Source organism: Amycolatopsis sp. NPDC114503 (genome assembly GCF_055633655.1).
This window is the reverse complement of the sequence record NZ_JBVKDT010000017.1, coordinates 96,622-150,401: the sequence shown is the minus strand read 5'-3', so window position 1 is coordinate 150,401 and position 53,780 is coordinate 96,622. Positions and strand designations below refer to the sequence as shown.

General features: G+C 68.7%; 63 protein-coding genes and 1 pseudogene (1 of these 64 running past the window's edge). 38 read left to right on the top strand and 26 right to left on the bottom strand.

The window, feature by feature from the left end:
- A protein-coding gene (gene kynU / locus ACZ7OI_RS44195) for a kynureninase (protein ID WP_470270074.1) crosses the window boundary here: on the bottom strand, positions 1-354 show its 5' portion. The gene continues 945 nt to the left of window position 1, outside the view; only the first 354 of its 1,299 coding nucleotides appear in the window; its start codon is at positions 352-354; its stop codon lies off the left edge, out of view.
- 182 nt (positions 355-536) lie between these two features.
- Between kynU and ACZ7OI_RS44190 the strand changes: the two genes are divergently transcribed.
- From ACZ7OI_RS44190 to ACZ7OI_RS44175, 4 genes are all read left to right on the top strand, one after another.
- Positions 537-1,913 (top strand): APC family permease, encoded by a 1,377-nt coding sequence (locus ACZ7OI_RS44190; protein WP_470270073.1) that lies wholly within the window; start codon positions 537-539, stop codon positions 1,911-1,913.
- Positions 1,910-2,749: an MBL fold metallo-hydrolase gene (locus ACZ7OI_RS44185; RefSeq protein ID WP_470270072.1), complete on the top strand. Its 840-nt coding sequence runs from the start codon at positions 1,910-1,912 to the stop codon at positions 2,747-2,749. Before ACZ7OI_RS44190 ends, ACZ7OI_RS44185 begins: the two co-directional genes overlap by 4 nt.
- 67 nt (positions 2,750-2,816) lie before the next feature.
- Entirely contained in the window at positions 2,817-3,380 is a 564-nt protein-coding gene (locus ACZ7OI_RS44180) for a hypothetical protein (protein WP_470270071.1), read from the top strand.
- Positions 3,377-4,366, top strand: a complete 990-nt coding sequence (locus ACZ7OI_RS44175) for a hypothetical protein (protein ID WP_470270070.1) — start codon at positions 3,377-3,379, stop codon at positions 4,364-4,366. The genes ACZ7OI_RS44180 and ACZ7OI_RS44175 overlap by 4 nt, the downstream gene beginning before the upstream one ends.
- On the opposite strand, the gene ACZ7OI_RS44170 is transcribed toward ACZ7OI_RS44175, so the two are convergent.
- Entirely contained in the window at positions 4,363-4,884 is a 522-nt protein-coding gene (locus ACZ7OI_RS44170; protein ID WP_470270069.1) for a GNAT family N-acetyltransferase, read from the bottom strand. The genes ACZ7OI_RS44175 and ACZ7OI_RS44170 overlap by 4 nt on opposite strands.
- A 42-nt stretch (positions 4,885-4,926) precedes the next feature.
- On the opposite strand from ACZ7OI_RS44170, the gene ACZ7OI_RS44165 reads away from it, so the two are divergent.
- Both ACZ7OI_RS44165 and ACZ7OI_RS44160 read left to right on the top strand, forming a co-directional pair.
- Complete coding sequence (locus tag ACZ7OI_RS44165; RefSeq protein WP_470270068.1) at positions 4,927-5,487, top strand: helix-turn-helix domain-containing protein; 561 nt, start codon at positions 4,927-4,929, stop codon at positions 5,485-5,487.
- A gap of 91 nt (positions 5,488-5,578) precedes the next feature.
- A complete protein-coding gene (locus ACZ7OI_RS44160) occupies positions 5,579-6,979 on the top strand; it encodes an MFS transporter (protein ID WP_470270067.1) in 1,401 nt (466 codons plus the stop codon).
- On the opposite strand, the gene ACZ7OI_RS44155 is transcribed toward ACZ7OI_RS44160, so the two are convergent.
- Positions 6,870-8,459 carry a DNA polymerase domain-containing protein gene (locus ACZ7OI_RS44155; protein ID WP_470270066.1) on the bottom strand — a complete coding sequence of 530 codons (1,590 nt, stop codon included), beginning with the start codon at positions 8,457-8,459 and terminating at the stop codon, positions 6,870-6,872. The two genes, ACZ7OI_RS44160 and ACZ7OI_RS44155, sit on opposite strands and share 110 nt — an antisense overlap.
- A 19-nt stretch (positions 8,460-8,478) precedes the next feature.
- Positions 8,479-8,955, bottom strand: coding sequence for a MarR family winged helix-turn-helix transcriptional regulator (locus tag ACZ7OI_RS44150; RefSeq protein ID WP_470270065.1), 477 nt, complete (start codon positions 8,953-8,955; stop codon positions 8,479-8,481).
- A gap of 84 nt (positions 8,956-9,039) precedes the next feature.
- Between ACZ7OI_RS44150 and ACZ7OI_RS44145 the strand changes: the two genes are divergently transcribed.
- Positions 9,040-9,675, top strand: coding sequence for an FMN-dependent NADH-azoreductase (locus ACZ7OI_RS44145; RefSeq protein ID WP_470270064.1), 636 nt, complete (start codon positions 9,040-9,042; stop codon positions 9,673-9,675).
- Positions 9,676-10,232: 557 nt separating this feature from the next.
- On the opposite strand, the gene ACZ7OI_RS44140 is transcribed toward ACZ7OI_RS44145, so the two are convergent.
- The gene (locus tag ACZ7OI_RS44140; RefSeq protein WP_470270063.1) at positions 10,233-10,766 is read right to left on the bottom strand and encodes a GNAT family N-acetyltransferase; all 534 of its coding nucleotides are present in this window, start codon (positions 10,764-10,766) and stop codon (positions 10,233-10,235) included.
- 106 nt (positions 10,767-10,872) lie between these two features.
- On the opposite strand from ACZ7OI_RS44140, the gene ACZ7OI_RS44135 reads away from it, so the two are divergent.
- A complete protein-coding gene (locus ACZ7OI_RS44135; RefSeq protein WP_116206788.1) occupies positions 10,873-11,229 on the top strand; it encodes an ArsC/Spx/MgsR family protein in 357 nt (118 codons plus the stop codon).
- On the opposite strand, the gene ACZ7OI_RS44130 is transcribed toward ACZ7OI_RS44135, so the two are convergent.
- On the bottom strand, positions 11,222-11,986 hold the full coding sequence (locus tag ACZ7OI_RS44130; protein WP_470270062.1) for a sulfite exporter TauE/SafE family protein: 765 nt from the start codon (positions 11,984-11,986) through the stop codon (positions 11,222-11,224). The two genes, ACZ7OI_RS44135 and ACZ7OI_RS44130, sit on opposite strands and share 8 nt — an antisense overlap.
- A gap of 85 nt (positions 11,987-12,071) precedes the next feature.
- Between ACZ7OI_RS44130 and ACZ7OI_RS44125 the strand changes: the two genes are divergently transcribed.
- From ACZ7OI_RS44125 to ACZ7OI_RS44095, 7 genes and pseudogenes are all read left to right on the top strand, one after another.
- Positions 12,072-12,836: an AraC family transcriptional regulator gene (locus tag ACZ7OI_RS44125; protein ID WP_470270061.1), complete on the top strand. Its 765-nt coding sequence runs from the start codon at positions 12,072-12,074 to the stop codon at positions 12,834-12,836.
- 85 nt (positions 12,837-12,921) lie between these two features.
- Positions 12,922-13,611 carry an alpha/beta fold hydrolase gene (locus ACZ7OI_RS44120; RefSeq protein WP_470270060.1) on the top strand — a complete coding sequence of 230 codons (690 nt, stop codon included), beginning with the start codon at positions 12,922-12,924 and terminating at the stop codon, positions 13,609-13,611.
- 393 nt (positions 13,612-14,004) lie between these two features.
- Positions 14,005-15,135 (top strand): hypothetical protein, encoded by a 1,131-nt coding sequence (locus ACZ7OI_RS44115; RefSeq protein ID WP_470270059.1) that lies wholly within the window; start codon positions 14,005-14,007, stop codon positions 15,133-15,135.
- Positions 15,136-15,278: 143 nt separating this feature from the next.
- Positions 15,279-15,686: a hypothetical protein gene (locus ACZ7OI_RS44110; protein WP_470270058.1), complete on the top strand. Its 408-nt coding sequence runs from the start codon at positions 15,279-15,281 to the stop codon at positions 15,684-15,686.
- A 10-nt stretch (positions 15,687-15,696) separates the two neighbouring features.
- A complete protein-coding gene (locus ACZ7OI_RS44105; RefSeq protein ID WP_470270057.1) occupies positions 15,697-16,758 on the top strand; it encodes a sensor histidine kinase in 1,062 nt (353 codons plus the stop codon).
- On the top strand, positions 16,755-17,363 hold the full coding sequence (locus ACZ7OI_RS44100; protein ID WP_470270056.1) for a response regulator: 609 nt from the start codon (positions 16,755-16,757) through the stop codon (positions 17,361-17,363). The genes ACZ7OI_RS44105 and ACZ7OI_RS44100 overlap by 4 nt, the downstream gene beginning before the upstream one ends.
- A 229-nt stretch (positions 17,364-17,592) precedes the next feature.
- Positions 17,593-17,833: pseudogene (locus ACZ7OI_RS44095) on the top strand (IS110 family transposase); the annotation flags it as partial.
- Positions 17,834-18,969: 1,136 nt separating this feature from the next.
- On the opposite strand, the gene ACZ7OI_RS44090 reads toward ACZ7OI_RS44095, so the two are convergent.
- Positions 18,970-19,188 (bottom strand): hypothetical protein, encoded by a 219-nt coding sequence (locus tag ACZ7OI_RS44090; RefSeq protein ID WP_470270055.1) that lies wholly within the window; start codon positions 19,186-19,188, stop codon positions 18,970-18,972.
- A gap of 426 nt (positions 19,189-19,614) precedes the next feature.
- Here ACZ7OI_RS44090 and ACZ7OI_RS44085 point away from each other — a divergent pair, with 426 nt between their 5' ends.
- Entirely contained in the window at positions 19,615-19,833 is a 219-nt protein-coding gene (locus tag ACZ7OI_RS44085; protein ID WP_470270054.1) for a hypothetical protein, read from the top strand.
- 188 nt (positions 19,834-20,021) lie between these two features.
- Positions 20,022-20,186, top strand: coding sequence for a hypothetical protein (locus ACZ7OI_RS44080; protein ID WP_470270053.1), 165 nt, complete (start codon positions 20,022-20,024; stop codon positions 20,184-20,186).
- 119 nt (positions 20,187-20,305) lie between these two features.
- Here the strand turns inward: ACZ7OI_RS44080 and ACZ7OI_RS44075 are convergent, their stop codons facing one another.
- Positions 20,306-20,680: a DUF5997 family protein gene (locus ACZ7OI_RS44075; RefSeq protein WP_470270052.1), complete on the bottom strand. Its 375-nt coding sequence runs from the start codon at positions 20,678-20,680 to the stop codon at positions 20,306-20,308.
- Between the two features lie 43 nt (positions 20,681-20,723).
- Here ACZ7OI_RS44075 and ACZ7OI_RS44070 point away from each other — a divergent pair, with 43 nt between their 5' ends.
- Positions 20,724-21,461, top strand: a complete 738-nt coding sequence (locus ACZ7OI_RS44070) for a LysR family substrate-binding domain-containing protein (RefSeq protein WP_470270051.1) — start codon at positions 20,724-20,726, stop codon at positions 21,459-21,461.
- A gap of 17 nt (positions 21,462-21,478) precedes the next feature.
- The gene (locus tag ACZ7OI_RS44065; protein ID WP_470270050.1) at positions 21,479-22,273 is read left to right on the top strand and encodes an SDR family NAD(P)-dependent oxidoreductase; all 795 of its coding nucleotides are present in this window, start codon (positions 21,479-21,481) and stop codon (positions 22,271-22,273) included.
- Here the strand turns inward: ACZ7OI_RS44065 and ACZ7OI_RS44060 are convergent.
- Entirely contained in the window at positions 22,267-23,139 is an 873-nt protein-coding gene (locus ACZ7OI_RS44060) for a CPBP family intramembrane glutamic endopeptidase (RefSeq protein ID WP_470270049.1), read from the bottom strand. The two genes, ACZ7OI_RS44065 and ACZ7OI_RS44060, sit on opposite strands and share 7 nt — an antisense overlap.
- Before the next feature lie 23 nt (positions 23,140-23,162).
- Positions 23,163-23,345, bottom strand: a complete 183-nt coding sequence (locus tag ACZ7OI_RS44055; RefSeq protein WP_470270048.1) for a hypothetical protein — start codon at positions 23,343-23,345, stop codon at positions 23,163-23,165.
- Between the two features lie 147 nt (positions 23,346-23,492).
- Here ACZ7OI_RS44055 and ACZ7OI_RS44050 point away from each other — a divergent pair, with 147 nt between their 5' ends.
- Complete coding sequence (locus ACZ7OI_RS44050; RefSeq protein WP_470270047.1) at positions 23,493-24,740, top strand: sensor histidine kinase; 1,248 nt, start codon at positions 23,493-23,495, stop codon at positions 24,738-24,740.
- On the top strand, positions 24,728-25,381 hold the full coding sequence (locus ACZ7OI_RS44045; RefSeq protein ID WP_470270046.1) for a response regulator: 654 nt from the start codon (positions 24,728-24,730) through the stop codon (positions 25,379-25,381). The genes ACZ7OI_RS44050 and ACZ7OI_RS44045 overlap by 13 nt, the downstream gene beginning before the upstream one ends.
- Before the next feature lie 241 nt (positions 25,382-25,622).
- On the opposite strand, the gene ACZ7OI_RS44040 is transcribed toward ACZ7OI_RS44045, so the two are convergent.
- Positions 25,623-25,763 (bottom strand): hypothetical protein, encoded by a 141-nt coding sequence (locus ACZ7OI_RS44040; RefSeq protein ID WP_470270045.1) that lies wholly within the window; start codon positions 25,761-25,763, stop codon positions 25,623-25,625.
- Positions 25,760-25,996 carry a hypothetical protein gene (locus ACZ7OI_RS44035; protein ID WP_344266772.1) on the bottom strand — a complete coding sequence of 79 codons (237 nt, stop codon included), beginning with the start codon at positions 25,994-25,996 and terminating at the stop codon, positions 25,760-25,762. Before ACZ7OI_RS44035 ends, ACZ7OI_RS44040 begins: the two co-directional genes overlap by 4 nt.
- Positions 25,997-26,232: 236 nt before the next feature.
- On the opposite strand from ACZ7OI_RS44035, the gene ACZ7OI_RS44030 reads away from it, so the two are divergent.
- The gene (locus ACZ7OI_RS44030; RefSeq protein WP_470270044.1) at positions 26,233-26,922 is read left to right on the top strand and encodes a TetR/AcrR family transcriptional regulator; all 690 of its coding nucleotides are present in this window, start codon (positions 26,233-26,235) and stop codon (positions 26,920-26,922) included.
- A gap of 61 nt (positions 26,923-26,983) precedes the next feature.
- On the opposite strand, the gene ACZ7OI_RS44025 is transcribed toward ACZ7OI_RS44030, so the two are convergent.
- Positions 26,984-27,814 carry an SAM-dependent methyltransferase gene (locus ACZ7OI_RS44025; RefSeq protein WP_470270043.1) on the bottom strand — a complete coding sequence of 277 codons (831 nt, stop codon included), beginning with the start codon at positions 27,812-27,814 and terminating at the stop codon, positions 26,984-26,986.
- Between the two features lie 147 nt (positions 27,815-27,961).
- On the opposite strand from ACZ7OI_RS44025, the gene ACZ7OI_RS44020 reads away from it, so the two are divergent.
- Complete coding sequence (locus ACZ7OI_RS44020) at positions 27,962-28,393, top strand: Fur family transcriptional regulator (protein WP_470270042.1); 432 nt, start codon at positions 27,962-27,964, stop codon at positions 28,391-28,393.
- Positions 28,394-28,423: 30 nt separating this feature from the next.
- Positions 28,424-30,652 (top strand): catalase/peroxidase HPI, encoded by a 2,229-nt coding sequence (gene katG / locus ACZ7OI_RS44015; protein WP_470270041.1) that lies wholly within the window; start codon positions 28,424-28,426, stop codon positions 30,650-30,652.
- Between the two features lie 93 nt (positions 30,653-30,745).
- On the opposite strand, the gene ACZ7OI_RS44010 is transcribed toward katG, so the two are convergent.
- From ACZ7OI_RS44010 to ACZ7OI_RS44000, 3 genes are all read right to left on the bottom strand, one after another.
- Complete coding sequence (locus ACZ7OI_RS44010; protein ID WP_470270040.1) at positions 30,746-31,642, bottom strand: C1 family peptidase; 897 nt, start codon at positions 31,640-31,642, stop codon at positions 30,746-30,748.
- Between the two features lie 242 nt (positions 31,643-31,884).
- Positions 31,885-32,562: a TetR/AcrR family transcriptional regulator gene (locus ACZ7OI_RS44005; protein ID WP_470270039.1), complete on the bottom strand. Its 678-nt coding sequence runs from the start codon at positions 32,560-32,562 to the stop codon at positions 31,885-31,887.
- Positions 32,563-32,610: 48 nt separating this feature from the next.
- Entirely contained in the window at positions 32,611-33,183 is a 573-nt protein-coding gene (locus ACZ7OI_RS44000) for a TlpA family protein disulfide reductase (RefSeq protein WP_470270038.1), read from the bottom strand.
- A 60-nt stretch (positions 33,184-33,243) separates the two neighbouring features.
- Here ACZ7OI_RS44000 and ACZ7OI_RS43995 point away from each other — a divergent pair, with 60 nt between their 5' ends.
- Genes ACZ7OI_RS43995 through ACZ7OI_RS43985 form a run of 3 tightly spaced genes read left to right on the top strand, consistent with a single transcriptional unit; the run spans position 33,244 to position 36,265 of the window.
- Positions 33,244-34,410, top strand: a complete 1,167-nt coding sequence (locus ACZ7OI_RS43995) for a sensor histidine kinase (RefSeq protein WP_470270037.1) — start codon at positions 33,244-33,246, stop codon at positions 34,408-34,410.
- Positions 34,407-35,861 (top strand): BTAD domain-containing putative transcriptional regulator, encoded by a 1,455-nt coding sequence (locus ACZ7OI_RS43990; RefSeq protein WP_470270036.1) that lies wholly within the window; start codon positions 34,407-34,409, stop codon positions 35,859-35,861. Before ACZ7OI_RS43995 ends, ACZ7OI_RS43990 begins: the two co-directional genes overlap by 4 nt.
- Positions 35,858-36,265 (top strand): VOC family protein, encoded by a 408-nt coding sequence (locus tag ACZ7OI_RS43985; RefSeq protein ID WP_470270035.1) that lies wholly within the window; start codon positions 35,858-35,860, stop codon positions 36,263-36,265. Before ACZ7OI_RS43990 ends, ACZ7OI_RS43985 begins: the two co-directional genes overlap by 4 nt.
- Here ACZ7OI_RS43985 and ACZ7OI_RS43980 read toward each other — a convergent pair.
- The 7 genes from ACZ7OI_RS43980 to ACZ7OI_RS43950 all read right to left on the bottom strand — a co-directional run bounded on the left by ACZ7OI_RS43980 (position 36,243) and on the right by ACZ7OI_RS43950 (position 40,809).
- Positions 36,243-37,142, bottom strand: a complete 900-nt coding sequence (locus ACZ7OI_RS43980) for a hypothetical protein (RefSeq protein ID WP_470270034.1) — start codon at positions 37,140-37,142, stop codon at positions 36,243-36,245. The genes ACZ7OI_RS43985 and ACZ7OI_RS43980 overlap by 23 nt on opposite strands.
- Complete coding sequence (locus tag ACZ7OI_RS43975) at positions 37,139-37,447, bottom strand: type VII secretion target (protein WP_344266811.1); 309 nt, start codon at positions 37,445-37,447, stop codon at positions 37,139-37,141. The genes ACZ7OI_RS43980 and ACZ7OI_RS43975 overlap by 4 nt, the downstream gene beginning before the upstream one ends.
- The gene (locus tag ACZ7OI_RS43970) at positions 37,444-37,851 is read right to left on the bottom strand and encodes a YbaB/EbfC family nucleoid-associated protein (protein ID WP_470270033.1); all 408 of its coding nucleotides are present in this window, start codon (positions 37,849-37,851) and stop codon (positions 37,444-37,446) included. The genes ACZ7OI_RS43975 and ACZ7OI_RS43970 overlap by 4 nt, the downstream gene beginning before the upstream one ends.
- Before the next feature lie 29 nt (positions 37,852-37,880).
- Positions 37,881-38,690 (bottom strand): ESX secretion-associated protein EspG, encoded by an 810-nt coding sequence (locus ACZ7OI_RS43965; protein WP_470270032.1) that lies wholly within the window; start codon positions 38,688-38,690, stop codon positions 37,881-37,883.
- Positions 38,687-39,013 carry a hypothetical protein gene (locus ACZ7OI_RS43960; protein WP_470270031.1) on the bottom strand — a complete coding sequence of 109 codons (327 nt, stop codon included), beginning with the start codon at positions 39,011-39,013 and terminating at the stop codon, positions 38,687-38,689. Before ACZ7OI_RS43960 ends, ACZ7OI_RS43965 begins: the two co-directional genes overlap by 4 nt.
- A 16-nt stretch (positions 39,014-39,029) precedes the next feature.
- Positions 39,030-40,181, bottom strand: coding sequence for a WXG100 family type VII secretion target (locus ACZ7OI_RS43955; RefSeq protein ID WP_470270030.1), 1,152 nt, complete (start codon positions 40,179-40,181; stop codon positions 39,030-39,032).
- An 88-nt stretch (positions 40,182-40,269) separates the two neighbouring features.
- On the bottom strand, positions 40,270-40,809 hold the full coding sequence (locus ACZ7OI_RS43950) for a PadR family transcriptional regulator (RefSeq protein WP_470270029.1): 540 nt from the start codon (positions 40,807-40,809) through the stop codon (positions 40,270-40,272).
- Between the two features lie 71 nt (positions 40,810-40,880).
- On the opposite strand from ACZ7OI_RS43950, the gene ACZ7OI_RS43945 reads away from it, so the two are divergent.
- The 3 genes from ACZ7OI_RS43945 (at position 40,881) to mptB (ending at position 44,204) form a co-directional block, all read left to right on the top strand.
- Complete coding sequence (locus ACZ7OI_RS43945; protein WP_470270028.1) at positions 40,881-41,819, top strand: hypothetical protein; 939 nt, start codon at positions 40,881-40,883, stop codon at positions 41,817-41,819.
- Positions 41,820-41,952: 133 nt separating this feature from the next.
- Positions 41,953-42,603, top strand: coding sequence for a superoxide dismutase family protein (locus ACZ7OI_RS43940; protein ID WP_470270027.1), 651 nt, complete (start codon positions 41,953-41,955; stop codon positions 42,601-42,603).
- A gap of 152 nt (positions 42,604-42,755) precedes the next feature.
- On the top strand, positions 42,756-44,204 hold the full coding sequence (gene mptB / locus ACZ7OI_RS43935) for a polyprenol phosphomannose-dependent alpha 1,6 mannosyltransferase MptB (RefSeq protein ID WP_470270026.1): 1,449 nt from the start codon (positions 42,756-42,758) through the stop codon (positions 44,202-44,204).
- Here mptB and ACZ7OI_RS43930 read toward each other — a convergent pair.
- Complete coding sequence (locus ACZ7OI_RS43930) at positions 44,201-44,680, bottom strand: VOC family protein (protein ID WP_470270025.1); 480 nt, start codon at positions 44,678-44,680, stop codon at positions 44,201-44,203. The genes mptB and ACZ7OI_RS43930 overlap by 4 nt on opposite strands.
- 51 nt (positions 44,681-44,731) lie before the next feature.
- On the opposite strand from ACZ7OI_RS43930, the gene ACZ7OI_RS43925 reads away from it, so the two are divergent.
- The 5 genes from ACZ7OI_RS43925 (at position 44,732) to ACZ7OI_RS43905 (ending at position 48,930) form a co-directional block, all read left to right on the top strand.
- Positions 44,732-45,379 carry a TetR/AcrR family transcriptional regulator gene (locus ACZ7OI_RS43925; RefSeq protein WP_470270024.1) on the top strand — a complete coding sequence of 216 codons (648 nt, stop codon included), beginning with the start codon at positions 44,732-44,734 and terminating at the stop codon, positions 45,377-45,379.
- A 9-nt stretch (positions 45,380-45,388) separates the two neighbouring features.
- Positions 45,389-46,072: a haloacid dehalogenase type II gene (locus tag ACZ7OI_RS43920; protein ID WP_470270023.1), complete on the top strand. Its 684-nt coding sequence runs from the start codon at positions 45,389-45,391 to the stop codon at positions 46,070-46,072.
- Between the two features lie 26 nt (positions 46,073-46,098).
- Complete coding sequence (locus tag ACZ7OI_RS43915) at positions 46,099-47,649, top strand: hypothetical protein (protein WP_470270022.1); 1,551 nt, start codon at positions 46,099-46,101, stop codon at positions 47,647-47,649.
- A 79-nt stretch (positions 47,650-47,728) separates the two neighbouring features.
- The gene (locus tag ACZ7OI_RS43910) at positions 47,729-48,343 is read left to right on the top strand and encodes a ClpP family protease (protein WP_470270021.1); all 615 of its coding nucleotides are present in this window, start codon (positions 47,729-47,731) and stop codon (positions 48,341-48,343) included.
- Positions 48,340-48,930 carry a ClpP family protease gene (locus tag ACZ7OI_RS43905; protein WP_470270020.1) on the top strand — a complete coding sequence of 197 codons (591 nt, stop codon included), beginning with the start codon at positions 48,340-48,342 and terminating at the stop codon, positions 48,928-48,930. Before ACZ7OI_RS43910 ends, ACZ7OI_RS43905 begins: the two co-directional genes overlap by 4 nt.
- 171 nt (positions 48,931-49,101) lie before the next feature.
- On the opposite strand, the gene ACZ7OI_RS43900 is transcribed toward ACZ7OI_RS43905, so the two are convergent.
- Positions 49,102-49,449, bottom strand: a complete 348-nt coding sequence (locus tag ACZ7OI_RS43900; protein WP_470231431.1) for a helix-turn-helix domain-containing protein — start codon at positions 49,447-49,449, stop codon at positions 49,102-49,104.
- Positions 49,450-49,512: 63 nt separating this feature from the next.
- Entirely contained in the window at positions 49,513-49,917 is a 405-nt protein-coding gene (locus tag ACZ7OI_RS43895; protein WP_470270019.1) for a hypothetical protein, read from the bottom strand.
- A gap of 123 nt (positions 49,918-50,040) precedes the next feature.
- Here ACZ7OI_RS43895 and ACZ7OI_RS43890 point away from each other — a divergent pair, with 123 nt between their 5' ends.
- The 3 genes from ACZ7OI_RS43890 to ACZ7OI_RS43880 all read left to right on the top strand — a co-directional run bounded on the left by ACZ7OI_RS43890 (position 50,041) and on the right by ACZ7OI_RS43880 (position 53,627).
- Entirely contained in the window at positions 50,041-51,375 is a 1,335-nt protein-coding gene (locus ACZ7OI_RS43890; RefSeq protein WP_470270018.1) for a pyridoxal phosphate-dependent decarboxylase family protein, read from the top strand.
- 374 nt (positions 51,376-51,749) lie between these two features.
- Positions 51,750-52,889: an alpha/beta hydrolase gene (locus ACZ7OI_RS43885; protein WP_470270017.1), complete on the top strand. Its 1,140-nt coding sequence runs from the start codon at positions 51,750-51,752 to the stop codon at positions 52,887-52,889.
- 51 nt (positions 52,890-52,940) lie between these two features.
- Positions 52,941-53,627 (top strand): TetR/AcrR family transcriptional regulator, encoded by a 687-nt coding sequence (locus ACZ7OI_RS43880; RefSeq protein ID WP_470270016.1) that lies wholly within the window; start codon positions 52,941-52,943, stop codon positions 53,625-53,627.
- The last annotated feature ends 153 nt before the right edge of the window (positions 53,628-53,780 follow it).

The following is a 53,780-nucleotide window of genomic DNA, read 5'->3' as shown; positions in this document are numbered from 1 at the left end:
GCTGACCATCATCAGGTGCAGGTTGACCGTCAGCGAGTTCATCATCACGACCTCGGCAGGCCGCGCACCGACGAGCCGCGCCGCCGGATCGCGCAACTGCTGGTGGTACGAGACCCACGGACGCTCGGCCTCGCTATGTCCCTCGACGCCCAGCCGGGCCCAGTCGGCAAGCTCCGCGTCCAGTGCGGCTCGGGTCGCGAATGGCTGCAGGCCCAGGGAGTTCCCGGCGAAGTAGGCCGTCTCGCCGTAGCCGCCGCCGGTCGCGGGCGGGACGTGGAACTGCGCCCGCGACGTCGGCAACGGGTCCTGGGCGTCGAGATCGCGGGCAGCGGCCTCGCCGAGGGCCACAGTCATGGGAGCTCCACAAAGTCGGAGGAGAAACGCGGGCTCCTCATCGTTCTTGCCGGACGTCATGCCCGTCCAATGCCTGATTCGCTCGTTCCCATGCCTGTCCGGCTATCTCCGCCGGTATTGCCGAACGGCTATGCCACGGCGGGCATTCGGTATTTCCGCACCGCCGCGGAGTGGGTCACGCTGTGCCGATCGACAACGGCCAGCAGAAGGCAGTGATCACGATGCCGACCGAACCCGCGGACGCGAACCTCAAGCGAAGCATCTCCCTCTTCCAAGCCGTCGGAGTCTCGTTTCACCAGGTAGTCGGCGGCGGGGTCGTCGCGCTGATGGGCACCGCCATCGCGCTGACCGGCGCCGGCGCACCGATCGCCTTCGCCCTCGCGGCGCTCGCGGTGATCGTCTATTCGCTGCCGATCGCCTCTCTCGGCAGCGCGATGCCGGTCACCGGCGGCCGCTACGCCTACGCCGCGCGGCTGGTCTCGCCCGCCGCCGGATTCGCGTCGATGTGGTTGTCCGCCGTGTCGGTGATCCAGCTCAGCCTGATGGCGCTGGCCGGGGCGAACTACGTCAGCGCGCTCGTGCCGGGAGTTCCGGTCCGGCCGCTGGCGATCGCTCTGATCACGGTGTTCTTCCTGACGAACCTGGCGGGCGCGACGTTCTCCAGCCGGGTCGGCATCGTGCTCGCGGTCGTCATGCTCGCAGCCTTCCTGCTGTACGGGATCGCCGGAGCGGGACAGGTGCGGTGGAGCGAGTTCGGGAACCTGACCCCGCACGGGATCGGCGGCTTGCTCAACGCGGCGGCCATGCTGACCTTCGCCACCACGGGCGCCTTTCTCATCGCCGACATCGGCGGGGAGATGAAGCGGCCGGGACGCGACATCCCGCTCTCCGTCGTCGGCGGCACTCTCGTCGCGGCGGTGATCTACGTGATCGTGGCGATCCCGTCGGTGGGGGTGCTCGGGGCGGAGGCGTCCGCGGGCAAGCCGATGTCCGACGTCGCCCGCCACATTCTGTCTCCGGGCGGTTTCGCGTTCTTCATCCTCGGCGGCGCGATGGCGTCGGTGATCGGCCACATCAATTCGCTGCTGCTGGCCGCGACGAAACCCGTGCTCGCCGCGACCGGCGACGGCTGGCTGCCCGCCGGCCTCGGCGCGGTGAACCGCAGGTTCGGCACCCCGCACTGGCTGCTGGCGATCCTCTACCTGATCGGCGTGGTCCCGGTGCTCGCCGGCTTCAGCGTCGCGAACATCGCGGCCATGACGTCGATCGTCACCGGGCCGTTGCTGACCTTGCTGATCATCGCGTCGTGGCGGGTGCGCCGGCTGCGTCCGGAACTGCACGCGGCAGCTCCGTTCCGGATGCGCCGGACGTCGCACGCCGTGCTGTCCGTGCTCGGCGTCGCGATCCTGGGCGGGCAGACTTGGTTGCTGCTCAAGCAGATCACCCTGCCCGCGCTCCTCGCACTGGCCGCCTGGAGCGTGCTGGGCGCCGGGGTGTGGCTGGCCCGTCGGTCGCGAACTGTCCCTGCTCCGCTCAACCTCGAAAGCGAGTGTGTATGACCACGCAGCTCATCCTCCTCGGCACGGCGGGCGGCCCCGCTCCGAAACGCACCCGGAGCGCTCCGGCCCAGGCGATCGTCGTCAACGACGCCACCTATGTGATCGACTGCGGCAACGGCGTCGCCCGGCAGTTGGTGCAGGCGGGACTCAAGCTGGACTCGCTGCGCGCGGTCGGCATCACCCATCACCACTCCGACCACAACGCCGATTACGGAAACCTCTACCTGCTGGCCTGGGCGGCCAACCTGGAACGGCGGGTCCCCGCGTTCGGGCCGCCGCCTCTTGCGGAGATGACCAGGCATTTCCTCGCGATGAGCCGCTTCGACATCGACACCCGGGTCGGCGACGAGGGTTTGCGCCCGCTGGATCGACTGCTCGATCCGCGCGAGGTCTCGGCGGACGGCGTGGTCTTCGAGGACGAGAACGTGCGGATCACCGCGGCCCGCGTGGACCACCCGCCGATCGTCGACGCCTTCGCCTATCGCGTGGACACCGCGGACCGGTCCATCGTGATCTCCGGCGACACCGCGCCGTGCGAGAACCTGGTGCGGCTCGCTGCCGGTGCGGATGTGCTGGTGCACGAGGTCATGTACGTCCCCGCGGTCGACGCCATGGTGAGCCATTACAACGGCACGACGCTGCGGGACCATCTGCTGGCGAGCCACACGAGCGTCGAGCGGGTCGGTGCGCTCGCCAAGGAGGCGGGCGTCGGGACTCTCGTGCTGTCGCATTTCGTCCCGACTGATGCGGACATTCCCGACGAGGTCTGGCGCGAGCACGCCGCTGCCGGGTTCGACGGCGCGGTGGTCGTCGGCCGGGACTTGCTGCGGCTTTGACCGGACGCGCTGGCCCGAAGTCGCGTCGGTCCCCGGGTTCGGTGCGTTTCGTACCTACAGTGGCGAGGTGACTACGCCTGCCGAGGACCAGCGCGACCACGTGATGGCGCGCGCGTCCGCGCTCCGCCGTGAGCTTCGCGCGGGTCTGGCGCAGCTGCCGGACCAGGCGGACGACGAACGCACGCAGACGCTCGACGCCTTGGTCGAGCGGGCGGAGGCGCTGCTGAGCACCGAGAAAGAGGTCGACGCCGCCGTCGAGCAGGTGCGCCTCGCCCGGCTGGAAGCCAAGCGCGGCAAGGTGCAGCGGACGACGCTGTACCTCGCGGTCGCGCCGGTCGCGGTCGGGATGGTGAGCGGCGCGATGATGCTGTTCGGCGCGCTCAACGCGGTCTGGCTGCTGCTCGCGCTGCCCTTGCTGGGCGCTGGCTTGCGGATCGCGTTCGGACCGCTCGGGCCGACGCCGCTGATGGTCAACCGGCGGCAGCGGGCCGCGTACAGCGGAGCCTTGGCGGCGATCTTCACCGCGGTCGCGCTCATCGGGGCCGGGCCGAGCGTCCAGCCGATCATGGTCGTTCTGGCGGCGCTCGCCACGGTGGCGACCGTGGCGTTTCTGGTGCAGGAGGCGCGGTGACCTACTCCGAGTACTACCGCGACACCGAGTACTACCCGGCCGAGGAGGGCCCGGAGGCCGATCCGGAACTCGTTGCTCTCACCGACACCGTCGGCGGCATGCAAGAGACCGTCGACGATCTGGAAAGCCGCACCGTACGCGACCTTTCCGAGCTGCGCGAGACAATCGAGTCGTTCACCGAAACGCATTCCCGGCACGAAACGCGGCTGGACCACACCGCCCGGCAGCTCGAACGGCTCCGGCAGCGGTTGCTGGTGCTCGAACGCGCGGTGCGGGTGTCGGAGAAGGTTCCGGTAGTCGACCTGGACGACGTCGGCCCGCGGCTGCGACAGCTCGCCGCCGAGGCGGAACGGCGGCACAGTCTCGCCGCGCAGCTGCTCACGCCGAGCCAGCGCCGACCGCACGAAGAGGACGTCGCGCGGCTTCCTCAGGCGCTGGAAGCGTTGGCGCAGAGCGAAGTGGCGTTGATCGGCGTGCTGGAGGTGCTGGCGACAGCCGAGCGCGGCACGCCGGAACGGGACGACGCGGAGTCGCGACTGTCCGAAGTGGTCGCTCGCCGGCGTGGTGTGCTGGATCGTCAGTTGCCCGCCGCGCGGCAGGATGCCGAAGCGGCGCAACAGCTTCTGGCCGCGGACGAGGTGACGCGGACCCGGGTGCTGCCGCAGATCGAGAAATGCGAACGGGACTGGGAAGAACTGCATTCCCGGCTGCGCGAGCGGATTACCGAGGCGATCGGGTCGAGCGCGTTGCTGCCGGTGTGGTTCACGCACGCGTTCGGAGTGGCGCCTCCTTCGGGAGCGGCGGGGGACAAGTGGATCCGCGCGGCGACGTCGGCGCTGGCCTACCGGGTGACGCACGGCGTGGTCGATCCGGCGCTGCCGCTGGGGGAGCCGCCGCCGTCGGACACCGACTGGACGGAACCGAAGTGGTCCTGGCGGGCCAGGCTGGAGCACGACATCGAGGAACTGGATCTCGGGGTGGACTAGCGCGGTTCCGCTGGGGCGGCGTCCGAGGTGGGCGCGAGTTCGCGTTGCATCCAGGTGACGTCGCGCCAGGCACCGTGTTTCCAGCCGATCTTGCGCCAGGTTCCGATCAGTTCGAAGCCCATCGCTTTGTGAAGCCCGACACTGGGTTCGTTCGGCTGGGTCATCCCGGCCACCGCCGTCCGCAAGCCGCGTTCGGCCAGGCGGGCGAAAAGGGCTTCGTACAAGGCTTTTCCGCCACCCGCGCGTCGGCGGCCCTGGGCCAGGTAGACGCTCACCTCGCACGACCAACGGTAAGCAGCGCGCTCCTTGTACGGGCTGCCATACGCGTAGCCGACCACTGAGCCGTCGATTTCCAGCACCAGCCACGCGTACGACTTCGTCGCCTTCGCGATGCGGGCGGCCATTTCCGTCGGGGTCGGCGGTTCGGTCTCGAAGGTGATCGCGGTTTCCCGGACGTACGGCGCGTAGATCGCCGCGCAGGCTTCGGCGTCCCGTTCCTCGGCAGGTCGGATCAACATGTTCACGATAGTAGACACGATCCGCTGCTATAGTCGATAGCTGTGACCGATCCCCTCTCCGCTTCGCTCGCCGCGGCGGTGCGCGAAGCCCGCCAGGGCCGCGAGCTTTCGGCAGGCACACTCGCCGAACGTTCCGGTGTTTCCCGTGCCATGATCGGGAAAATCGAACGCGGCGAGGCTCAGCCGACGGCCGTGCTGCTCAGCAGGCTCGCCGCCGCGCTCGGGCTCTCGCTGTCCGAGCTGGTGGCTCGTGCGGAGGGCGACGACGACCGCCGTCTCGCTCGCCGGGAGGATCAAGCGACCTGGCAGGACCCGGTCACCGGCTACGTGCGCCGCGCGGTCTCGCCGCCAGTGCGCGGGGCGACCGAACTCGTGGAAATCGACCTGCCGCCCGGGGCGAAAGCCGGTTTCCCGGCGGTGTCCTACGCCTTCGCCGACCATCAGATCTGGGTGCTGTCCGGCCAATTGCGCTTCCACGAAGGCGAAGTGGTGCACGAACTGTCCGAAGGCGACTGTCTCCAGCTGGGCCGCCCGGTCGACTGCGCGTACGAGAACCCCGGGACCCAGCCGTGCCGCTATCTGGTGGTGCTCACCAAACGCTGAATGTGGCGCAGGTAACGCCTGATTTGTCTGATTACCGGGGTCTCCCGCCCGGAGATGATGCGATCGCAACAGCATCCGGGAGGAGAAGCGAGTGGGTTCGTGGCGCGAATTGGGAGCGCACTTCAGCACGGCGGTCGTGCTGGCCGGCGGTGTGCTCGTCGGCGCGGTCAACATCTATGTGGCGGCAAGCCTTTTACCGACCGCGGTCATCGACATCGGCGGGGAACGGCTCTACGCCTGGAACATGACGGCGTTTCTCGTCGCGCAGGTCGTCGCGACGATGTTCGTCAGCCGGGCGCTCGCGCGACTGGGCAACGCGGCGGCGTACTACCTCGGGTTCGGCGTTTTCGCGGCGGGCTCGGTGGTGTGCGCGGCGAGCCCGGCGATGCCGGTGCTGCTGGCCGGTCGCGGGGTGCAGGGATTGGGCGCGGGATTGCTGACCGGGCTCGGGTTCGCGGTGATTCATTCGGCGCTGCCACGGCAGTTGTGGGCGCGGGGGAGTGCGTTGATCTCGGCGATGTTCGGCGTCGGCAACCTCGTCGGCCCGGCGCTCGGCGGGCTGTTCGCGCAGTTCGGTTCGTGGCGGGTGGCGTTTGTCGTGCTGGCGGTCGCGGCGGTCGTGATCGCGGCGCTGGTACCGCGGGCGCTTCCGCGCAGTGAACGAAGCGGCGAGACGGCCCCGGTGCCGACCTTCGCGCTGGTGGCCGTCGTGGGAGCGGTCGGGGCGGTGAGCGTCGCCGGAATCTTGACGAACGTCGTCGCGATGGCCGCGTTCATCGTGCTGGGATTCGGTTTCATCGCGGCGTTTCTGCTCGTCGAGAAGCGCGCCGCGATCCGGGTGCTGCCCGCCGCGACCTACGAGCCCGGCTCGTCGCTGAGGTGGATCTACCTGACCATCATGTGCCTCGCGGCCGGGGTGTCGGTGGAATCGTTCCTGCCGCTGTTCGGTCAGCATCTCGGCGGATTGCCGCCTGCCGCAGCGGGATTCTTCTCCGCCGCGCTGTCGTTCGGCTGGTCCGCGGGGCAGATCGTCAGTTCGTCGGCACGCCGCGTCCGGCTGCTCTGCCTGGCCGGACCGGCGCTGCTGGCTCTCTCGTTCGTCGTACTTGCCTTACTACAAAAGGAAAACGCCTCAGTCTTGGCGTGGCTGGTCGTGCTTCTCGCTGGTGGCACCGGAATCGGCATCGCCATGCCACACCTGTCGGTCGCCGCGATGGCCAGCGGTCAGCAAGCGGCAGCCGCGATCGCGACCGTGCTCACGATGGCGACCGCGTTCGGCGCGTCGATCGCCGGTCTGCTGGTGAACGTGGGCGGACCGTCGATGGTGACCTCCGCGCGCTACCTGCTGATCGGCTTCGCTTTCGTTGCCGCGGCGGGGATTTTCACGACAGCTGCGGCAGGCGTTGGTGCACGTCCAGCAGTTGCGCGAACGGATCTCCCGCCTTCGCCACGCGATCGAGAACCGTCCGGATCGTCCACCGATCCGGAGTGAGGTCGGGGTCGTCGAGTTCGTCCCACTCCAGCGGGACGGACACCGGCGCCCCCGGCTTCGGCCGCACGCTGTACGGCGCGACGAGCGTTTTGTTCAGCACGTTCTGCGTGTAGTCGAGCCGCGCCAGCCCGCCGCGCCGGTCCTTGTGCCACGCCCAGCTCACCAGGTCCGGCACAGTCTTGCCGATCGACTTCGACACGGTTTCCGCCCACGCGCGGGTCTCGGCATACGTATACCGCGGCTCGACCGGAACCCAGATCTGAATGCCGCGCTGCCCGGTTGTCTTCGGCCGCCCGACGAGCCCGAAGTGGTCGAGCGCGGTGCGGTGCAGCCGGGCGAGCGCGAGCACGTCGTCGAAGGACGTCTCGGATCCGGGGTCGATGTCGAACAGCAGCCAGGTCGGATGCTCGACGTCGGACGTGCGCGACGTCCAGGCATGCAGCTCCAGCGCGGCGAAATTCGCCAGCCAGGCCAGATCCGCGACACCAGAGGGCACGAGGTACTGCTGCACGTCGCCGGGGTCGGCTGCCTCGTAATGCCAGCGGTGCAGCCATTCCGGTGCGTGGTCGGGCACTTCCTTGTGCCAGAAACCAGGTTTGCCGACGCCGCCGGGAAACCGGTTGGTGTTGAGCGCGCGACCGGCGAGGTAGGGGAGCATCGTCGGCGCGATCCGGGTGTAGTACTCGATCAGCTCGCGTTTGGTGATCGGCTCTTCGCCCTCGCGGCCGGGAATCAACGTCTTGTCGAGATTCGTGACCTTCAACTGCCGCCCAGCGACTGTCCACGTGCCCTGCTTGCCCAGGTCTCGCAGCGCCTCCAGTTCGTCCTCCGGCGCTGGCTCGAACACCGGATGCAACGGCACTTCCGCCTCGGCCGCAGGCAAATCGCCCCGCCACAACGCGGGCGGTGCCGCAGCGATCTCGTCGTTGGTGAGCCCGCTTTTCACCGACTTCGGATGGTCCTCGGCGTCCCAGCCCGTCGTCGCGTAGTCGTCCTGCTTATGCAGCAGAAACCACTGCTTCCCATCGCCGTCTTTTTTGGGATGGATCAACACGAAGCGCCCGGCCAGCTTCTCGCCGAACAGATCGAAGTGCAGGTTCCCGTCCGCGAGCGCCTGCTCGGGATCATCGGTGTCGACCGGTTCCCAGCGTCCGCGATCCCACACGATCACGTCGCCGCCGCCGTACTCGCCGTGCGGGATCACGCCCTCGAAATCGGCGTACTCCAGCGGATGGTCCTCCACGTGCACAGCCATCCGCCGGGCCTTCGGATCGAGCGTCGGCCCCTTCGGCACCGCCCAGCTGACCAGCACGCCATCGAGCTCGAGCCGGAAGTCGTAATGCTTCCGCCGCGCCCGATGCCGCTGCACGACGAACTGGTAGCCAGGTTCCTGGGGAGCGTTCGCACCAGACGGCTCGTCGGTCTTCGCGAAGTTGCGCATCGCACGGTACTTCGCCAGCCGCTCGGCGGCGCCGTCCATTTCGCTGCCCCCTCCCCGTTCAGCAGGCCGGAGGTTCCTTCGCGCAAGAGCTGCTGTCGACCGTTCCCGAAGCCGCTTGCAACAGCAAGTTGTAGAGCTGTTCGCGCTGGTCAGGGTCAAGCGCCGCGAAAACCTCGTCCTCGACGGCCGCGAGCGCCGCCTCGGCCCGGGCCAGCTCCTTCGCCCCCCGCTCGGTCAACACGACGACGTGCCGCCTGCGGTCCTCCGGCGACCGCCGCCGCTCGATCAGCTGGTCGTTTTCGAGGTCGTTGAGCAGGCCGACGACGTTGGTGCTGTCCATCTCGAGGATCTGCGCGAGGGACTGCTGGGTGCTGGAACCGCGGGTCTGGAGGACGGTCAGGGCGATCAGATGCCGAGGCCGCAGCCCGAACGGAGCCAGCACGCTTTCCGCGCGCAGCCGGATCCGTCGCGCGAAGTGCTCGAGCAACGCACCAGACCTGCGCGGAGCCTGGGCGACGAGCGGCAGCGGAGCCATCTGTCCATTCTACGAGACACCCCGGGTAGCTGCCGTGCTATAAATGGTTTGTCCAACACAAACTATCTACGGACGGTCATCGACATGGCACACCTGCTGCACCTCGACTCCAGCATCAACGGCGACCGCTCGGTAAGCCGCAAACTCAGCGCCCGTGCTGCTCAGGCCTGGCGAGCAGCCCACCCAGAAGGGACGGTGACCTACCGAGATCTCGCCGCGAACCCGGTCCCGCACCTGGACCCACTGGCCTGGGAAGCCCGCATCACCCCCTCCGCTCAGCACACCGCAGCCCACCGCGAAGCCGCCCGAATCGGCGAAGAACTGGCGGCTGAGGTACTGGCCGCGGACACCGTCCTGCTGGGCCTGCCGCTCTACAACTACGGCGCCCCCAGCTCGGTGAAAGCCTGGGTAGACCGCATGATCGCCTCCGCAGGCGACGACCCGTCAGTCCTGAGCGCCGGCCGAGAACTCCTGGTACTGGCCACCCGAGGCGGCGGCTACGGAGAAGGCTCCCCAAGGCACGGCTGGGACCACGCAGAAGGCTGGCTCCCGCACGGCCTTTCCCTGACAGGTTTGGAACCGCGCTTCATCACGGCAGAATTCACCATGGCGGACGTCAACCCCGCACTGGCGGAATTCCGCTCCCACGCCGAGGAAAGCCTGGCCGCGGCGGAACGAGAAATCGACGCCCTCTGGACCCCCGCCGCCGCCACTCGCTGACTGCACTCGGTCGGCAGAATTCCGTGAGGGGAACCCTCGGGGACTCTGATTCCCTGGGGGTTCCCCTCATGACCACCGACGGTCCGTGAGGGCCCCTTCACGTACTTAGATTCCCTCAGGGGCTCCTTCACGACCACGCACGGTCTGTGAGGGCCACCTTCACAGACGCTGATTCCCCCAGGGTTCCCCTCACGGACCACCGGCGGTCTGTGAGGGCCACCCTCACGACTGTCGGCGGTACGTGAGGGGCTCCTTCACGTACTTGGATTCCCTCAAGGGGCCCTTCACGGACAGCCCACCCGCCGCCCGCCCGGGATTTGGGGCGCTAGCCCCGCCCACCCACTCAACCGCAGCCCGCGCACCCACCGGATCCAGGCAGCCGCACCCGGCCCTGCACCCCGATACGAAGCCAAAATGCGGTCTGAGGGTGGTTGTCAAGGCATCTTCCCGCCTTGACAACCACCCTCAGACCGTCATCACAATCAGGCTTCGGGGTGCCCCACGCAACGCACCCAGGCGCAACGTCGCCGCCAGGCGACGAGCCGAAACCCGGAGACTCAAACAACATCCCCCCGCCGAACCCGATAAACCTGCAACCTCAACTCGTAATACTTAGTAGTCTCCCCCACCCACTGCATCCCAATCCGCTCCGCAGTAGCAATAGCCCGCGAATTGCTAGGCCGCGCCACCGCGAACAATTCATCCGTCCCGTCCTGGGAAAACGCCCACTCCACCAACGCCCGCCCAGCCTCAGTCGCGTACCCGTGCCCCCACTCCTCAGGCCGCAACTGCCAGCTCAGCTCCAAATCCTCCCGATACGGCGGCAACAACCGAATCCCCAGCCCGCCAATGACCCGCCCGTCCGACCGGCGCTCCACCGCCCACCGCCCCCGAGGCGGAATCAAATTCGGCTGAGCCTCCTGCCAGGCCTGCAACACCGCCCGCATCGCGGCGGCATCGCCGACCCGGTCCATCGCGGGAGTCAGCCAATGCGTCACATCGGAAGAGCCGTAGATCTGAAACGCGGCTTCGGCGTCGTCAGCCGTCCAGTCCCGGATCACGAGACGTTCGGTGGTAATCGGCAGGGTCATGGACAAACGGTACGCCCGTTCCGCCCGCTCCGGGCACGTGATGCAGGACGCACCGAAGACTCTTGCCCGCCAAGGACTCCGTCCGATACCGGGTTAGACTGCGCGGGTGGAGATCTGGGTGAACCCGCGTTGTTCCAAGTGCCGCTCGGCGGTATCGCTGCTCGACGAGGCAGGCGCGGAGTACACCGTGCGCCGCTATCTGGAGGACCCGCCGACCGAGGCGGAACTCGTCGCGGTGCTCGACCGGCTCGGCCTCGACCCGTGGCACATCACCCGCACCGGCGAGAAAATCGCCGGTGAACTCGGGCTGAAATCCTGGACCCGGACGCCGGAAGACCGTCCGCGGTGGATCGCCGCGCTCGCCGAGCACCCGGAGTTGATCCAGCGTCCGATCATCACCGCCGACGACGGCACCACGGTGGTCGCCCGCGACGAGGAAACCGTCCGGTCGGTGCTCAGCTGACCGCCACGGCGATCAGCGCCGCCGCCAGCAGCACCACGTACGCGACGGCATGCACCTTGTCCGGCAACCGGTCGGCGACCCGCCGGACGAGCGCGATCGTCGGCAGTGAACCGGCCAGCAGCGCGGCGCCGGCGATCGGGTCGAGGTATCCCGACGGCCCGCCGCCCGCCGTCGCGTAAACCGCGGTCGCCACCACCGCGACGGGCACGCTGAGCGGGTTCGCCATCGCGGCCGCGTCAGCCATCGGAAGCCCCCTGCGGCGCAACAACGGCACCGTCATGACGCTGCCGCCCACCCCGAGGAAGCTCGCCACCGCGCCGATTCCGACCCCGCCCGCGGTGGTCGTGAACGTGCTCAACGGCTTCGGTTCCCCTTGTGGTTTAAGGAATCCGCCGCGCGCCAGACTGTCCACAATGGTCACTGCTAGGTAGGCGACGAACAGGACGCGCAGCAGTCCGTCCCCGGCATAGGTCGCGGCCACCGAACCCACCACGGCGCCGATCGCGACGAACGCGGCGAGCGGCCAGATGTAGTCGCGCCGGAGACGTCCGGCCCGGGCTTGCACGACGGTCGCGCTGATCGCGTTCACGACCATCACCGCGGTGGACGTAGCGACGGCGACGTGCATCGCGTCGCCGCGGCTCGTGACCGCCGCGACCACCGGCACGGTGACGAATCCGCCGCCGAAGCCGAACAACACGGTCGTCACGCCGCTCAGGCAGCCGAAGAGCAGAAGAATCAGGATCGAGGTCAACACTGGCTTCAAGGTAGGTCGTGCGGGTGCGGCGCGCATCCGAAGATTCGCCAGGTTCTTTCGAGCTTCGGACATCTACCCTGGAGGCATGCGCAACGTTCCGTTGTCCGAGGTCGACGCCCTGCCCCGGGCTGTGCTCGCGATCAGCACGGACTACCCGCCGGACCACTTCCTGCAACCGCACCGTCACCGCCGCGCGCAGTTCCTCTACGGCGCCACCGGTTCCATGCGTGTCGGAACGGCCGACGGAACGTGGACCGTCCCGACCCGGCGCGCGGTGCTGATCCCGCCGGAGACCGACCACAGCGTCGTGATGATGAACGTGACCACGCGCAGTCTCTATCTGGAGCCGTCTGCCGTGCCGTGGTTCCCGCGCCGCTGCCAGACCGTCGACGTGTCGCCCCTGCTGCGGGAATTGCTCCGGGAAGCCGTCGACGTCACCCCGGAATACCCTCGCCGTGGCCGCGACGCCGCGCTGATTTCCCTTCTGCTGCACGAGATCTCGCGCTGTGTTCCGTTGCCGCTTGAACTCCCGTGGCCGCGGCACGAAGGCTTGCGCGCACTGTGTCAGTCCTTTTCGGACGCTCCCGATGTGCACGATCCGCCGTCGCGCTGGGCGGACGAGTTGCACGTCAGCGAGCGGACGCTGCACCGGCTGTTCCGCGCCGAAACGGGCCTGAGCTTCGCCCGCTGGCGGGAGCGGGCCTGTGTGCTGCACGCGCTCCCGCTGCTGGCCGCGGACCTTCCGGTGGCGGACGTCGCGGTCATCCTCGGCTACGAAAGCCCGGCCGCCTTCACCACGATGTTCAGCCGCCTGCTCGGCGCCCCGCCCCGGTCCTACCGCGAGCCGTGATCCAGATCTCATTGAGTGCAACTTGATTGTGCACAACTAAGTTGTACTGTTGTCCTTGTTCGGAACTTTCACTGAGGAGGCCCCCATGACTGCCACTGTCGTTCTGGTGCACGGCGCGTTCGCGGATTCGTCCAGCTGGAACGGGGAGATCGAGCGGCTGCAAGCAGCTGGACACCGGGTGATCGCGGCGGCGAACCCGCTGCGCGGAGTCGCCGAGGATGCTGCCTACGTGCGGTCTTTGCTGGACAGCATCGAGGGCCCGATCGTCCTGGTCGGCCACTCCTACGGCGGTTCGGTGATTTCGGCCGCCGCCGTGGGCCACCCCGGCGTGCAGGCGCTGGTCTACATCGCGGGCTTCGTCCCGGATGAGGGCGAAAGCGCGGGCGAACTGGCCGGGAAGTTCCCTGGCGGGACCCTGGGGGAGACGCTGGAGCAGGTCACGCTGCCCGAAGGTGTCGACCTTTATGTCCGGCAGGATCTGTTCCACCAGCAGTTCGCGGCGGACGTCCCCGCCGCGCAGGCCAGTCTGATGGCAGCAGGCCAACGCCCGATCGCCGCCGCGGCCCTGGACGAGGCGTCGCCCGCCCCGGCGTGGAAGGGGTTGCCGGTGTACAGCCTGATCCCGACTGCGGACAAGAACATCCCGCCCGCGGCGCAGCGTTTCATGGCGGAACGCGCGGAGGCGGAGGTGGTCGAGGTAGCGGACGCTTCGCACGCGGTGCTGGTTTCACAGCCGGAGGTGGTGGCGGAGCTGATCTTGCGCGCTGCTCGGTGAGGTTGGGGGAGTGAGGCTGGTCCGCGCTGCGCGGGTAGGGGCGTGGCGCGGGTGAAGGTGCGGCGGCCGTTTACGGGGCGGTGCGCGAGGGGCAGCCCCCAGGCCGTGCGTGGCGTGGGCGAGGTGCCGGTTCGCGTGGGTGTGGCGGTGAGCTCGGTCCGGCTGGATCGCGCCCCGAACCGAGCGCGCAGCACGGCTCCGGCGGAACTGAATTGCTGGCTGACTCGGCGGTCCGGCCGCGTGGTTCCCCGGGCGGGTTTCGGTGATTGGCCTGGTCAACGGCCTCGCTGTGCAGCGCTCGGGGAGTCGTCCGTTCCCGTTGTGCGGACTCGTCATGGCTGAGCCGGGCTTTCGCCGTTCATCGCGTCGGTGCGGCAGTTACCATCGGCGGCCATGAGTACCTCAGGGGGGTCACAGGATCAGCCGGGCACGCCGCAGGAGCCGGGTGCGGTCCCGCCGGGATGGCAGGCGCCTCCGCCGGGCGCCGGTTACCCGCAGCAGCCCGGCGCTCAGCCGGGGCAGCCCGGCTATCCGCAGCAGCCTGGGCAGTCTCCGCAGTACGGGCAGCCCGCGCAGCAGCACCCGGGCCAGTCCGCGCCGGGCGCGTACCCGGGTCAGGCCGGGCAGCCGGGACAGTACCCGGGGCAGCCCGCACCGGGCTCCTACCCAGGACAGGCCGGGCAGCCGGGCCAAGGCCACTTACCCGGTCAGCCGCAATCCGGTCAGCAGCCGGGTCAGCCGCAACCCGGTCAAGCTCCCTACTCCGGTCAGCCGCAACCCGGTCAAGCTCCCTACTCCGGCCAGCCGCAACCCGGCCAAGCTCCCTACTCCGGTCAGCAGCCTGGTCAGCCGCAAGCCGCCTACCCCGGTCAGCAGCCAGGCCAGCCCCAACCCGGCCAGGCCGCCTACCCCGGTCAGCAGGGTTATCCAGCACAACAGCCCGGCTACCCGCCGCAGCCCCAACAGCCGGGCGCCGGTTACGCCGCACCCCAGTCCGGCCAGGGCTACCTGGCTCAAGGCCGGCCGCTCACTGGCCCCGGTCTCGGTGCCATTCCGGTTGCCCTCGGCGGCATTCTCGAGATCGTCGCGCTCTTCATCCCCTGGGTCACCTTCACCAACGGCTCCCAAACCGCGTCGGTCAGCTTCATCGACGCCTTCAGCAAGCTGCCGTCCGGCTCGGACAGTTTCGCCTCGATGTACGTGCGGTTCCTCGCCTTCCTCCTGATCGCCGCGACGCTGGGCGCCACCCTTCCGTGGGTGCTCGGCGCGCTGCGCACCAAGAAGTCCGCCTACTGGCTGAGCGGGATCCGCAGCCGCGAGCTGACTCAGCCGAACTTCTGGTGGTACCGCACCGTCTTCGCGGGACGGGCCACTCTCCTGCTGATTTTCCACATCGCGGGCATCGTCGCGATGTTCTACGAGGATCTGTCGTTGATCGGCCTCGGCGCGTATCTGCTGGTCGCCGGCGGGGTGCTCGTGGTCGTCGGCGCGGCGATCGGGCCGAAGCTCAACGCCGCCCGCTGACGTCGCGGATGACCGGGTTCTGACAAATGTCATCGCGCACCGATGCGCGGTGACACTACGGCCCGCCTGCCCGTCCGCCCACTATGGGACGGGCAAGCGGCGCCGGATCCACCGGGCCGGCCGACGGTCCGGAAAGGACAGTCATGAACTCCCGTCCCGCAACGGTTTCCGAACAACCTCGCATCACGGCGGTCCGCGTCCTCACCGCGGCCTACCTGGCGCTGAGCGTGCTCACCCTCGGCGCGATCTTCCTCCTCCGCAATGACCCCGCGATGGTCACCGACGTCGTCTGGGTCCGCGCCACGATCGTCGCCGCCAGTGCGCTGCTCACGTTCCTGTTCGCGAGAAGCGCGGCCCGCGGGTCGAAACGAGGGCTGCTGCGGCTCCGGATCGTTTCGGCGGTGATGACCGTCGCGATCGTCGTCATCGTGTCGATTCCGGGATTCCTGCCGTTGTGGGTCCGGCTTGAGCAGGGTGTCTGCGGGCTGCTTCTGCTGGCGGTGGTCGTCCTGGTCAACGGACGGCCCGTGCGCTCGCTGTTCTCCGAGTAGCGTGCCGGACGTGGACCGCGGCCCCGATTCCGACGCGCAACGCTGGGTACTGGGCTGGCGCCGGCTCGTGCTGGACGCCGGCCTCCTGGTGTACCCGCTGATCGTTCTCGCCCAGACTCCGGACCAGCCGGTGGCGGTCGTGCTTCTGCTGGCGTTCTGTGCCTGCTACATCGGGGCGGCCATCGCTGCTTACGGGTTCCGGAGCAGGGTTTTCTGGATCCTGACCGGGGTGTTGACGGCGCTGTTCGGCGCTGTGTTGCCGGTCGCTCGCGCTAATGCGTTTTACCTGCTTGCCGTGGTGGTGTCGCTCGCTGTTCCGCGGTTGCCGCGTTGGGGCATGGTCATCGTGCCGGTCGCTGCCGCGGCGACGGTGGTGGTGCCGTGGGCGGTTTGGCACGCCGATCCGGGGTGGGCGCAGGCGGCGGCGTTGGTGTTCACCGTGCTGGTGGTGGTCGCGTTCGCGGAGGCGTTGCGGGCGAATCGGGCGTTGGTGCAGGCGCGGGCGGAGGTGGAGCGGTTGGCTGCTGATGCGGAGCGGTCGCGGATATCCCGGGATTTGCATGATCTGCTCGGGCATTCGCTTACCGCGATCACGGTGAAGAGCAATCTTGCCCGGCGGCTCGCGGCCAAGGGGGATGAGCGGGCGGTCGAGGAGATCGGCGAGGTCGAGCAGTTGTCGCGGCAGGCGCTCGCGGATGTTCGGGCGGCTGTTTCCGGCTATCGGGATGTCACGCTTGCCGGGGAGTTGGCGCGGGGGCGGGAGTTGTTACGGGCGGCGGGAATTAGTGCGGATTTTCCTACTGCGGTGGACGGGCCGTATCAGGAATTGTTCGGGTGGGTCGTTCGGGAGGGGCTGACTAATGTGGTTCGGCATTCTCGGGCTACTGCTTGTGCGGTGATTGTTTCGGGGGATTCCGTGGAAGTCCGCGACGACGGTGTTGGTTCTGTGGCGGATTCCGGGAATGGGCTGTCCGGGCTGCGGGACCGGGTGGTTGCTGTTGGCGGACGGATGGACGCGGGGCCGGTTCGGCCTCGGGGGTGGCGGCTGCGGGTGACGGTGGGGGAAGCGTGACTATTCGGTTGTTGCTCGCTGATGATCAGGCGTTGGTGCGGCAGGCGTTGGGGACGTTGCTTGGTCTTGAGGACGATTTCGAGGTGGTCGCTCAGGTGGGGCGGGGGGATGAGGTGGTGGGGGCCGCGCTGGAGCATCTGCCGGATGTCGCGTTGCTGGATATCGAGATGCCTGGGTTGGACGGGTTGGCCGCGGCCGCGGTTTTGGCGGAGCAGGTGCCGGGGTGTCGGGTGGTGGTGTTGACGACGTTCGGGCGGGCTGGGTATTTGCGGCGGGCTATGGAGGCTGGGGCGGTGGGGTTTGTCGTTAAGGATGCGCCTGCGGAGGCATTGGGGGATGCGATTCGGCGGGTGATGCGGGGGGAGAGGGTGGTGGATCCGGCGTTGGCGGTCGCGACATTGGCCGCGGGGGAGTCGCCGTTGACTGCTCGGGAGAGGGATGTGCTGATCGCGGCTCGGGGTGGGGGGTCGGTGGCGGAGATTGCGGGGAGTTTGTATTTGTCTGAGGGGACGGTGCGGAATTATTTGTCGGGGGCTATTGCTAAGACTGGGGCTCGGAATCGGATGGGGGCGGTTCGGGTTGCTGATGATCGGGGGTGGTTGTGAGGGGCTTGGGTTTCGGCTCGTCGCCTGGCGGGGTGTTGCATAGGGCACCCTGAAGCTTGATCGTGTGAGGTTTCCTCCGTGGGCTGGTCACCGGGTTTCACGCTGCGTGGGTGTTGCGTGGACTGTGGTGGGCGCGGGTTTCTTCTGGCGTGCGGTAGTTGAGGGTGGCGTGCCGGCGGTGATGGTTGCAATAGGCGAGGTAAGCGAAAACGGCTTCGCGTGCTTGGTTGTGTCCGTGCTCCGGGATTCCGCCAGTCGCACCGGAAAGCTGCTCCGCCCCAAGCGCTACAGCCGTCGCCTGCGCCGGGCGGTCTACCTCTCCGCGCAAACCAGCATCATCCGCGACGGCCCCAACCGCGACTTCTGCCTCAAAAACGCGGCCAACGCCTCAAACACGTCCAAACCGTCATCGCCCTGGCCCTTCGACGCGTCGATGTCCCTGGGCACTGCTGCGCGACGGCGGAGTCTTCACCCTCTCCGGCCGGCCATGTCCACGGTTTGACAAACTTCATCGAGACTCCCAAGTAAGCCCACTTGGACTTCTGGCCGTCGATCTTCAGCGTGAGTAGCACCTCACGGTCTGTATGAAACTCCGACGATACCCGCGTCCAGCATCACGGCCTCACCGTTTACAGATCTTGCTGTGACGGCGGAGGCAGGCCATGCGCTGAATCACGAGCCGGGGGGACAGCCGCCGTATGAACGAGTCGTTCGGCCAGATCACCCGGCTGGGACACAGCTCCACCGTGGGGTTCTCGTTCGACATGGATCGCGAGACTGAACCACCGGCCTGCCCGAGCGTCGACTTTGATCTGACGAAAGCACATGCGGGCGTCGAGCTTGAGAAGCAAAACAGATACGAGCCCGAGGCCCGCCAAAACCAAGATGCACGCGATAACCGCGAGCCACACACCCACCGACACGGACCTGCCTCTCTTTAAAGATCAAGGTCCATGCTCAAAGAGGCCAAAAAGATGCTCACTCCAGCGGATGGCGCTTGTCAAGGCGAAGGAGGAAGGAATCCCCAAAGAACTTTGCGGCACTGCAGGTCAGGGGCTTGCTCGGCCTTCTGGTCAACCGTAAAACAGCCACATTTGCCATCGCGCACGTTCTGTATATTCACAGGTGACGCTCGGTTGCTCGGTGTGTAAAGCGGTCGCTCACAGTCAGGCTCGTTCATCTGCCGCTGCAGGTAGGTTCCGCAGCTCGCATTTGCCCGTTCGTCCTTGCCCCGGAGATGACGCGTCCTGACCGCCACCTCACCCGTGCCCGGATCAAGAGTGCCCGCGAACCCGGCTTCCGTCCACTCGACAGCGTTCCCCGCCTCGACCAGCTCTTTGTCCGCACGCTTGTCCGCCGCTGCCGCGGTGCTATCCCGCCGCGCGGAGCGCACGCTGAACCGGCCGTTCCGCTGCTGGTCGCCCCCTGCTCATGGCACGCCGCCCAGTACGACGTGCTGCGCTGGATCTACTCGCAGAAGATGCCGCGAAGCAAGATCGCCTTTCCAGAGTCTGGGGACACGGCGAGTTCTCCGGAGTCGTGATCCTCGGTGCAAACGCATCAGCAAGCTCTGCCTCTTCATGTGACAGCTTCATCTCTGTAGCCATCAGCCTTGCCGCAGTCCGCCGACTAGGCGTTGCGTCATTTCAGCCAAGGCTCGGAGCATCGTTGCATCACCGCTCATGATCACCAGCAAGGTAAGCAGCAGCAACCCGGCTACCAGCAGAACGTGCACTAGGTCGCGACCGCGATAGATCGCTGCCGCTCCCGCGCCCAGTACCAGGGCGGCAAGAAAATAGCCTGTGATCAGCCCAATGAGAGCCAAGTTCCGAACCCCTCTACGCGATCTTTCGTCTGCTGTGACTAAGTAAATCGAGCCTAGCGGCAACCGAATCGTTCATCGCCAAACAGGGGAGCATTCGCGGGAAATCGGCAATGGATTCGCGAAATTCCGCGAATATCACCCGTGAGCAGAATTTCGCTAGCGGAAATCTCTGGAGGGAAATCACCCGTTAGAGAGGCAGGTCTCAGGAACCTGAGGCATCGGAGGATTGACCTTGTCGTAGCTGTCGCCCCTGAGGAGACCGACATCGCGCATCGGATTGAGGCTGTCTGGCCCGACCAGGCTCGCAACAACCGGATTCGCCGCTACGTCCAGGGTGATCACAATCTGCCGTTCGCGCCGCGCTCGGCCCGGCGGGCGTAGCGCTGGCTGCTGGACCGTCCGCGGACGAACTGGTGCCGTCTGCTGATGCAGCTGCTCGCGCGGAACCTGTTCGAGGACGGCTATCGTGCGCTCGGCGACGACGAGGCGGACGAGCCGTTGGGCTGGTCGCACTGGAGCCAAGACGGCATGGCTCGTCGCCAGGCTGCGGCGCACCGCGCGACGCTGAAATACGGCTGGTCGTACACCACGGTCCTGCCCGGCGACCGGCCCCCGGTCATCCGGGGCGTGTCCCGTGCAACATGACCGCCGCCTAAGTCGGCCCGTGGCCGATCTACGCCCTGCACCGGAAAACCTCCTGGACACCTGACGGGCCGCGCCAGGTCTACCGACTGTTCGACGACTAGGCCGCCTACACCCTGTCTGAGGACGAGCCCGGCAAAGGCCCGACCTACCTCGACCACGCGGAACACGGCCTCGGTGTCTGCCCGGTGGTGCCGTTCCTCGATGAAGATGACCTGGACGCCGACAGCCCCGGCGTGGTCGCGCCAGTCCTCGACATCCAAGACCAGCTGAACTATCAGACGTTCCTGCTGATGACGACCGGCGAGCAGGGCGCACTCGCCCTCACTCACCACGAACACCAAGGCCGCTACTGAGAAAACCTCATTGGGGCACAGTACGGCAACAGGTGTGCGAGCGAGGTGTCTTTGAGGGAATCCGCGTCTGTGAAGGTACCCCTCACGGACTTCGTGCGTGGAAGCTCCGAAGTGGACGGCTACTCAGGCTTTTCCGCGTTAAGCCGAGCGGCTTCGCGGCGGACCTCAGCCTGGGTTTCGCGTTCGTGCTGCAGCCAGGTGGGGTTGTCGGCTTTCAGGGCCTCGATTTGGTCCGTCGTCAGGGCCTCGGTGACGCCGCCTCGGGCCAGGCCGCCGATGGAGACTCCCAGTTTCGCGGCGACGACCGGGCGTGGGTGCGGGCCGTTGCGGCGGAGGTCGCGCAGCCATTCTGGCGGGTCGGTCTGCAGGGCGTTCAGTTCGTCGCGCGAGACGGCGCCCGCGCGGAACTCTGCGGGGGTGGCTTCGAGGTAGACGCCCAGCTTCTTCGCTGCCGTCGCCGGCTTCATGGTCTGGGGGGTCTTCTGCGCCGTCATGCCCATCAGCGTAACCGGCGCCCCGCGCCGGTAGCCTTGCCACGTGACAGGAGCCGACCAGGCCTCGGCGTTCCGGCTCGCCTACGTTCCGGGTGCGACCCCCGCGAAGTGGGTCCGGATCTGGGGCGAACGCAATCCCGAAGTGCCGCTTGACCTGGTCGCGGTCGCTGCCGCCGAGGCTGCCGACGCGGTCCGTGAAGGACGCGCGGACGCGGCGTTGCTGCGGCTGTCCGCGGACCGTGAAGGTCTTCATGCGATTCCGCTCTACACCGAGACCACGGTGGTCATCGTTCCCAAGGAACACCTGGTCGCGGCGGCCGACGAGGTGTCCATCGCGGACCTCGCGGACGAGCTCGTGCTGCATCCGCTCGACGACTCGCTCGGCTGGGACGAGCTGCCCGGCAGGCCCGCGCTCGAGCGGCCGGAGACGACGGGGGACGCGATCGAGCTGGTGGCGGCGGGGGTCGGCGTGCTGCTGGTACCGCAGTCGCTCGCTCGGTTGCACCATCGTCGTGACCTCACGTACCGGCCGGTGGAGGACGCGTTGCAGTCGCGCGTCGCGTTGTCCTGGCCGGAGGGCGAGACCAGCGAGCTGGTGGAGCAATTCATCGGCATCGTTCGCGGGCGCACGGTGAACAGCACTCGCGGGCAGCAGGAAACGCAGGCGAAGACGGGCAAGGCGGCACCGGCGAAGAAGAAGCCGCAGCCGTCGCGGGAGCCGGCTCGTCGGCGGAATACGCCCAAGCCTGGCGGGCGCGGCAAGCCTCGTCGGCGTCGTTAACGCTCAGGGGAGAAGCTGTGGATCTCGGGTTGAAGGGCAAGTGCGCGGTCGTCACGGGGGCCAATCGCGGGATCGGGCTGGCGGTGGCCGAGGTGCTCGCGGCGGAGGGCGCGGACCTCGCGCTGGTCGCCCGGGACTCGAAAGCACTCGCCGAGGCGGCGGAAAGCGTCGGCAGGCACGGCACGAAGGTCATCGCCGTGCCCACGGACACCACCGACGACGCTGCGGTCGCGGCGATGGCGGAGCGGGTCAAGGCGGAGTTCGGTGCGGCGGACGTCCTGGTCAACTGCGCGGCTCCGGCGTCGAGCGGGGTGCGGACGCCGCTCGACGACCTGCGTGACGACGACCTGCGCACCGAGATCGAGACCAAGGTGCTCGGCTACCTGCGGTGCGCCCGCGCGCTCGCGCCGGGGATGCGGGAGCGCGGCTGGGGACGGATCGTGAACGTCAGCGGGCTCAACGCGCGGATCGCCGCTTCGACGTTCGGTTCGATTCGCAACGTCGCGGTCGCGGCGATGACCAAGAATCTCGCTGACGAGCTGGGGCCGCAGGGCATCACCGCGACGGTCGTGCATCCGGGCTACACGGTGACCGAGCGGACGCCGGAGCAATTCGCCGAGATCGCCGCGATGCGCGGGATTTCGGTGGCGGAGCTGGAAAAGAGCCTCGCCGCCGGGGTGAGCATCGGGCGGTTGGTGACCGCGGCCGAGGTGGCGGACGTCGTGGCTTTCCTGGCGTCTCCGCGCAGCGTCGCGATCAACGGGGACGCCATCGCGGTCGGCGGCGGCGTACCCGGGCAGATTTACTACTGAACGGCCTGGAGTTCCCGCACCGGGCGAGGGTAGCCGAGACGGCCCTTGGTCGTGGCGAGCAGGATCAACGCGGCGACGGCGAACGCGGCGAACAGCAGGTGTTCGGCGATCTTCGGGTCCGCGGCGGGGAACAGCTCTCCCCAGGCGACGGACAGGTAGTTGTTGATCCCGGCGTGCAGCAGCAGCGCGATCGGCAGGCTTTCGCCGCTGCGGTTGAACACCCAGGTCATCACGAAGCTGATCGCGATGGCAGTCGCGACGAATTCCAGCACCGACCAGACCGTCACGTTCGGCCAATGGCCCCATTCGGTGAAGAACAACGGCAGATGCCAGACGCCCCACAAGGGACCGAGGATCAGCGTGCCGCGCAACGGGCCGTACTTCGGCTGTAAGTGCGGCAGGGCGAAATCGCGCCAGCCGGGTTCTTCGGCGAGGCCGGTGGTGAGCACTTGCAGCACGAAACCCAAGGCCCACACCAGAATCAGCGACGCGGCGGGGATTCGGAACGCTCCGGCGAAGGGCAGGCTGGACAGCGTAAGCACGACCGGGGCCGCGAAGAGGGCGAGCGCGTACCATCGCCAGTTCACCCGCCAGCGCAGCAACCGTCCGACCCACGCGCGCAGCCCGGGACGTCCTTCGGCGAGTGCGGTGACGAGGAACGCCGAGAAGATGGGGCCCAGGTAAGCGCCGGGGAGCATGCCCAGGATTTGCGTCGTGCCCAGCACCGGCGGGAATCCGAAGTGGACGATGCCGAGGCCGTTGTCCGAGAGCACGTAAGGGATCCACGCGAGCCAGCTGAGCGCGATGGCGAGCGTGAAGAAGGCCGTGATCGGGTGGCGTGCGACGAGGGAGCGCAAGGCGGTCATGCGTGGTGGTCCTTTGTGGAGGTTCAGCGGCGAGTGCGGTAGTTCGCGACGAGGGCGATGCCCGCGGCGAGGGTGACGACGCCGAAAACGGTGCTGAGCAGGAGGTTGACGCCGAGGGCGGAGGTGATGGCGTTGGCTGCGGCGCTGAGTGCCAGCACGCCCCACAGGAGCGGCCGGGTCCCTTGCCGGGCAGGTGTTTTCGTCATGCCGGCAACGCTACGAATCGGGGCTCGCCACGACGATCCCGTGCGCGGGAGGGTCGAGGTACAGCAGGCTGTACTTTCGCGCCTCGTGGCGGTGCCGGGGCGGATTTCTCGGCTAGGGTTCGGCGGCGTGAGGTGCTAGGAGGTGCGATGGCAACCGCAGGCGAACCTCGGCCGCGTTCGTGGACTGTGCGGGTCCGGGCTGCTCTCGACGCGTTGGAACACCTCGTCGGCGGGATCGGTACCTCGGTGCTGGCGCTCTTGGTGCTGCTCGGCGTGGCCGTGGTCGCGTCGCTGTGCCTCGTGGGCGTCGGATTGCCGCTGGCGCGGCCGATGCTGAGCGTCGTGCACGCGGTCGCCGACCGGGAGCGGATCCGGCTCACGGCGATGAAGCCGGATGTCATCAGTCCCGGTCCGGGGCCTGAACGGCTCGGCGCGGCGCTGCGCGACCGGACGGTGCAGCGCGAAGTGCTTTGGGTCGTGGTGCATGGCCTCGCGGGACTCCTGCTCGGCTTCATCGCGCTGACGATCGTGCTCAACACCGCGCGGGACGGGCTTTTCCCGCTTTACTGGTACCTGCTGCCTCCGGACGACGCGACGGCCTCGCTCGGCTGGCCGGTGCACAGCCTGGCCGAGGCGCTTCCGGTGTCGCTGCTCGGCGTCGCGTGGGCGTTCCTTTCGGTCGCGCTGCTGCCCGCGATGGCGCGGCTGCAGGCACTGCCCGGCCGGCGGCTGTTGCCCGCGGGGTCGGACGCGGATGTCACGCTGCGGATCGCCCACCTCACCGCTACCCGAGCCGCCGCGCTCGACGCGCATTCCGCCGAGCTGCGCCGTATCGAGCGTGCGCTGCACGACGGTACGCAGAACCGGCTGGTCGCGGTGAACGTCCTGGTCGGCGCGGCTCGCCGGGCAGTCGCCCGGGATTCGGCGGACGTCGACGAAATCCTCGGCCGCGCGCAGGACGCCACCGAGGCCGCGCTCGCCGAATTGCGTGCGGTGGTGCGCAGCATCCTGCCGCCCGTGCTGGCCGACCGGAGCCTCGCCGACGCGTTGACCGCCCTTGCCGCGGACTGCTCGGTGCCGTGCGCGATCGACGCCGATCTGCCCGGCCGGTACGCCGTTTCTGTGGAGGCGTCGGTGTATTTCGTGGTCGCGGAGGCGCTCACGAACGTCGCCAAACACAGCGGCGCCCGCAGCGTCGAGGTCGTGTTGCGTCGACGGGACGACGTGCTCCACCTCCGGATCACCGACGACGGCCGCGGCGGCGCCTCCGAAACCGGCGGCTCGGGACTCAGCGGGATGCGCCGCCGGATCGAGGCGCTCGACGGAACTTTCGCGCTGGCGAGCCCCGCCGGCGGACCGACCACTCTGACTGTGAGCCTGCCATGCGGATTGTGATCGCCGAGGACGACCCGTTGCTGCGCGAAGGACTAGCGCTGCTGTTGCGCGCCGAGGGCCTCGATGTCGTCGCGACCACCGACAACCCGGCCGATTTCCTTGCCGCAGTGGACAAATACGAGCCGGACACCGCGGTCGTGGACGTCCGGATGCCGCCGACGCACACCGACGAGGGCATCGTCGCGGCCGTCGAAGCCCGGCGCAGGCGGCCGGGGCTGGCGGTGCTGGTGCTGTCGGCCTACGTCGAGCAGGCGTTCGCGACCGATCTGCTGGGCAGCGGCAGCGCGCGGCTCGGGTATCTGCTGAAGGAACGCGTCGGCCGGGTCACGGAGTTCATGGAAGCGCTGAACCGGGTGGCCGGGGGCGGGACGGCGATCGACCCGGAAGTGGTGGCGCAATTGCTGACCCGGACGCGCGCGGATTCCGGATTGGAACGGCTCAGCCCGCGGGAAAGCGATGTGCTGGCGCTGATGGCGGAGGGATTGGGGAACAGCGCGATCGCCGAACGATTAGTGGTGACGGACGGCGCGGTGCACAAACACATCCGCAGCATTTTCGCGAAACTGGACCTGGCTCCGGACGACAGCGCGGATCGGCGGGTGACGGCGGTGCTGCGGTATTTGGAGGAAGCGCGCCGTTGATCTTTGGCGTAACACTGGATGAATCTGTGAGGATCTGGCGATACGCGGCGTGGATCACCCGGCGCAGGACGAAATACCCCGCATTCGCCGGCTTGCGGCGTCGCGCAGTTCACCCGGACGAGTGCAGTATCGAACGCGCAAACCGGTGACACCGAAGTGGCCTAATCGCACCCTCCCGCCGGGATGCGGGCGCGCGCGAGCACCGCACCGGAGAGCCGGTGCGGCGACAGGGAAACGGCGGCTACTTGCCCGAGCCCGCCTTCTTGGACTCGTCCGTCCCGCCTTTGCCGCCTGCCGGAATGTCCTCTTCGGACCAGTCCAGCCCGGCCTCGGCGACCACGCCGTCGAAGATCGGGGTGGCCACGGCCTGTTCGGCGCTCATGACGCGCTCACCACGTCGATGATCGCGTCGGCCGCGATCCACTGCGGATTCGCGTCTCTCGCCTGGCCGTCGACCTGGACCGGGACCCAGGTGACCGCTGTCGCGTCGTCGGTGACCGGGGCTCCGGTGACCACCCCGCGCCTGCACAGCTGCCGCCTGCCGGTGCGCTGGCCGACCAGGTAGGTGACCCGGTGACCGGTGGACAGTTCGGGCCGGTGCTGTTCGCCGTCCATGTGTTCCTCCCTGCACGCCACCCGGGTGGGCGACGCTCGCTTCACCGACGCGACTCGCTCCCCGCGTGCCGATGACGCACTCCCGGTCCATGATCTGGGTCACGCCGAAGCAACGGCCGCGGTGAAAGCGGCTGCTACATCGAGGCAACGCCGACCACTGACAGTCATCTCTCTATACCCAAAGTAACAGGTACAGCGCCGTATCCAGTATGTGACCCGGCGATACACTCGCGCGGATGACGTCCTCAGGTACTCCGCCCGACGGGCGGGCCACCCGGTGGGCAGGGCAGCGGGAACGCCGGCGCCGGGAATTCGTGGAAGCCGGGATGCGCGCGATCGCCCGATACGGGCCGGAGGTGTCCACCGAGCAGATCGCCGACGAAGCCGGCGTCGCTCGCACGCGCATTTACAAGCATTTCGCCGACACCGCGGATCTGCAGCGCGCTATCGCGTTGCGCGCGGCGGAAATGATCGGCGCGCAGTTCTCCCCGTTGTGGGGAGTTTCCGGGACACCGCGCGATATGGTGCACGCGACAATCGGCGCGCATATCGAATGGCTTTCCGAACACCGGGAGCTTTATCAGTATCTGATGCGGCAGTCGGTGACCGGGCCGCGCGACGTCGTCGCGGACGTGAAAACCGCGATCGCCCGGCAGCTGACCGTGCTGTTCGAGTACTACCTCGGCTTGTTCGGCGCGGACCAGCGGGTCGGCGAGACCATCGCCTACGGACTGGTCGGGCTGGTCGAATCGAGCACCGCGCACTGGCTCGAAGCCCCGCGCGGCATCGACCGCGACGATCTGCGCCAGCTGCTCGCCCGCTGGGTCTGGTCGATCCTCGACGACACCCTGCGCACGGTCGGCGTGGCGCTCAACCCGGATTCTCCGTTGTCCGAGCTGGATTTCCGCATCGTCGACCGTTCGTGAAGGGGCCCCTCGAGGAATTCCTCAAGGGGCCCTTTCATCGAGACTTCTCCGGCGAGAAGCGTCAGGCCTTCCGGCCGACCGCGCCCGCGATGCACTCCTGGACCTGGTTCAGCGGCTGGTACCGCGGGCCGTCCGGCCACCAGTCCTCGCACAGCACCAGGCCCGGGTCGACCAGTTCGGTGCCGCCGAACATCCGCCCGATCTGCTCCCACGTGCGGAAGAGGCCGCTGCCCATCGGGCTGTGCGTGAACTTCTCCTCCATCCGCCGGGCGATCGCGCTGTGCTCGGGCGTCTCCGGGTCGAGGAAGTGCGCGATCACCACGAACGACCCGGACGGGAGCGCGTCCACGTACGTCTGCATCATCTCGGCGTAGTCGTCGCCGAGGTAGTGGTGCAGGGTTCCGTTGTGCAGCAACGCGATCGGCTTCGTCCAGTCGAGGAACTCGCGCGCGGTCTCGTTGCCGAGGATCTGCTCGGGCTTGAAGATGTCCGCGTCGATGAAGCGCGTGTTCTCGTTCTCCTCGAGCAGCGCGCGCCCGTGCGCGAGGACCACCGGGTCGTTGTCCACGTACAGGACGCGGGCCTCCGGGATGATCCGCTGCACGACCTGGTGCGTGTTCTCGGCGGTGGGCAGGCCGGAGCCGCAGTCGAGGTACTGGGTGACCCGGCCCTGGGTGGCGAGGAAGCGGCAGGCGCGGATGAGGAAGTTGCGGTTGGCCCAGGCGAGGTCGGCGACCTCCGGGGCCACCGTCGCGACCTGCTCGAGCACCCTGCGGTCGATCTCGTAGTTGTTCGTGCCGTTCAGCGCGGCGTCGTACACCCGGGCAATGCTCGCTCGCGTGATATCGACTCCGACCGGGTGCGAACTGGGCGATTCGACGGCCTCGGTCATTTCTGGCGTCACCTCGGATGTGTCGGACGTCTCTTTGGTCTACTCACCGTAGACCTTCCGGGCTGTCAAGCGACCGCCAGGAGGAGGACAACCGGAGTGGGTGACAGATTCTTGATTCATTCCAGAAAATGCGGCAGACTCCGGGGCATGCCGACGACCGCGGACTTCGAGCAGCTGCTGCGCGGAGTGCAGTTGCGGATCACGCGCCCTCGGGTGGCCGTGCTCTCCGCGGTGCACGCCAACGCGCACGCGGACACCGAGTCCGTCATCGGCATGGTGCGGGCGGATCTCGGCGAGGTTTCCCACCAGGCCGTCTACGACGTGCTGCGCGCGCTGACCGAGGCGGGGCTGCTGCGGCGCATCCAGCCGCCCGGTTCGGTCGCGCGGTACGAGGCCCGGGTAGGGGACAACCACCACCACGTCGTGTGCCGCTCGTGCGGCGCCATCGAGGACGTCGACTGCGCGGTCGGCGAGGCTCCCTGCCTGACCGCCTCGCAGACGCACGGTTTCGTCATCGAGGAGGCCGAGGTCGTCTACTGGGGCCGCTGCCCCGCTTGTTCCGCTGTGCCGAGTTCCTGAGCAAGACCATGATTCCCGGAAGGATTTCAGTTGTCCGAATCGCTTGACTCCGTCGCCGACGACCAGAAGGCAGGGTGCCCGGTCACCGGCCGCATGGGCTACCCCTCCGAGGGCGCCGCGAACCGTGACTGGTGGCCGAACCAGCTCAACCTGAAGATCCTCCGGAAGCACGCTCCCGCGGCGGACCCGATGGGCGAAGAGTTCGACTACGCCAAGGCGTTCAAGAGCCTCGACCTCGACGCGCTGACCCGCGACGTCGACGCGCTGCTCACCACGTCGCAGGAATTCTGGCCCGCCGACTTCGGCAACTACGGCCCGCTGTTCATCCGGATGGCCTGGCACAGCGCCGGCACCTACCGGATCGACGACGGCCGCGGCGGAGCGGGCGGCGGCCAGCAGCGGTTCGCGCCGCTGAACAGCTGGCCGGACAACGTCGGCCTGGACAAGGCGCGCCGTCTGCTGTGGCCGGTGAAGAAGAAGTACGGCAAGCAGATCTCGTGGGCCGACCTCATGGTCTTCGCGGGCAACCGCGCGCTCGAGACCATGGGCTTCAAGACCTTCGGCTTCGCCGGCGGCCGCGCCGACGTGTGGGAGCCGGACGAGGACATCTACTGGGGCCCGGAGCGCACCTGGCTCGGCGACGAGCGCTACAAGGGCGACCGCGAGCTGGACAACCCGCTCGCCGCGGTCCAGATGGGCCTCATCTACGTGAACCCGGAAGGCCCGAACGGCAACCCGGACCCGATCGCCTCGGCGCGCGACATCCGCGAGACGTTCGCCCGGATGGCGATGAACGACGAGGAGACCGTCGCCCTCATCGCCGGCGGCCACACCTTCGGCAAGACGCACGGCGCGGGCGACGCGGACGCGAACGTCGGCCCGGTGCCCGAGGCCGCCCCGATCGAGCAGATGGGCCTCGGCTGGAAGAACAGCTTCGGCAGCGGCAAGGGCCGCGACCAGATCGGCAGCGGGCTCGAGGTCACCTGGACCCCGACCCCGACCCAGTGGAGCAACTGGTTCTTCCACAACCTGTTCACCTACGAGTGGGAGCTGACCAAGAGCCCCGCCGGCGCCCACCAGTGGAAGCCGAAGAACAACGCCGCGCAGGGCACCGTGCCGGACCCGGAAAGCGGCGAGCTCAACCGCGCGCCGAGCATGCTGACCTCGGACCTGGCGCTGCGCTTCGACCCGATCTACGAGCCCATCTCGCGCCGGTTCTACGAGAACCCGGACCAGTTCGCGGACGCCTTCGCCCGCGCCTGGTACAAGCTCACCCACCGCGACATGGGCCCGATCCAGCGCTACCTCGGCCCGCTGGTGCCGCAGGAAGAGCTGATCTGGCAGGACCCGATCCCGGCCGTCGACCACGAGCTGGTCGACGACGCGGACGTCGCGGACCTGAAGGCGAAGGTCCTCGAGTCGGGTCTTTCGGTCGCGCAGCTGGTGTCCACCGCTTGGGCGTCGGCGTCGACCTACCGCCACAGCGACAAGCGCGGCGGCGCGAACGGCGCCCGCATCCGCCTCGAGCCGCAGCGCGGCTGGGAGGTCAACGAGCCCGACGAGCTGGCTCAGGTGCTGCGCACGCTCGAGGGCGTCCAGGAAGCGTTCAACAGCGCGCAGACCGGCGGCAAGAAGATCTCGCTCGCCGACCTGATCGTGCTGGCCGGCGCGGCGGGCGTGGAGAAGGCGGCGAAGGACGGCGGCGTCGACCTCACCGTTCCGTTCACGCCGGGCCGCGCCGACGCGACGCAGGAGCAGACCGACGCGGACTCGTTCGCGCCGCTCGAGCCGAAGGCCGACGGGTTCCGCAACTACCGCGGCAAGGCCAACCCGCTGCCGTCGGAGTACCTGCTGGTGGACAAGGCGAACCTGCTCAACCTGAGCGCGCCGGAGATGACCGTGCTGGTCGGCGGCCTGCGAGTGCTGGGCGCGAACTACCAGAACTCGGCCGCCGGCGTGCTGACCGACCGGCCGGGCACGCTGACGAACGACTTCTTCGTCAACCTGCTCGACATGGGCACGGAGTGGAAGCCGGCCGACGGCGAGGGCCCGCACGCGGAGTCCTTCGAGGCCCGCGATCTCGCCACCGGCGAGGTCAAGTGGACCGGCACCCGCAACGACCTGGTGTTCGGCTCGAACTCCGAACTGCGCGCCGTCGCCGAGGTGTACGGCTGCGACGACGCCAAGGAGAAGTTCGTCCGCGACTTCGTCGCCGCGTGGCACAAGGTCATGAACAACGACCGGTACGACCTGGTCTGAGTTTCCTGAGCTGCTGAACGGAGAAGGGCTCCTCGCGGGAATTCCCGCGAGGAGCCCTTCTTGGTGCCCGGGTCGTGCTGGTTCAGTGCTCGGTCAGCTCTGGACGAGCTTGCCCATCGCGTTGACCTCGTCGACGTCGCCGGTGCTGAAGAACGACCACGGCACGGTCACGAAACCGCTTGCGCCCCAGCCGGATCCCCAGCTGTTCTCGATCTTCACGCCCTGGTCGTTGTAGGCCACGATGGTCACCTCGTGCCCGCCGACGACCGGGTCGCTGTTCGAGTCGCCGGGCATGTACGAGTAGTCGGCCGCGGTCGAGGAGTCCAGGTTCATGAAGCTCTGGTGCACGGTGAATCCGATCGCCACCGGCTCGCCCTGGGAAATGGCGTTCTCGATGTCGGACCGCGCCGCGTCGCCGCTCGACGACAATTGCGTGTAGCCGGACAGCTTGTAGTGCGCCGCATTCGACTTTTCGTTCTGGTCGGGCTGGGTGGTGTAGTCGAAATCGCCCTGCCAGTAGTCGGATTTGGTGTCGATGCCCTGCTGCTGTTCCATCGGCAGCGCGACGCTCGCCCAGGTGCCCTGGTCATTGCCCTTGGCGATCTGGGAGTAAATGAACATCGGGGCCATCGGGCCGCCGGTGATGCCCTGTTCGTTCATCAGCACGCCGTAGCCGGTGTAGCCGGTGGCCCAGGTGACGCACGAGCCGACCTGGCCCTGGTCGCCGGGGGTGTTGGCGTACTGGGTGAGGTCGCCGCTGGAAGGCAGTTCGGCGGTGGCGCGGGGGTGCACGGGGAGCGCGGAGTTCGCGTGGGCGTGCATCCTGGACTGCGCGGCCTTCAGGCCGGCGACGTTCAGCCCGAGGCCGTGCTTGAGGGGCTGCGGGTGGTGCTGGGCGGCGGCCGCGGAGGCAGGGGCCGCGCCCAGCGCCGCCGCCATGCCGGCGGCGGCGAACAGGGAAACGAGTGCGGACGTTTTTCTGATCTGCATTCTGGTACTCCTTGTGGGCATGCAGAAAAAGAAATCGGAAAGGGTGGGGAGGTGGATCCGACCACAGCAAAGGTAGATCGGCGGAAATTTTCCGTACACCTACGAAAGGAGGGAACGCATCAACTGTCGTATTTGCGGGGGATCGATCAAGCGGACATTACGCCCGTTATCGCCGCTATTCCGGCGTACTGGTCCATTATGGACTCGCGGGAAACCCTTGCCTTGCCAGTGGTTTGAACCACTCAGTCGGGAAGCGGGGTCGTGCGCGCGCCGTTGAGGAGGGCGTCGATCGCCCACTGGGAACGGGCGTCTCCGTTGCCGGAGAACAGGTTTCCGCTCGCCGCGACGATGTTCGGATGGGTTTCCGGCGAGAGGCCGCGCACGGTTTCGGCGAGCGCGTCGTGCTGTTGTTCGGCACCCGGGCGGTCCTTGCGGGTGCTGTGCTCGACCGCGCTGGCGGTGGCGACGAGCAGCAGCAGGTCGACCGTCCACGCGGCGGGGCCGGAGGGCACCCCGGCTTCGGCGAGCAGACCGAGCACGGTGTCGACGACGGCGAGGTAGTTCGGCCCGTTCAACGGGGTCACGAGCGCGACGCGGGCGAGTCCGGGGTGGGCGTACAGGACGTCGCGGTAGGTGGACACGACTGTCCACAAGCGACTCCGCCAGTCTTGTTCGGCGGCGGTGGTCGTGGGAACCTCGCCGAGGAGTTCGTCGAGCACGGCGGCGTGGAGTTCGTCGGTGTCGCGGACGTAGACGTAGAGCGAGGCCGGGCCGGTGTCCAGTTCCTTCGCGAGCCGCCGCATGGTGACGCGCTCGGCCCCTTCGCGGCGCACGACGTCGAGAGCGGCCGCGACGATGCCTTCGCGGCTCAGCGCGGGCTTGGCGGGACGCTCCCGGCGGTTGTAGCCACTCGCGGTCATCCGCCCATGGTAGGCGCACGCCCCCGAACGGTCTGGACCTTGGCCGGACTACTCGGCGAGCACGCTGTCCAGGGCGGGCTGGACGTCGGTCTGCCGGACGGCGCCGAGATAGACCGCCGCGACCCGCTGCTGTTTGTCCACGATCAGGGAGATCGGCACCGCGGCCAGCGGGAGGCCGCGCAGCCGCAGGGCGACCCGGCCGGAGGGGTCGAAGATCGACTCGTAGCCGAGGCCGACGTCCTTGACGAAGTCGGCGGCGTACTTCTGGTTGTCGCGGACGTTGAGGCCGAGCACCCGGATCCCGCGGTCCCGGCCGTCGTCGGCGATGGCCTGAAGGGTGCGCGATTCGGCGCGGCACTGCCCGCACCAGGCGCCCCAGAGGTTGAGCAGGACGACTTTGCCGGAGTAATCGGCCAGCGAGAGGTCCTTGCCGGGCTCGCGCAGGCTCGGGCCCTTGAGGTCCGCTACCTTTTTGCGCTGCGGCACGGGATAGTGGATGGTCGTCTGCCCGCCCGGCGAGACGAATTCAAAAGTGTCCGACTGGCTGACCGCGTCCTTGCCGGTCGCGCACGCGGCGAGGGGAAGCAGTGCCAGTACGAGGAAGAGGCGAGCGAAGCGCACGCGGCATCGTATCGCCGATACACCCGGCGGCTTCCGATGCGGTTTTCTAGGCTGAACCCCGTGTGGGAAACAGCGAGGGACCGGCTGCGGGGCCGACTGGCGGACGGCTTGGCCCGGTCCGGGCTGACGCTGCCCTGGTGGGTGCCGATGGGCACGACCGCCTTCACGGTGATCGGGCTGATCGTCGCGGTGGGGCAGCGGGTCGGGCCCGCGCTGCCGGTGGCGATCGCCGGGTTCCTGCTGGCCACGTCGTCGACGCTGCTGTTCGCGTGCACCGGACGGCTCGCGCCGTCGTGGCTGAAGGCGCTCGGGATGCTCGCCGGGATCGGGCTGCTGCTGACGTATCCGGTGGTGCCGGACTTCGCGCCGATGCCGTTGGCCGTGCTCACCGGCGAGCTGGGGTCCATCGCGACGGCGCGGGTCGCGTTCGCGGCGACCGGCGGGGCGGTCGCGCTGCTCGGGGCTGCCGCGCTGACCGTCGGGCTGGTCGGGTTCCCGGTGTACACGCTCGCGGTGGTGGTCGGGATGGCCGCCGGGTTCATGCTGCGCTGGTACGTGCGCGCGCTGGACGCCGAGCGCGGCAAGCAGGAGGCCGTGAGCGAACAGGCGAGGCTCGGCGAGCGGCAGCGGATCGCGCGCGAGGTGCACGACGTCGTCGCGCATTCGCTGAGCATCACGTTGCTGCACGTCACGGGCGCGCGGCACGGGCTGCGCACGGATCGCGACATCGACGAGGCCGTCGCGGCGCTCACCGAGGCGGAGCGGATCGGACGGGCGGCGATGGCCGATATCCGCCGCACGGTTGGATTGCTCTCGCAGGAGTCGGCGGGGACGCGGCCGTTGCCCGGTGCGGGCGACATCGCGGAGCTGGTGGCCGAGACGTGCGCGGCCGGGCTGGTCGCGGAGTACGAACTGGAGGGCGACGTGACCGCGGTCGACAATACGGTGGGGCTGGGGCTCTACCGGATCGTCCAGGAGTCGCTGGCGAACGTGGTCAAACATGCGCCGTCGGAGAAGGCGTTGGTACGGCTGGAGATCGGTGCTTCGGACGCCCGGTTGACTGTCCGCAATGGACACACCGGCGCCGCGCGCAATTCGGGCGGTTCGGGGCTGGCGGGCATGACGGCGCGCGCGGACCAGCTCGGCGCGCGGCTGACCGCCGGACCCGAGCGCGGCGAGTGGGTAGTCGACGTGACGGTGCCGCTGGCGCGCGAGGCGGCGTCGTGACCGCTGCGCCGGAGGAAATGCGGGTCTTGCTCGTCGACGATCAGGAATTGGTGCGGTCCGGGCTGCGGTTGATCCTGCGCCGCCGCGACGGGTTCGCGGTGGTGGGGGAGTGCGCCGACGGGGACGAGGTCCCGGCCGCGCTCGAAGCGGCAGGCGGGGTCGATGTCGTGGTGATGGACCTGCGGATGAAGCGCGTCGACGGCATCGAGGCGACGCGACGGCTGCGCGCGTCCGGCCCGCGCCCGCCGGTGCTCGCGCTGACGACGTTCGACGACGACGAGCTGCTCGCCGGAGTGCTGCGCGCGGGCGCGGTCGGGTACGTCCTGAAGGATTCCTCGGCGGAGGACCTGATCCGCGCGGTGCGGGCGGTCGCGATGGGCGAGGCGTGGCTCGATCCGGCGGTCACCGGGCGCGTGCTCACGACCTATCGCCAGGCGGCTTCCGATCGCCCGGCGGTGCCGTCCGGGTTGCTGACGCCGCGTGAGCTGGACGTGCTGACGGCGGTGGCGCGAGGTCTGACGGACGCGGAAATCGCCGGAACGCTGGGGATTTCCGCGAGCACGGTCGAGGCGCATTTCGAGCGGCTGTGCGCGAAACTCCGCCTCCGCGACCGGGCGGCGGCCATCGTGTACGCCTTCGACCACGGCCTGGTCACGCCTGGCGCGGCCCCGGCTCCGGTTGGCCCGGACTCGCTGCGGTTCAGCGTCCTCGGCCCGTTGCAGGCGTGGCGGGGGCCGAACCTGCTGGACCTGGGCCCGGTGCGGCAGCAGGCGCTGCTGGCGGCGCTGGTCCTGCGCCCTGGCGAGACGGTCAGCCCGGGGGAGCTGCTCGACGGCGTGTGGGGGCTGGAACCGCCGGGCACTGGCGGCCGGGTAGTGCCGGTGTACGTGCATCGGCTGCGGAAATGCTTGCGTGCGGTGGGGGAGAGGACGGAAGACTCAGTCATCGGCAGCGATCGCGGCGGATACCGCTTCGCCCGGGAGCGAGTGCGGCTGGACGTCACCGAGCTGACCGACCGGATCTCGGAAGCCGCGACCGCTACCCACGGCGGCGATCCGGCGGCCGCGGTCGATGCCTACGCCGGCGCGCTGGCCCTGTTCCACGGCGAGCCGTTGGCCGGGTTGCCCGGTCCGTTCGTGGAGGGGGAGCGGCTGCGGCTGACCGAACGCCGGTTGACGCTGGTGCAGGAGAAAGCCTTGCTGCAGTTGAAGTTGGGGCGGACCGACGAGGTCGTGCACGAGCTGTCGGCGCTGCTGGCGGTGCATCCGCATCGGGAGCCGCTGGCGGTGCTGCTGATGCGGGCGCTCCACGGCGGCGGCCGCCGGGCGGACGCGCTGGCGGTCCATCGGCGAATGCGGGAACGGCTGCGGACGGATTTGGACGTCGAGCCGGGGGCGGAGCTGGACCGGGAGCTGCGGGTGGTGCTCAGCTCGGATCGGGGTCGCTCGTGAGTGAACACGGGACCCTGCACCATGTCGAGTTGTGGGTGCCGGACCTCGGCCGCGCGGTCGCGTCGCTGGGATGGCTGCTGGAAGAACTGGGATATCAGCAGTTCCAGGACTGGGCGGCCGGACGCAGTTGGCGGCTGGGTCCGACGTATCTCGTCGTCGAGCAATCCCCGGCGCTGACCGCGGACCGGCACGACCGGTGCCGGCCGGGGCTGAACCACCTCGCTTTTCACGTCAAGGACGCCGCGACGGTCGAGCGGCTGGCCGCCGACGCCGCCCGGCACGGGTGGCAGCTGATGTTTCCGGAGAAACATCCCCATGCGGGCGGCGCGGAGCACTATGCCGCGTACCTGCAGAACGACGACGGCTTCGAGGTCGAACTCGTCAGCTCTGCTGGACAGAGCTGACCGGAGTGCGCGGGCGCTGCTGCTTCGGGTATTGCGAGTCTGACGAGTACTGCGAATCCGCCGAGTCCGAAGAATCCGCGTACTGCGAAGAAGCTGGATAACGCGACGAAGTCTCCGAAGAGGTGGAATCCTCCCCAGAACCGCTCTTCGAAGCCTCACTCAGCTTCGTCATCAGCTGCGTAGCCGCCTCCAGCCCCTGAGTCACCGAAGTGATCAGCTGCAGCAAATTATCCGAATCCGACAGCAAAACCCCGAGCTTCTGCGCGATCTGCCCGCCGTACTGGGTAGCGATCGCCACCGCCTGCGGGATCGCCGCCGCGATGCTCGCGCCGAACGTCGCCTGCGCCGCGGCGAACGCCTGCGTCATCAGCTGGATGATCTGCCCGACAGCCTCCGAAATGAGCCCGCCGACCTCCTGCTGCGCCTTCGCGACGACCTTCCCCGCGCCGGTAGCCGCCTTGGCCATCGCGATGCCCGCCTGGCCGACCGCCTCGACGCAGTCCGCGTGCTGCGAGCTGTTGTCGCGGTAGCTGGAAGCCGAAGAACCGCTCCACCCCGACGTTTCCGGCCCCGCGGACTGGCGGTAATCGTCCGCGACGGACGACACCTGCTGGCCGCCGCCTTCCATGCCCTGCGAGTGCGACGACACCGAATCCGGGTTGCCCTGCAACTGTTTCAGCGGCTCCTCCAGGAACCGCACCAGTTCGGTGATCATGCCGAACCCGGCCGACGTCAGTGCGGCGAGCGGGTCCTGCGACGCGCCGAGCAGGTCGAGCGCGGTGGTGGCGCCGCCGAGTCCCGCGGACACCCAGTCGTGGTTTTCGACTGCCTGCGTGGTGGTTTTCAGGTCTGCCAGCAGCTGGCTGGAGTCGGTCACGGTAGCTCCTTCCCCGGCAGCGAGGCCGCGTTGCCCTGGTCGCGGCGCTCGTAGCTTTCCGCCGCCTGGGTAAGGTTTGCGCTCACCTTGTCCACAGTGGACGAAGCGTGCGAGACGGCGTCGTTGGTCTTGCCGACCGCCGACTGCAGGCCCGCGGTGAGGAACTGCACGAAGACGCCGAGTGCCTGGTCGCCGAGTCCGGACGGGGCGCTGCGGGCCACATTGCCGAGCCGGTCGGCCAGATCGCCGACGGTGGCCGCGTGCCGGCGCAACTGCGCGGGGTCGACCTCGAAGCCGGCGGTCACGAGATGATCCCCGGGTTCGCGAAGTAGTCGTCCTCCTGGCGCGGTGCGGCAGGGGCCGCTTCGACCGGCAGGTTGTCGCGGACGAGCTGGAGAGCGGGACCGTCGCCGACGTAATCGGTCATGATGTCCACGACCTGCGCGCCGGCCTGGCGGTGCGCGTCGTGCACGGTGGCGAGGATGAGCCGGGCGAGCGCGTCGGCTTCCAGCGCCCGGGCGGCGGGGCTCAGCCGCAGGTCGGTCAGCGCGCCGCTCGGGCCCACCTGCACCTCGACCTCGCCACGCGGGGAAGCGGCCCGGCCGCCGACGCGGCTGAGGCTCGCGCTCGCGCCCTCGGCGTTCGCCTGCATCCGGGACAGGTTTTTCTGGTAGTCGGCGAGCCAGGCCGCCGAGTCTTGGATCGGCACGGAAGGTCCTCCGGTCGTTTTCGGTGCGGTCATCGCGGCCGCCGCGCGGCGGTGGCCAGCTCGCCGAGGGCGAAGCGCAGGTCGGCCGGGCGCAGCGAGTTCACGCTGAGCCAGCCGTCGCGCGCGGGGTTGATCCGGACGCGGCCGCGCGGCCCGTCCGTCCAGGACAGCTCGCGGCCCTCCCGGGTGCGCCCGTCGCGGGTCGCGCCGAGCTGGCCGCGGCCGGTCAGCGGGACGACCAGGCCGACGAGGCTGTCCAGCGCCGCCGGGTCGCCGCCGCTGTCGCGGACGAGGTCGCGCAAGCGGTGGGCGCGGGAGGTGTCGTCCTCGTCGTCGGCGAGCGGCAGTGCCACTTCGACTGCCTCCTTGACCGCGTGCGCGGGCAGCGTGACCGGCATCGTGCGGGCCGCCTCCACCTGCGGGATTTCCGCGAGCACGGCGTCCACCAGCGCGGTTTCGTCGACCCGGCGCACCGACAGCGTGTCGGCCTCGAGCCGCTGACGGCAGATCAGCGCTGAGGACCGGTAGACGAGTGCGGTGACGGCGGTCGCCCCCTCGGCGTCCGCCACCACCAAATCAACGATGCCGCGACGTTCGCGCAGCGCGGTGACGGCTTCCGCGGCGAGGCCGTCCGGTCCGGAGTCGTCGGCGAGCCCGCGTGCCTTCAGCGCCTGCCCGGCGGTAGCGAACAGGATCTCGCGTTCGCCTTCGATCCGGCCGTAAGACGGCACCTGCAACGGAAACGGCCAGCTCGCCCCGGCGTGCACGGCCAGCAGGTCGGCTTCGACGAGTCCGATGTGGACGGTCTCGTCGCCGGCGCGGGGCAGCACGGCGGTCATTCGGCGTGCCGTTCGAGCCGCTGGAACGCTTCCCGCACCCCGGATTCGTGCTCCTGATAGCGCCGGATGCCTGCCTGCAGCGCCTCGTGGAACCCGGTCAGCTCGGTGTCCGCCGCGCCGAGTTCGCCGGTGAGCCCGGCGTGTCCGGCGGCCTCGCGCAGCCGCTGCGCCAGGTGCAGCGCGGGCGGCGCGGTGCCCAGCTGCGGCAGCCGGTCGGCGAGCCGTCCCGCCGAACCGACGAGTTCCCCGGTCTGCTCGCCGAGTCTGCCCAGCGCGGCGACCTGCCGGTCCAGCGCGTGCGGGGCGACCTCGTGGCCGGTCATCGGGAGCTCCTGTCTTTCACAGCCCGATCACCGGGCTGATGGTCTTGTCTTCGGGGTGCAGGAGCGGCTGGTCGAGGACCGGCATCTTGTTCTTGTGCTCCTCTTCCTCCTCCTGCGAGGCGTTCGCGCCGCGGCCGGGCATCATGCCGTTGCCGCCGGCCGCGCGAGCGGCGGCCATCTCCGCCATCGCGGCGTTGCGGGCGAGCATCGCGCCCTCCATGCCGAGCGCGGAGCGAAGCCCGGCGGCCACGCCCGATTCGACCGGGGCCGCGGTGGTCAGCGCGCCCCACGGCATTCCGCTGCCCGCGCCGGATCCGGCTCCGCCGAGCGGACCGACGTAGCTGGAAGCGCTGGTCGAATCGTCCGCGCCGTAGGAATCCGCGATCGTAGACCCGGCGGGCGGCGGATTGATGGCGTGCGAACTCTTGTGCAGGCTGGCTTCGTAGCGCTGCATCACGTGCACCGCTTCGGCTTTCTGTTCCGCCGCAGCGACATTCGAGGCGAACAAGCTCGCCCCGCCGCCCGCGACCGCGCCGATCGCCGCGCCCATCAACGCACCCGGACCGGCGCCGATACCGCCCGCTCCGGCCCCGAGTATCCCGCCGATGGCCGCGCCCGCACCCGCTCCGGCCGCCGCCGCGGCGACTGCGCCCCCGGTCGGGTCGCCTGGCGGCTTCGGCATGGTGTTGCGCGCGACGGCGAGCGAATCGCCCGCGTTCTGGGCGGCGCCGCCGACGGTTCCGGCGCGGTCGCCGATCCCGGACGCGCGGTCGCCGAGCGAACCCAGCCGTCCGGACGCGCGTTCGGCGGCCTGTCCGCTCCAGTTCTCGTGCAGCGTCCCCTGCTGCGATTTGAGCGAATCGGCGTGCGTGCGCATTTCCGAGCCGTGCCGCTGCCATTCCGCGGCGACCGTGCTGACGTCGCCGACGTCGGCCTTCTCCCACAGCATTTGGTACAGCTGCTGGTGCGTGTAAGCATTCCAGTTGGTGCTGCCCGGCGGGACCGGGGCTCCGAAGTAGCCCTCCCACACGTTGCGCAGCGCGGACACCACGGGCCGCGCCAGGTCGCCTACCGACCCTGCCTTGTCGAGTCCCGCGAGCGCCGAGTCCGCCAAGTTCTCCACCCCGGCCGACGCGGTGTCGACCACCGATCCGGATTCTCCGGTCATACCCCCGCCTTCGCCTCTGCCCGGCCGGCTTCCGCCGGGCACACGCGCACGGTAAGAGGCGGCGATGAAATCACGATGAAAGCTGTGATCACCGGGGCGGGAGGAGGTCTCCGCTCTCCATCCGGTCGGCGGTGCCGGCGAGCCACGCGGCGTCGTGGCGGAGCCGGGAAACGAGGAAATGCACCTCGATCATCTGCATTTCCGGCAAATCGGCGTTATCGAGCGTCGCGGACAGCTCGCGGTGCTGATTCCGGACTCGTTCTGCCCGGTCTCGCAGCAGGGCGACCGCGCGCGCCGGAGGAAGCGCGCCGAGGTAGGCCAGCGCGATCAGGAACCGGGAGTCGAGGTTCGGGTCGGCGTCGCGCAGTTGCCGTTCGATCCGTTCGCGGAAATCGGCGAGGCCCTCGTCGGTCAGGCGCACCGGTTGCGGGTCGCCGTCGCCGTCCGGTTCGACGAGCCCGTGCCGCGTCAGCGTGCCGACCAGCGTGTACACGGTCGACGTCTTCGGGTTCAGGAACGGATAGCGCGTGCGGAGTTCGCGCAGGAGCGCGTACTGGTGGCGCGGGGTTTCCACGAGCAGGCCGAGCATCGGCAGCACTAGCGGGTTGTCGAGAGCGTTCGTCGGCACCGGACCAGGGTAGCGCACGCTAGTCGTATACGAGTACATTGCTCGTATACGACTACTGGAGAGGGATGGTCATGATCACCTTTGGCGTGTGGCCCGGCGTCGTCAGCACGGATCTGGTGCGGCTGGAAACCTTCATCGACGCGCCGCCGGAGGACGTCGAACGGACCGCGGAAGCGTTGCGGGACTTGGCGAAAGGCACGGAACGGTTCTATGTGCGGTGCTATCGCAACTACCGGGGCCCGCACGAGCCGACGCCGCCTGACGCGGTGCCGTACCTCGGCGACGGGCGAGTGGTGGACTACGTGCTCGGCTACGGCAGTCCGGACGTCGACCCGGACGGGTTCGCCGACGCGGTGCGCGCCGCGGTTCGCGAAGTTGCTGAGTTGGGTGGCGGAAAACTGCAGGTCTGCGAAGAGGTGAACGTGGCCGCGCCGCTGGACGGCGGCAGTCCTGGCTGTTACGAGGCGCTCGGAGCCGGCCTCGCGGCTGCGCTGGACGAGCGGGCGCGGCTGGGAGTCGACGTGGCGATCGGGTTCAACGCCGCGGTCGCGCTGCCCGGCGATCCGTTCTGGGCGGCGGTGCGCTCAGCGGTGGACCCGGAAGTGCTGGCTCGGGTGGACTTCCTCGGTCTTGACTTCTTCCCGGACGTTTTCCGCCCCGTGGCTGCCGACGCGTTGGTCGGTGCGGTGACATACGTCGTGCGGTCGTTTCGCGAGTCCGCGTCGGCGATTGGCCTCCCGGCGGGGGTGCCGATTCACATCACCGAGACCGGATGGCCGACTGGACCGGAGAATTCGGAGGAGCAACAGGTGCGCGTGATGGAATCCGTTGCGCGCACGGTGTTCGGGCTGGCCGACGAGATTGGTCTGGACACCTATGAGATTTTCGGGCTGCGGGACGGGTTGTCGAGCGGTCCTCGAGAGAATCGGTTCGGCTTGCTGCGGGACGATTATTCCGCGAAACCGGGGTACGAGACGGTGAAACGGCTGATTGCCGAGTATTCGTCCTGACCTGAGAGGTCGCGAAAGATGGACGTTCCGCCGCGTGCCGGACCCGTTTAGTTCCATCTGGCCCCTGGCCACGGGGAAGGCGAGGCCCGATTCTGGAGCGGTCATAGATCACCAGTGCCCTCAGGGAGATACCGTGCGCAGAAATAAGTGGGTGGCAGGCGCGTTGGGTGCCTGCGCACTGGTCATTGGCGTAGCGCCAGCGGCCAGCGGCTACGTCGGCGAGCAGTTGCCCGACACTGCCCGGCAACCAGCCGGGGCGGCTTACCGCGACGGCGACTCCGCCTCAGCCACGCTGAAGGACGCCAAGGGCAACGAGGTCGGCTCCGCGTGGTTCACCGCCGACAGCCGTTCGAACAACGTCTGGGTCGAGGTGTACCTCACCGGTCATTTCGCACCCGGTTTCCATGGCATGCACGTCCACGAAAAGGGAAACTGCACCGTCGGCGACCCGAAAAACCCGTTCACCGCGGCGGGCGGCCACCTGATGCCGATGGACCACCACACCGGATTGCCCATCGGACAGCTTCCTTCGGTGCTCGTGCAGTCCAACGGCCGCGGGTACACGAAGTTCGTGCTGGACACCTTTACTTTGGACCAGCTGTTCGGTCCTAACGGGACTTCGATCATCGTGCACTCGAAGGCCGATAATTTCGCGAACATTCCCGCGGACCGCTACGCCGTCCGCAACGACCCCAGCGCACCTGTCCCGGACGAAAAAACCAAGGCGACCGGCGACGCCGGCTCCCGGTACGCCTGCGGCGTGATCACCCGAGACCAAAACTGACCCAGTCCTTTGTGGACGCAAACCCAGGATGGTCCGTGAAGGGCTCCTTGCGGGAATCAGATTCCCGCAAGGAGCCCTTCACGGACCGGTGGCCGTAGGTCGAGCGGAGGCGGCGGCTACTACGATCGCCGCATGTCGTGCGCAGGTCTTCGATGAGTAGTCAGCCGGTCACGCTCTCGCGGCCCGTGCGGTTCTTCAGTTTCGCGTCCGCGGCAAGCCTGCGCTGGACCGGCTTCGGCGGCGTGCTGCTGCTGGCGGTCGCTGTGTACGCCGGGGCCGCCGGGATGTCCGGGGTGCTGCCGTTCGCGGGCGGGATCGCCGGGGTCGGGCTGGTCGTGCTCGCGTGGGCACTGCTCGGCGGGCGGATTCTCGCCTCGGACACCCCCGGCGCGGGCTGGCTGAAGCGGACGCTCGCGTTGTGGTGCGGGCCGTTGCTCGTCGTGCCGCCGCTGTTCAGCGGCGACGTCTTCAGTTATCTCGCGCAGGGCGCGGTTGCCGCGCACGGGTTCGACCTCAACGTCGTCGGCCCGCAGCAGGCGCTGGGATCGGCGTCGGACATCGTCGGCCGGGTCAGCGTTTACTGGCGCGAGACGCCGTCGCCGTACGGGCCGTTGTTCGGTGCGGTCGAGCGGGTCATCGCGCAGGTGTCCGGCGGGAATCCGATCGTCGGCGTCGCGCTGCACCGGCTCGTCGAGGTGGCCGGGCTCGTGCTGATCGCGTGGGCGGTGCCGCGGCTGGCCGCCGCGGCGGGAGCGTCGCCGCGGGTCGCGTTGTGGCTGGGCGTGCTGAACCCGCTGGTTCTGTGGCACGTGGTCGCCGGGATGCACAACGATGCCCTCATGGTCGGCCTGATGGTCGCGGGCGTGGCGGTCGCGCTGGAAGCGGTGGGCGACCGGATCCGCTGGTGGCCGCTCGCCGGCGGGGTGCTGCTCATCGCGCTCGGGGCCGAGGTGAAGGTGCCCGCGCTGGTCGCGTTGGCCGCGGTCGGGACGGCGATCGCCCGTCGTCGCGGGCGGATCGGCGAATTCCTGCTCGCCGGCGCGGCGATGGTCGTCGTCTTCGCGGCCGTTTCCGCGGCGGTGTCGCTGGCGACCGGGATCGGCTTCAGCTGGGTGTCGGCGCTGACGACCTCGGGGGCGGTCAACAGCTGGATGGCGCCCACGAACTGGTTCGGCTTCCTTGTCGGCGGCGTCGGTTCGCTGTTCGGCGCGCACATCACGCAGACGATGATCGGCGTCGGCAAGATCATCGGGTACGTGCTTACCGCGGCCGGGATCGTCGTGGTGCTGCAGCGTCAGTGGACCGGCCGGATCGACGCGGTCCGCTCGCTCGGGCTGATGCTGAGCGTGGTCGTGGTTTTCGGGCCCGTCGTGCAGCCGTGGTACCTGCTGTGGGCGGCGATTCCGCTTGCCGCGTCGTTGCCTGCCGGACGCCTGCGGTCCGTCGTGATCACGCTCGTCGCGGTGTTTTCTCTCGTGCTTCCGCCGGTGGGCGGCAATTTCAGCGGGCGGGTCGGGTTGCTGGTGCTCGCGTACGTGATCGGGCTCGCGGTGGTGGTCGCGGCGTTCTTCGGGCTGCGCAAAGCCTCCACAGTGGACTAACGCTTGGCTAGCCAGACCTGTTCGGCGGCTCGGGCGGACGCGATCGCGTCGTCGATCACCAGCGGGGTCGCCGGGTCGAGCGCGGTGTGGGATTCGGTGGTGTAGAAGCGGACCTCGTGGCCGTCCGGGTCGTGCAGGCCGGGCAGGATCCAGCCGAGGGTCGCGAAATGGACGCCCGCGTGCTGTTCGCCGCGGCGGGTGAGTTCGTCGGCGAGTTCGGTGATGCCGGCGCGGTCCGGGACGGCGATGGAGAAGTAGTCGAATCCGGCGGCGGCGCGGGCGAGGTCTGGGTTGAGCACGAGGCCGAGGTCCGGCCCGCCGCGCGGATGCGTCATGGTGACGCCGGTCCGGCGGCCGTGCTGGCGGAATTCGAGGGCGACCGCGTAGCCGAGCCGGTCGGCGTACCAGGCTGACGACCGGTCCAGGTCGGATACCGGCAGCTTCAGGTGATGCACTCCGTCGAGGGTGGGAATCATCGGTGACCTCCACTGATGCAGTAAGACTGCAATGCAGTTATGATGCATCTTGTGAAAGAGCAGGTCAAGGCCGATGCTCGGGCCGAGTTCGGGGCCGCTCGGATCGCGCGGACCGAGACGCTCGTCGTCGCGGCGGCACGGGAGCTGTTTCTGGAACACGGCTACGCGGCTACCGCGCTGACGCAGGTCGCGCGCCGGGCCGGGGTCGCGCCGAGGACCGTGTACGTCCGCTTCGGCACCAAGGCGGCGTTGTTCCGGCGGGTTGTCGACGAAGCGCTCGTGGGCGACGCGGAGCCGATCGACGTCGCGCACCGGCCTCGGGCGCAGGACGCGATGACCGCTGGAACCCTGACCGAACGGCTGGACGCGCTCGCTGACGTCACGGTCGGAATCGCGGATCGTGCCGGAGCTTTGCTCGAGGTGGCGGCGCAAGCCGAGGGTGCGGAGCCGGAGATCGCCGAGGCAGCGCAGTCCGGGCGGCGGGAGACGGCGAGGCTGTGCAAGGAATTCTGCTCCCGTGCGGCAGCGGACGGATTACTGGAGTCCACTGTGGACGAAGCGCGGCTCGCTGTCACGACGGACGCTTTGCTCTGCGCGGACACCATGGTGCATCTGCGCCGGGTCCACGGCTGGTCCGCGGCGGAATACGGACGCTGGCTGCGAGAGGCGCTGGTTGCCCTGTACGAGGTGTCCGGATAGGTTGCGATCATGGACATCGAGGTGCTCGTCTTCGACGTGCTCGGCACGCTTGTCGACGAACCGGCCGGAATCCGGGCAGGGATCCGGAAATTCGCGCCGTCGCTTGCCGAGCCGGAGGTCGAGCAGCTGCTTTCGGTGTGGCAGAAGCATGTCGAGCAGGAGCAAGGCCGCATTGTCGCCGGGGAACGGCCGTACGCGGCGAGCGACGTCATCGACCGGGAAGCAGCGCAAGCCGTCGCCGACGCGGTCGGGACTGGCGACGCGGCCGAACTGGCGCTCGCGGCTCGTCAGCTCCCGCCGTGGCCGGACACGGTCGCCGGGCTTGCCCGCCTTGCCGAACGATTCCCGCTGGTCGGGCTCTCCAACGCCAGTCGCACCGTGCTGCTCGACCTGTGCGCGAACGCCGGATTGCGCTGGCACACAGTGCTGTCCGCTGAAGACGCTCGCACCTACAAGCCAGCGCCGGACGTCTACCGGCTCGCCATCGATGTCGCCGGGCGCGCGCCGGAGCGGCTGCTGATGGTCGCCGCGCACGCTTGGGACCTGCGCGGGGCGCAAGCGGCGGGGTTCCGGACCGCGTACGTCGGCCGTCCAGTCGGCGACCCGCCCGCGCCCGCGGACCGTTTCGACCTGCAGGCCGACGGCCTCGCGGACCTTGCCGACCAGCTGGAGCGCGTGGCTCGTCGCAGCTGAGCTCCGGACCAGGCATGATCTCGGGCGTGACTGCGCCCCGGGTGACTGATCTCAGCGATTTCGAACGCCGTCTGGTCGAGTCGGCCCGAGAAGGCGAACTGCTCGGTGCCGCCCAGATCGACGTCGCCGACCTGGCCGAAACCGAAAGCCCGGACCACGTCGTGCGCGCGGAGGTGCTGCGGGATGTGCTGCTCGGCAGGCACGGCGACCTCGATCCGCGCGGGATCATGCTGGCGCGGGCCCGCATCACCGGCGAACTGAACCTCGACGGCGCCACCGCGACCGCCGGCCTGATGCTGCTCGGCTGCGTCTTCGACGAGCCGGTGCTCGCGCGTCAGGCGACGCTGCCGCACCTGTACCTGATCGGCGGGCGCATGCCGGGACTGCACGGCTCCCGGGTGCGGATCGCGGGCGACCTGCACCTGTCCGACGGCGTGCGGGTTACCGGGAACAACTCGGACGGGGCGATCCGGCTGATCGGCGCGCGCATCGGCGGGAGTCTGCTGTGCCGGGATGCGGAGATCTCCAACCCGGGCGGACTCGCGCTGGAGGCGAGTTCGGCGGAGCTGGGCAGCGGCCTGTACTTGCATCAGGGGACGCGGATCACCGGCTCGTCGGCCGACGGCGCGATCCACCTCAACGGAGCGTGCGTCGGCGGTCCGCTGGAGTGTCAAAGCATCAAGGTCTCCAATGACCTCGGACCGGCCATCGAGGCGGACACCCTGACCGTCGGCCGCAGCATGCTGATCCGGGATTCGGAACTGCACGGAAACGGCGAAATCGGCGCAGTGCGGTTGCAGGGCACGCAGATCGGCGGACAGCTCGAGTTCTCCGCGACCACGCGCGTCACGTCGCCGGAGGGCCGCCTGCTCGGGCTCTCCGACGCGAAGGCCACGACCGTGTTCATGCCTGGCGACCTCGTATGTCCGGATGGCAGCACTGGTGCCGATTGCGAGCATTCCGAACTGGCCTGGCTGGACGGATTCACTTACGCGGCAATCGATCCGTCGTTCGGCTGGCGGCGGTGGCTGCATTTGCTTCGCTGCCACACCGAGTATTACGACGCCACCGGGTACCAAAAGCTGGCGGCGGTCGAACGAACCGCGGGCCACGACGGCAACGCGCGCACGATCCTGATCGCCCAGCAGGACGACCTGCGCCGCCGTTCGCCGGACGCCCTCGGCGGGCGGATGTCGCGGCTGTTCCACTGGATCTGGGGCGCGCTGGCCGGATACGGCTACCGCGCGCGGCGCACCGCGGCCGCTTTGCTGCTCGCGCTGGTGGCCGCGGGAGCGCTCGGGTTATGGGCTGGGGCAACGGAAACCCGGCCCGGACACCATGCCGCGGAACGGGTCGCGACCGGTGCCGCGTGTTCGCCGGTCGAGCTGATCGGGCTGGGACTCGACCGGGGCCTGCCGATCGCGCCGACCGGGCTGCGGAGCCGATGCGACCTCGACACGGCGAGTGTGTCCGGCCAGGTCTTCACGGCGGGGATCTGGGGCGTGCAGGTCGCGGTGTGGGGTCTGGCGACGCTGGCGCTGGCCGGGTACACGAACCTCGTCCGCAAAACCGGCTGAATTCTCGCGCTGCTCACAGCAGATCTGCCGTCGGCAGAGAAAGCGGCCGCGGCCGGGTCCGCGACGGCACAGTCGAGGCATGACCAACGAATCGACTCCGCCGATGTTCGACCAGCGGCTCCGGGAACGGTTCCTGAGCCAGCGGGTCCTCGTACTGGACGGCGTGCTCGACGACGACAACGGGACGGTCCTCGCGACCCAGATGCTCTCCCTCGCCGGCGAAGACCCGGTCAAGGACATCGCCTTGTGGATCCACTCGCCCGGCGGTTCGGTCCCGTCGATGCTCGCGATCCGCGACGTGATGCGACTGGTGCCGTGCGACGTTTCGACGCTCGCGCTCGGGCTGGCGTGCAGCGCCGGGCAGTTCCTGCTGTCCGCGGGCACTCCCGGGAAGCGATTCGCCCTGCCGCACGCGCGAATCCTGATGCACCAGGGTTCCTCGGGGATCGGCGGCTCGGCCGTGGAGGTCGAGGTACAGGCCGACGACCTGCGCTACACCCGCGACACCGTGCTGGGCCTCACCGCGCAGGACACCGGACAGCCGTTCGACCGCATTTTCGCCGATTCCCTGCACGACCGGTGGTACACCGCCGGACAGGCGCAGGAGTACGGCTTCATCGACCAGATCGTCGACCGCCTGGAGCAGGTCGTGCCGGTGCGCACGCACGCGATGGGCCTGGGGGTACGCGCATGAGCACCTACACCATCCCGAACGTCGTGACCCGCAGCGCGGGCACCGAGCGGATCATGGACGTCTACTCGCATCTGCTGTCCGAACGGATCGTGTACCTGGGCACGGCGATCGACTCGGGCGTCGCGAACGCGTTGATCGCACAGCTGCTGTTCCTGGAGTCGGACAACCCGGAACAGGAAATCAACCTGTACATCAACTCCGAGGGCGGCGACCCGGCCGCGATGCTCGCGCTGTACGACACGATGCGCTTCATCAAGGCCCCGGTGGCGACGACCTGCGTCGGACAGGCTGTCGCGACTGGCGCGGTGCTGCTGGCGGCCGGCGCGGAGGGCAGGCGATCGGTGCTGCCGCACGCGCGGGTGGTGCTGCATCAGCCCGCCGCGCAGGGGCGAGGGACGATCCCGGACCTGATCCTGCAGGCGGACGAGGTGATCCGGGTCCGGACGCAGCTGGAGGAGATCACGTCGCGGCACACCGGGCACGACGTGGCGGAACTGCGGCACGACACCGACCGGGACCGGGTGTTCGACGCGGCCGGCGCGGTGGAGTACGGGCTGGCGGACCAGGTGATCGCGGCTCGTCCGTGAGACGGGGTTCGCGGGCTGGTTTGGCGGGCGTGGCTCGTCCGTGAGGCGGGGTTCGCGGGCGGGTGTGGCTCGCCCGTGAGGCGGGGATCGCGGGCGGGCAAGGCGGGCGTGGCTCGCCCGTGACGCGGGGATCGCAGGCCGGCCTGGGGTTCCGGCCTGCGGTTCCGTCGTTCAGGCAGCCATCAGCACGGGTCCGGCCGGACGGCGCGCCGGTCGCGGTCCCACCACGCTGATCCGCCGGATGTCCCCGGCGATCCCGCTCAGCAGACCGGCCAGATTCACGCCGAGCGCCCCGGTCACCGCGGCGATCATCTCGCTCGACGGTTCCTTCCGGCCGCGCTCGATCTCGGACAGGTACTGCGGCGAGATCCCGGCCCGCTCGGCGACGTCGACGAGACGCTCGCCCTGGTTCTCCCGTTCGGTGCGAAGGCTGCGGCCGAGCACCTCGCGCCACAGCGGTTCGGCCTCGTCGTCCCGGACGGGGGCGCGGCGCTGGTGGAAAGGAAGGATGTCCGCCATAGGCCCAGCCTGGCATCCGCCGGGGCCGGATGGACAGCCGTTCCGCTCAGGGCAGAACGGCGGTCATCCGACGAGCTGGTTGCTGAGCATGATCATGCCGAGGATCAGTGCGATCGTCGATATCGCGATGCCCACCGCGGACACCGGTTTTCCAGTGCGCCGCCCGATGACGCCGACGAGTCCGCAGGCCAGTCCGGCCAAGCCGAAGGGGAGCGCGAGGTACGCCCGGATGCCGGTCAGGTCGATCGGCAGCAGGGGGAGTACACAGCCGAGGATGCCGAGTACCAGCGACGCGACGCCTAGCCCGACGCCGTTCGCCGGAGCGGGCGCGGCCCACGGCTGGGCTGGCGGGTAGGGGCCGGGGTATTGCTGGGCGTTCGGCTGAACGGGCCACGGCTGCTGGGCGGGGTCCGGCATCGGCGCGGGTCCGGCTGGCGGCATTTCCTGCGGACGGGGTTCGTCGGTCATCAGGAAGCTCCTCACCGCGCGAAAGAAACGTCGGCACACCTTAGACCGCGAGAAGCCCGATCTGTTGCCCGTGGGTCGATAGGGTGCCCAAGAGGCAGCCACAAGCGACCGACGAGGTGACGCATGGACCGGCGCGAACTGATCGACCAGGCTCTCCGCGGCGTCGAGGCCTGGGAACGCAAATGGGGTGCCTACACCCCGTCCCCGGCAAGCCAGCCGGACGTCGATCTCCCCGCGCTGCTGGATGCCTACGCCACCCGGATGGACGCGTCCTTCCCCTTCTTCCATCCCCGCTACGCAGGCCAGATGCTGAAGCCGCCGCATCCGGTCGCGGTCGCCGCCTACCTCGCCGCGATGGTGGTCAACCCGAACAACCACGCGCTCGACGCGTCGCAGGCCACCTCGCCGATGGAGGTCGAGGTCATCGCGGACCTGGCGCGGATGTTCGGCTTCGCGCAGCCGTCGCTCGGCCACCTCACCTCCAGCGGGACGATCGCGAACCTCGAAGCCCTGTGGGTCGCCCGCGAACTGGCCCCGGGCAAGGCGGTCGTCCATTCGCAGGACGCGCACTACACGCACGGCCGCATGTGCCAGGTGCTCGGCGTGGAATCCCGTGCGGTGCGGGCACTTCCAGACGGTCGCGTTGATATGTCAGCGGTCGAAACTGAAGTCCGCGGCGGCGGGGTGGGCACGGTGGTGCTGACTCCAGGAACGACCGGGCTCGGGGCGGTCGACGACATCCAGCAGGCCCTTGCGCTGAAGGAACGCTACGGCGTCCGCCTGCACGTCGACGGGGCGTACGGCGGGTTCTATGCCTTGCTGGACGAATACGAGGCCTACCGTGCGATCGGCTCGTGCGATTCCGTCGTCGTCGACCCGCACAAACACGGACTTCAGCCGTACGGCTGTGGGGCGGTGTTGTTCGCCGACCCGGCTGTCGGCCGGTTCTACAAACACGATTCTCCGTATACCTACTTCACTTCCGACGAGTTGCACCTCGGCGAGATCTCGCTGGAATGCTCTCGCGCTGGTGCCGCCGCTGGCGCGCTTTGGCTTACCTTGCAAGCCTTTCCGCTGGAACGCGACCGCGGTCTCGGCCGGTTGCTGGCCGCGTGCCGTCGGGCAGCGGGAGATTTTGCTTCCCTGCTCAAGGAATCCGACCGTTACGCGCTCCACCTTGAGCCCACTTTGGACATCGTCACCTACTGGCCCCGGCGAGCCCGGATGAGCGAGATCACCGAAGCCGCCAACGCTATCCTCCAGAACGGCATGGCCGACAAGGAAAACCCGCTGTATCTGTCCACTTTGCGCGTGGACGCGGACGCTTTCGCCGCGTTGCACCCGGACGTCGAACGTGACGCCGAGACCGTCACGATCCTCCGCTCGGTGTTGATGAAACCGGAGCACGAGGCCTGGATCCCGCAGCTCAAGCAAGCGCTGGACCGGTTGGCGGAGTAGCGGGACTGACCCGCTCGATCCGGACGGGCCGCCGGTTACCTCGGCCCGCTTGTCGCGTACGTCGCCGGTTATAGCCTCATTCGCGACCTGTTCCCGCCGCGATTGGCGCTGCTCGGGGTTGGCGCGCTCGGCGTCGGTACCGGAGTTGCCGCGTTCGGCGGTCCGCTGCTTGGCGGGTATGTGGTCGATGCCGGATGTCAGGCGGCCTACTGCTCGGCGTCAGCATGCTTGCGCTTCAGCCGACTCTCCTAATGCGACGCGTCCGAACTCCGGCCACCGGAGGGGACCGGCCTTGACATCAACACGAGTGTCGATAATATGACGCAATCGTAAACATGGGTTGATGCCGTCCGGCCCCATGGAAGGAGACCACCGTGCGCAGCGTCAAACGACTTGGTTCCCGGATAGTGGCGGTGATGTCGGCGGGGCTGCTCGCGCTGACCGGCGTCCCGGCGCACGCGACCGGCTCCTGGCCGCTCGCCCAAGCGGTGGCCGGACTGCCTGGCGCCCCGGTGCCCGCCGACGTGCCGGATGCCGCTTCAGCCAGCGGTGCACAGTGCCGCGACTACTTCTTCCCGGTCACCGAATCGCCGGGAAGTTCGGTTGTCCTCAAGGAATTCGGCCAACTGTGCACTTCGGACCCGGCTCTGCTCGGCAAGCAACCGGTGCAGATCCTCATCCACGGCGGCACCTACGACCACACCTACTACGACTGGCCGTACCAGCCGGACCGCTACAACTACGTCCGGTACATGACCCAGCGCGGGTTCACGACGCTGAACCTCGACCGGATCGGCTACGGCCACAGCGACCACCCGCTGGGTGCGAGCATGAACTTCGACGTCGCGGCCAATACGACCCACCAAATCGTGCAATATCTGCGACAGGGCGCGCTGGGCAAGCGGTTCGGCACCGTGACGGTCAACGGATACTCGATGGGCGGCCTCACCGCACAGGTCGAGGCGGGCGAATTCCACGATGTCGACGCGTTGATGGTGCACGCCGTCGGGCACGGGCTGCTCACGCCGCGTTCGACGCTGCGGCTGGGGACGTTCGCCTATCCCGCAGCCCTGGACCCGAAGTTCGCCGGCAAGCCGTGGGCGCTCGATCCGGCCTACCTCACCAGCATCCCGGGCAAGCGAGACCTGTTCCACGGTCCACAAGGGACATACGATCCGGAACAGCTGAACGTCGAAGAGACCACAAAGGACACCATGTCGGCGACCGAACTCGCGGACATCACCTTGCGCACCTACACCGACCAGACGAAGAACATCGACGCGCCGATCCTGTGGTCGCCGGGACAGTACGACAAAATCTGGTGCGGCACGACCGACGACTGCGACACCGATCCCATGCCCGCCGGCGAAGCGAACTACTACCGGCCGGGCGTGTTCACGAAATACCTGGTGCAGAACACCGGGCACGCCACCCTGCTCGGCTACGGCGGCGTCGATTACCTGCGGGAAATCGTGAGCTGGCTCGGCGAGCGAGGGATCCGCGGGGTCCAGTGACCCGGGGTGCGCCGCAGTTCGCCGGGGCGGCGGACCGGTAAACTGCGGCGCATGTCCACGGCAGAGCGAGGCAAGGGCGCGCGCAGCGGGTTGCGCGCAGCGCTGATGACGTCCGAACTTCTGGACACCGCGACCAAGCTGTTCGCGGAAAAAGGCTACGAGGCCACCAGTCTGCTGGACATCGCGAACGCGCTGAACATTTCCCGGCCCGCGTTGTACCACTACGTCAGCAAGAAGGAAGACCTGCTGGCCATGCTCGTCGAGCAGGTCACCAACGGGTTCGCCGAGGTGCTGGCCCAGTTGAAGGCGCGGGACGACCTGACGCCGTCGGAGAAGATCGCCGACGTGGTCTCGCTGATCGTGCGGCAGCGGGCCGAGCATTCCGATCAATTCCGGATTCTCGACCGGTCCGAGCCGATTCTGCCGGAGCCGCTGGCGGGGGAGCATCTGGCGGCCAAGCGGAAGATCCTGCGGGAGTTCACGGCGCTGGTCGAGGCGGGGATCGAGAGCGGGGAGTTTCGGCGGGTTGATGCGCGGACCGCGGCGTTGTCGTTGCTGGGGATGTGCAACTGGGTTGCTTGGTGGTTCCGGCCTGGGGCGGATGTCGAGGCGTTGGTGGCGACGGTGAGCGGGTTGGCTACGGCGATGTTGGCTGCGGGGGAGAATGCCGGGCGGGGGCGGCAGGATGCTCGGACTATTGCGGAGATTCGGGTGTTGTTGGATCGGTTGGAGGGGTGAGCCTGGGGCGGCTCGTCGCCTAGGGGCGACATTGCGCCCGGGTGGGTTGGGTGGGCACCCCGAAGCTGATTGTGACGACGGCGCGGGGGGGGGTTTTTAAAAAGGGAAAAGGGCTTTAACAAAACCCCCCCCCCTCCGCTTTTTTTTTTTTCT

Coding starts and splice junctions, on each gene's coding strand:
- ACZ7OI_RS44185 (WP_470270072.1), top strand. CDS start 1,910: ATGACCACGCAGCTCATCCTCCTCGGCACGGCGGGCGGCCCCGCTCCG.
- ACZ7OI_RS44170 (WP_470270069.1), bottom strand. CDS start 4,884: ATGTTGATCCGACCTGCCGAGGAACGGGACGCCGAAGCCTGCGCGGCG.
- ACZ7OI_RS44155 (WP_470270066.1), bottom strand. CDS start 8,459: ATGGACGGCGCCGCCGAGCGGCTGGCGAAGTACCGTGCGATGCGCAAC.
- ACZ7OI_RS44150 (WP_470270065.1), bottom strand. CDS start 8,955: ATGGCTCCGCTGCCGCTCGTCGCCCAGGCTCCGCGCAGGTCTGGTGCG.
- ACZ7OI_RS44145 (WP_470270064.1), top strand. CDS start 9,040: ATGGCACACCTGCTGCACCTCGACTCCAGCATCAACGGCGACCGCTCG.
- ACZ7OI_RS44140 (WP_470270063.1), bottom strand. CDS start 10,766: ATGACCCTGCCGATTACCACCGAACGTCTCGTGATCCGGGACTGGACG.
- ACZ7OI_RS44125 (WP_470270061.1), top strand. CDS start 12,072: ATGCGCAACGTTCCGTTGTCCGAGGTCGACGCCCTGCCCCGGGCTGTG.
- ACZ7OI_RS44120 (WP_470270060.1), top strand. CDS start 12,922: ATGACTGCCACTGTCGTTCTGGTGCACGGCGCGTTCGCGGATTCGTCC.
- ACZ7OI_RS44115 (WP_470270059.1), top strand. CDS start 14,005: ATGAGTACCTCAGGGGGGTCACAGGATCAGCCGGGCACGCCGCAGGAG.
- ACZ7OI_RS44110 (WP_470270058.1), top strand. CDS start 15,279: ATGAACTCCCGTCCCGCAACGGTTTCCGAACAACCTCGCATCACGGCG.
- ACZ7OI_RS44085 (WP_470270054.1), top strand. CDS start 19,615: ATGCAGCTGCTCGCGCGGAACCTGTTCGAGGACGGCTATCGTGCGCTC.
- ACZ7OI_RS44075 (WP_470270052.1), bottom strand. CDS start 20,680: ATGACGGCGCAGAAGACCCCCCAGACCATGAAGCCGGCGACGGCAGCG.
- ACZ7OI_RS44060 (WP_470270049.1), bottom strand. CDS start 23,139: ATGACCGCCTTGCGCTCCCTCGTCGCACGCCACCCGATCACGGCCTTC.
- ACZ7OI_RS44055 (WP_470270048.1), bottom strand. CDS start 23,345: ATGACGAAAACACCTGCCCGGCAAGGGACCCGGCCGCTCCTGTGGGGC.
- ACZ7OI_RS44050 (WP_470270047.1), top strand. CDS start 23,493: ATGGCAACCGCAGGCGAACCTCGGCCGCGTTCGTGGACTGTGCGGGTC.
- ACZ7OI_RS44045 (WP_470270046.1), top strand. CDS start 24,728: ATGCGGATTGTGATCGCCGAGGACGACCCGTTGCTGCGCGAAGGACTA.
- ACZ7OI_RS44040 (WP_470270045.1), bottom strand. CDS start 25,763: ATGAGCGCCGAACAGGCCGTGGCCACCCCGATCTTCGACGGCGTGGTC.
- ACZ7OI_RS44035 (WP_344266772.1), bottom strand. CDS start 25,996: ATGGACGGCGAACAGCACCGGCCCGAACTGTCCACCGGTCACCGGGTC.
- ACZ7OI_RS44030 (WP_470270044.1), top strand. CDS start 26,233: ATGACGTCCTCAGGTACTCCGCCCGACGGGCGGGCCACCCGGTGGGCA.
- ACZ7OI_RS44025 (WP_470270043.1), bottom strand. CDS start 27,814: ATGACCGAGGCCGTCGAATCGCCCAGTTCGCACCCGGTCGGAGTCGAT.
- ACZ7OI_RS44020 (WP_470270042.1), top strand. CDS start 27,962: ATGCCGACGACCGCGGACTTCGAGCAGCTGCTGCGCGGAGTGCAGTTG.
- ACZ7OI_RS44010 (WP_470270040.1), bottom strand. CDS start 31,642: ATGCAGATCAGAAAAACGTCCGCACTCGTTTCCCTGTTCGCCGCCGCC.
- ACZ7OI_RS44005 (WP_470270039.1), bottom strand. CDS start 32,562: ATGACCGCGAGTGGCTACAACCGCCGGGAGCGTCCCGCCAAGCCCGCG.
- ACZ7OI_RS43965 (WP_470270032.1), bottom strand. CDS start 38,690: ATGACCGCCGTGCTGCCCCGCGCCGGCGACGAGACCGTCCACATCGGA.
- ACZ7OI_RS43960 (WP_470270031.1), bottom strand. CDS start 39,013: ATGACCGGCCACGAGGTCGCCCCGCACGCGCTGGACCGGCAGGTCGCC.
- ACZ7OI_RS43955 (WP_470270030.1), bottom strand. CDS start 40,181: ATGACCGGAGAATCCGGATCGGTGGTCGACACCGCGTCGGCCGGGGTG.
- ACZ7OI_RS43945 (WP_470270028.1), top strand. CDS start 40,881: ATGATCACCTTTGGCGTGTGGCCCGGCGTCGTCAGCACGGATCTGGTG.
- mptB (WP_470270026.1), top strand. CDS start 42,756: ATGAGTAGTCAGCCGGTCACGCTCTCGCGGCCCGTGCGGTTCTTCAGT.
- ACZ7OI_RS43930 (WP_470270025.1), bottom strand. CDS start 44,680: ATGATTCCCACCCTCGACGGAGTGCATCACCTGAAGCTGCCGGTATCC.
- ACZ7OI_RS43920 (WP_470270023.1), top strand. CDS start 45,389: ATGGACATCGAGGTGCTCGTCTTCGACGTGCTCGGCACGCTTGTCGAC.
- ACZ7OI_RS43910 (WP_470270021.1), top strand. CDS start 47,729: ATGACCAACGAATCGACTCCGCCGATGTTCGACCAGCGGCTCCGGGAA.
- ACZ7OI_RS43905 (WP_470270020.1), top strand. CDS start 48,340: ATGAGCACCTACACCATCCCGAACGTCGTGACCCGCAGCGCGGGCACC.
- ACZ7OI_RS43900 (WP_470231431.1), bottom strand. CDS start 49,449: ATGGCGGACATCCTTCCTTTCCACCAGCGCCGCGCCCCCGTCCGGGAC.
- ACZ7OI_RS43895 (WP_470270019.1), bottom strand. CDS start 49,917: ATGACCGACGAACCCCGTCCGCAGGAAATGCCGCCAGCCGGACCCGCG.
- ACZ7OI_RS43890 (WP_470270018.1), top strand. CDS start 50,041: ATGGACCGGCGCGAACTGATCGACCAGGCTCTCCGCGGCGTCGAGGCC.
- ACZ7OI_RS43880 (WP_470270016.1), top strand. CDS start 52,941: ATGTCCACGGCAGAGCGAGGCAAGGGCGCGCGCAGCGGGTTGCGCGCA.